Genomic DNA, 57,285 nt, shown 5'->3' with positions numbered 1-57,285 from the left:
ACCAGCGGGAGTGACATGTCGGTCGAGAGCGTGGTCCGGAGGGTGGTGGCCGGCCACCGGGATCAGCGCGGCCCGCTGCTGCCCGTACTGCACGCGGTCCAGGCCGAGTTGGGTCATGTGCCGCAGGAGGCGATTCCGGTGCTGGCCGACGAGCTCAACCTCTCCCGGGCGGACGTCCACGGAGTGGTGACCTTCTACCACGACTTCCGCCGCGAGCCCGCAGGCCGTCACATCGTGCGCATCTGTCGCGCGGAGGCCTGCCAGGCCCTGGGCGCGGACCGCCTGGTGAGCTACGCGCGCGAGAGCGGACTGACCCCGGGGGAGACCTCGGCGGACGGCTCGGTCACCGTCGAGCAGGTCTTCTGCCTGGGCAACTGCGCCCTGGGGCCGGCGGTGGAGGCGAACGGACGGCTGTACGGGCGAGTGAGCCCGGCCCGACTGGGCTCCCTCCTGCGTGGGACGCCCGGCGAGACGCGAAACAACACGCTCGACGGGACGGTCTCCTCATGAACGACATGAACGACATGAACGACGCCTCGCACGGCACGGCGACCGTCTACGTCCCCCGCGACTCGGCCGCCAGGTCCGTCGGCGCGGACGAGGTGGCGGGAGCCCTGCAACGGGCCGCCACACGTGGGGACTTCGCCATCGACGTCGTACGCAACGGGTCACGCGGCATGCTGTGGCTGGAGCCGATGGTCGAGGTCGTGACCCCGGAGGGCCGCGTCGGCTACGGCCCGGTGACCCCCGAGGAGGTGGACGGACTCCTGGCCGCCGGCCTGCTGGACGGCGCGGACCACCCACTGCGGCTCGGCCTCGTCGACGAACTCCCCTGGCTGGCCCGCCAGACACGCGTCACCTTCGCCAGAGTCGGCGTGACCGACCCCCTGTCGACGCGCGACTACGTCGAGCACGGCGGCCTGGCCGGACTGCGCGCCGCTCTGGACATGGCGCCTGCCGACGTGGTCGCCGAGGTCACCGCGTCCGGACTGCGCGGACGCGGCGGCGCCGGGTTCCCGGCCGGCATCAAGTGGAAGACCGTGCTGGACTGCGCCGACGAGCTGAAGTTCGTCTGCTGCAACGCCGACGAGGGCGACAGCGGGACCTTCGCCGACCGCATGGTCATGGAGGGCGACCCGTTCCTGCTCATCGAGGGCATGACCATTGCCGCGCACGCGGTCGGCGCGAGCGAGGGCTACCTCTACATCCGCTCCGAATACCCGGACGCCGTCGCCACGATGCGCGAGGCGATCGAACTCGCCCGCGAACAGGGATGGTTGGGCAAGGGCATCCTTGGCTCCGCACTCGACTTCGACCTGCACGTCCGTGTCGGCGCCGGCGCGTACATCTGCGGCGAGGAGACCTCCATGCTGGAGAGTCTGGAGGGCAAGCGGGGCACGGTCCGGGCGAAACCGCCGATCCCGGCGATCGAGGGCCTGTTCGGCAGACCGACCGTGGTGAACAACGTCCTCACCCTGACCACCGTCCCGGTCGTCCTCGCGAACGGAGCCAAGGCCTACCAGGACCTCGGCGTCGGCCGCTCGCGCGGCACCCAGGTTTTCCAGCTCGGCGGCAACATCGAGCGCGGAGGCATCGTCGAGACCGCCTTCGGCATCACCCTGCGCGAACTGGTCGAGGACTACGGCGGCGGGACCCGAACCGGCCGCCCGGTGCGCACAGCGCAGGTGGGCGGCCCCCTCGGCGCCTATCTGCCGACGTCGATGTTCGACCTGCCGATGGACTACGAGGCGTTCGCCGAGGCCGGCGCGATGCTCGGGCACGGCGGGATCGTCGTCTTCGACGACAGCGTCGACATGGCGGCGCAGGCCCGCTTCGCGATGGAGTTCTGCGCCGAGGAGTCCTGCGGCAAGTGCACACCGTGCAGGGTCGGTTCGGTGCGCGGAGTCGAGGTGATCGACAAGATCGTGGCCGGTACGCACCGGGATGAGAACCTTGCCCTGCTCGACGACCTCTGCGACCTGATGACCGACGGCTCGCTGTGCGCGATGGGCGGGCTGACCCCGATGCCCGTACGCAGCGCCCTCACCCACTTCCCCGACGACTTCCTCGGCGGCCGTCGACTCCTGGACATCCAACCGGTCCGGGCGAACCAACCGGTCGGAGCGATCCAACCCGTACAGGCGAACGGCGTGAGGACGGAGGGAACGGCATGACACTCCTCAAGGAACCCGACTTCGGAACCCCGGAACGGCCCGGCCCGGCAACGGTGTCCGTGGAGGTGGACGGCCTGCCGGTGACCGTCCCCGAGGGCACCTCGGTGATGCGCGCCGCCGCGCAGGCAGGCATCGACATCCCCAAACTGTGCGCCACCGACAGCCTGGAGGCCTTCGGCTCCTGCCGGTTGTGCGTGGTCGAGATCGACGGCCGACGCGGCACCCCGGCCTCCTGCACCACACCGTGCGCCGACGGCATGAAGGTGAGCACGCAGACCCCGAAGGTGGAGAAGCTCCGCCAGGGCGTCATGGAGCTCTACATCTCCGACCATCCCCTCGACTGCCTCACCTGCCCGGCCAACGGAGACTGCGAACTCCAGGACATGGCAGGCGTGGTGGGGCTCAGGCAGGTCCGCTACGGCTACGAGGGGGAGAACCATCTCGAAGCCGAGAAGGACACCTCCAACCCCTACTTCGACTTCGACCCGTCCAAGTGCATCGCCTGCTCCCGCTGCGTACGGGCCTGCGGCGAGGTCCAGGGCACCTTCGCGCTGACCATCGAGGGGCGCGGCTTCGACTCCAAGGTCTCGGCCGGCGCCGGCGAGACGTTCATGGACTCGGAGTGCGTGTCCTGCGGCGCCTGCGTCCAGGCCTGCCCGACGTCGACGCTCCAGGAACGCTCGGTCGTCGAACTCGGCATGCCCACCAGGTCGGTTGTGACCACCTGCGCCTACTGCGGGGTCGGCTGCTCCTTCAAGGCCGAGCTGCGCGGCGACGAGTTGGTGCGCATGGTGCCCTACAAGGACGGCGGGGCGAACGAGGGCCACTCGTGCGTGAAGGGCCGCTTCGCCTTCGGCTACGCCACCCACCCCGACCGCCAACTCAAGCCCATGGTCCGCGAGAAGATCACCGACCCGTGGCGCGAGGTCGAGTGGGACGAGGCGATCGGCACCGTGGCCCGCCGTATGCGCGAGCTCCAGGACCGGTACGGCACGAGTTCGGTCGGCGCCATCACCTCCTCGCGCTGCACCAACGAAGAGGTGTACGTCGTACAGAAGATGGTGCGCGCCGCCTTCGGTAACAACAACGTCGACACCTGCGCCCGCGTCTGCCACTCCCCGACGGGATACGGACTCAAGCAGACCTTCGGCGAGTCGGCGGGAACCCAGGACTTCCGCTCCGTGGCCGAGGCCGACGTGATCATGGTGATCGGCGCCAACCCCACCGACGGGCACCCGGTGTTCGCGTCCCGGATGAAGCGCCGGCTGCGCGAGGGCGCCAAGCTGATCGTCATCGACCCGCGCCGCATCGACCTCGTACGCTCGCCGCACATCGAGGCCTCGCACCACCTCCAGCTCAGGCCGAGCACCAACGTCGCCGTCGTGAACGCCATGGCCCATGTGGTGGTCGCCGAGGGCCTGTTCGACCGGGACTTCGTGGACGCGAGGTGCGAGGACTTCGACGAGTGGGCGGAGTTCGTGGCCCGCCCCGAGAACAGCCCGGAGGCGGTGGAACCGATCACCGGCGTGCCGGCCGCCGAACTCCGGGCCGCCGCAAGGCTGTACGCGACCGCGCCCAACGGAGCCATCTACTACGGCCTCGGCGTCACCGAGCACAGCCAGGGCTCGACCATGGTCATGGGAATGGCCAACCTCGCGATGGCGTGCGGCAACATCGGCCGGGACGGCGTCGGCGTGAACCCGCTGCGCGGCCAGAACAACGTGCAGGGCTCCTGCGACATGGGCTCGTTCCCGCACGAACTCCCCGGCTACCGCCACGTCTCCGACGACGCGGTGCGTACCGTCTTCGAGAACCTCTGGGGCGGAACCCTCCTCGCCGAACCGGGACTTCGTATTCCGAACATGTTCGACGCGGCGATCGACGGCACCTTCCGGGGCCTGTTCGTCCACGGCGAGGACATCGCCCAGTCCGACCCCAACCTCAAACACGTCACCGCCGCGCTCGAAGCGATGGAACTGGTCGTCGTACAGGACCTGTTCCTCAATGAGACCGCCAAGTTCGCGCACGTCTTCCTGCCAGGCGCGTCGTTCCTGGAGAAGGACGGCACGTTCACCAACGCCGAACGCCGGATCAACCGGGTGCGCGCGGTGATGAAGCCGAAGACGGGCAAGCACGAGTGGGAGATCGTCAGCGAGATCGCCACCGCCATGGGTTACCCGATGGCGTACGACCATCCGAGCCGGATCATGGACGAGATCGCCTCGGTCACCCCCACCTTCACCGGCGTCTCCTTCGACCTCCTTGACAAGCTCGGCAGCATCCAGTGGCCGTGCAACGAGGCCGCGCCGGAGGGAACGCCCGTCATGCACGTCGACGAATTCGTGCGCGGCAAGGGCAGGTTCGTGGTCACCTCCTACGTGCCGACCAACGAACGCAGCACCCGCCGCTTCCCGTTGGTCCTGACCACGGGACGCATCCTCAGCCAGTACAACGTCGGCGCGCAGACCCGACGTACCGGCAACGTCGCCTGGCACCCCGAGGACATCCTCGAACTGCACCCGCACGACGCCGAGGACCGGGGCATCAAGAACGGCGACATGGTCACCCTGGCCAGCCGAGTCGGGCAGACGTCGCTGCGCGCGGAGATCTCCGACCGGATGCCCACCGGGGTCGTCTACACCACCTTCCACCATCCCGTGACCGGCGCCAACGTGGTGACCACGGAGAACTCCGACTGGGCGACCAACTGCCCGGAGTACAAGGTGACCGCCGTACAGGTCGGCCTCGCCCGACCCACGCGGGCGGCCGAAGCCGAACCGGCGGCGGACGACATGGTCATGGTGGTGGACTGAGATGGCCGCAGCCGCCGTACCACCGGAGCGCCGGATGGCGAACGACATCGCCGCGAACCACGGTCATCTGCCGGGTGACGTCGCCGCCGAGGCCATCGCCGGGCACGTGGACAGGTTCTGGGACCCACGCATGCGTACGCGGTTGTACGAGTTCGTCGACGCCGGAGCGGACGGTCTCGACCCGCTCGTCGTCGCCGCGGTGAAGCTCCTGCGCTGACCCGCCGGGTCGGACTCGCGCCGTCTCCCCTGTAGATCGTCGCGGGGGAGGCGCCGCGTACGCTGGGGCGGCCCCGGACAGAGAGGAGCCGTTCATGCTGTTCCGGCAGCTGGAGTACTTCGTGGCGGTGGCGAGGGAACGGCACTTCGCCCGGGCGGCGGAGTCCTGCTACGTGTCCCAGCCGGCGCTCTCGGCGGCGATCGCCAAGCTGGAACGGGAGTTGAACGTCACTCTGATCAACCGCGGGCACAACTACCAGGGCCTCACCCCGGAAGGTGAACGCCTGGTCGTCTGGGCCAAGCGCATCCTCGCCGAACAGGACGCGTTCAAGGCCGAGGTGGCCGCCGTCCAGTCAGGTATCACCGGAACACTGCGCCTGGGCACCGACCCCACCGCGTCCACGACCCTGGCGCTTCCCGTGGCCGCGTTCTGCGCGGCACACCCACTGGCCAAGGTGCAGGTCCGCTCCCGCCTCTCCACGAAGGAACTCCACCGCCAACTGCGCGACTTCGAACTGGACGTGGCGATCGCCCACTTCGACCCGGGCGACCAGGAGGGCCTTCAGGTCGTCCCCCTCTACCAGGAGCGGTACATGCTGCTGGTGTCGGACGATCAACTCGTCGCCCAGTCCGCCACCGTGACCTGGGCGGACGCGGCCCAACTGCCGCTCGCGCTGCTGACACCCGACATGCGGATCCGGCAGATCGTAGACACGGTGTTCGCGCAGAAGGGGTTCGTGGTGACCCCGCAGGTCGAGACAGACTCCATCGCCTCCCTCTACGCCCATGTGGGCGGCGGCGGTTGGGCGAGCATCGTCCCGCACACCTGGCTGCGCGCCATGCCGGTCGTCGGCCGGACACGAGCGCTGCCCCTGGTCGACCCGGAGGCCGGCGCCCAGGTCTCGGTGGCGATCCACGCGGCCACCCCCGGCTCGGTCGCCGCCCGCGCGTTCGTCAACGCCGCGACAGGCCTGTCCCTGGACGACCTGTTCGCCCGCCCACTGCCGACGGCCGAGCACCGCGTGCGCTGACCCTGGCCGGGGCGCGCATCGGGTCGGCGGAGCCTACCGGTTCGGGCGCGGACGCAAGGCAGTCTCACGGGGCCGACTACTCCGCCGGCCCGCCAGCTAGCCCCGCTGCTGAGCGCGGCGTGGGCTGGCTTCGGGCGGGGGCATGTGCGGGGGGTGGGCGGTGCCTTGCGATGCTGCCCCGTCGTGACGGGTGTCGCCTGGACGACTGCTTCGCGCGCCTGGCAGCCCGCCGCCCCGCTGCTGAGCGGCGGCGTGTGCCGGCTTCGGGCGGGGGGCGCGTGTTGGGTCGGCTGTGTCTTCCGATCCGTACCCGTCGCGACGGGTCTCACCGGAGCACTGCCTTGTGCACCCGCCGGCCCTGGCGTCAGGGCGCGTACCGGGCCCGTACCGCCTTCCGGTCCAGGCCGCCCTTCGCGGTGTACGGCAGGGCGGCGACCACGTCCAGCCGGTCGGGCACCTCGAACGGGGCCAGCCGGTCACGGCAGTACCGCAGGATCTCCGCGGCCGCCACGCTCTCGCCCGCCCGCATGACCACGGCGGCGGCGACCCGCTGCCCGTACACCGCGTCGGGCACGGCGAACACGGCCGCCTCGGCGACCCCCGGGCAACCGGTCAGGATGTCCTCGACGTGCTCGGGCGAGATCTTCTCCCCGCCACGGTTGATGACGTTCTTGATCCGCCCGGTCAGTGACAGATACCCCTCGGCGTCCAGCGTGCCCAGATCACCGGTACGCAGCCACCCGTCGACGAAGGTGTACGCGGAGGCGTCCCGGTCGGCGAGATAGCCGCGGGCGACGGTGGGACCGTGCACCCACACCTCGCCCTCGGCGCCCGCCGGGCACGCCCGCCCGCTGCGGTCGACGACCCGCACCTCGACCCCGGTCGGCCGCCCGACCGACCCCTGCTTCAGCGCCCCCCGCTCGGGCAGCGGCTCGCTGGTCGCCTGATGCGAGGACTCGGTCATGCCGTACGCGGACAGCAGCGGCGCGCCGAACGTCCGCTCCAACGCCCGCTGCGTGGCCGTGTTGAGGGGAGCACTGCAACTCCGTACGAACTTCAGGGACGGTGCCCGCGGCCCCGGATACTCCCGCTCCGAACGGTCGAGCAGAATCTCGTGGATTGTCGGCACTGCGGTGAACCAGGTGGCGGTCACGGCCCGCATGTCGTCCCAGAACGTACCCGCCGAGAACCGCCCCCGCTCGGGGAGCAGCACACATCCCCCGCTGGCCAGGGAGGCCAGCAGCGCCGCGAACAGCCCGTGGCCGTGGAAGAACGGCATCACCGCCACCGTCGCGTCGGCTGGGCTCAACTCGTAGGTGGCACAGATACCTTGGACGGACGCGGCCACATTGCTGTGGCTGATCGGAACCATCTTCGCCCGGTCGGTGGTGCCCGCGGTGAACAGGACGAGGGCGTCCCGCTCGGACAACTCGCCCGCAGCGCAAGGCACTTCGGGAACGGAACAGGTGTCGAGCGTGACCGTCGCCGTGCCCGCACGGGAGGCGTCCACCCGCAGAGGCCACACGGGAACCGGCAGCGCCGCGACGGACACCGAAGGACCGACCAGAACCGCTCGTGCCCCCAACGCCGCTATGCGTGCTGCCAGTTGAGGAGCCGGAAGCGCCGGGTCCAGCGGGGCGACCACCACTCCGGCCCGTGCCGCACCCAGCAACGCCACGACGAATTCAGCCGTGTTGGCGCAGATCAGACCGACCGCGTCACCCCGCCCCAGTCCGGTGCGGGTGAGCCGGGCGGCCACGTCGTCGGCCAGCGCGGCGAGGCCGCGGTAGGAGAGGTGCACGCGTTCGCCGGTGACGACCAGAGCCCGGGCGTACGGGCGTTCACGTACCTGCCGGTCGAGGAGGTCGACGAGTCCCGTGACCGCCGGAGGCCGGTACCGGTTCGCGTCACGCACGGATGCCGCGGTCGGGACCGTCATGACCCCACCTCCCTCGCGCCGGATCCGATGTTGCAGTCCTCTGCGAGCGTGCGGCGACCCGCGACCGGCGTCCAATACGCACTGGTGAACGGCCGATAGCAGGCGTCTATCAAGGGAGTTGGCGACGCCTCCACCAGCGGTCGATAGACGCTGTTTATCGGCTGGTCGCCGATGGGTCTTGGACGCGGGCGGACGCGCTGCGGATGGTGAGAGAAGTAGCCGCTCCGGCAGGACCTGCCCAAGGAGGACCTCGGACCATGACCGCCCCCTCGCCCCTGGAGACCGCGGCAGCAGCCGACGTTCCGACCGAGCTCACCGACGGGTACCACCTGGTCGTCGACGCGCTGAGGATGAACGACGTCGACACCATCTACGGAGTGGTCGGCATCCCGATCACCGACCTGGCCCGCCTCGCCCAGGCACAGGGCATCCGCTACATCGGCTTCCGGCACGAGAGCAACGCCGGACACGCGGCGGCGGCGGCCGGCTACCTCAACAAGAAGCCCGGCGTGGCACTGACCGTGTCGGCGCCCGGCTTCCTCAACGGCCTGGTCGCCCTGGCGAACGCGACCACCAACTGCTTCCCGATGGTCCAGATCTCCGGCTCCAGCGAGCGCCATCTCGTCGACCTCAAGCAGGGCGACTACGAGGAGATGGACCAACTCGCCGCCGCGCAGCCCTTCGTGAAGGCCGCCTACCGGGTCAGCCGCGTCGAGGACATCGGCCGGGGCATCGCCCGCGCACTGCGCACCGCGATCTCGGGGCGCCCCGGCGGCGTCTACCTCGACATTCCCGCAGCCGTGCTCGGCGCCATCATGCCCGCGGCGGACGGCGCGAAGACCCTCAGCCGTCTCGTCGACCCCGCCCCGCGCCAGCTGCCGGCGCCGGAGGCCGTGGACCGCGCGATCGAGCTACTGGCGGGCGCCGAGCGGCCGTTGGTCGTCCTGGGCAAGGGCGCCGCGTACGCGCAGGCCGACGACCGGGTCCGCGACTTCATCGAGTCCACCGGCATCCCGTACGTCCCGATGTCGATGGCCAAGGGCCTGCTGCCCGACGACCACCCTCAGTCGGCGGCCACCGCGCGCTCCCTGGCGCTGAAGAAGGCCGACGTCGTGATGCTGATCGGCGCCCGTCTCAACTGGCTGCTGGGCCACGGCCAGACAGGGTGGAACCCCGAAGCCAAGTTCATCCAGATCGACATCGACCCCAGGGAGATCGACAGCAACCAGCCCATCGCCGCCCCGCTCGTCGGCGACATCGACTCGGTGCTCGAAGCACTCGCCGAACGGACCAAGCCCGGCCGTATATCGGCCCCTTCGGCCTGGCGGGAGGAGCTTGGAGCGCGCTCGGCGCAGAACGTGGCCAAGATGGCCGAGCGTCTCGCGGCCGACCCGCACCCCATGCAGTTCATGGGTGCCCTGAAGGCCGTACGCGATGTCGTCCGCGCACGCCCGGATACGTATCTCGTCAACGAGGGCGCCAACGCCCTGGACATCGCGCGCAACGTCATCGACATGCACGTACCGCGCCACCGTCTCGACAGCGGCACCTGGGGCGTCATGGGCATCGGGATGGGGTATGCGATCGCCGCCGCCGTCGAGAGCGGCGCACCGGTCATCGCCGTCGAGGGCGACAGCGCCTTCGGTTTCAGCGGCATCGAGATCGAGACGATCTGCCGCTACAACCTGCCCGTCATCACCGTGATCATGAACAACGGCGGTGTCTACCGGGGCGACGACGTCAACCCGTACGACGACGCGCCCTCGCCGACGACCCTCATGGGCGCGGCCCGCCACGACCTCATGATCGAGGCGTTCGGCGGCAGGGGCTACCGCGCGACCACACCGGCAGAGGTCACCGCCGCCCTCACCGAGGCACTGGCCTCGGGTGGCCCCGCCCTCATCGACTGCGTGATCGACCCCTCGGCCGGCACCGAGAGCGGCCACATCTCGCACCTCAACCCCAAGGGCATCACCGTCGGCAACATCACGGCCGCGAAGAAGTGACCCCGAGCCCCTCCTCATGCACCTCGAACTCCCTCTCCGTACGCGTACGTTCACGAAAAGGAAGCTGACATGAGTGAAAAGCCGCTCGCCGGAATCAAGGTGATCGACTTCACCGGGGTCCAGGCCGGTCCCGCCTGCACACAACTCCTCGCCTGGTTCGGCGCCGACGTCCTGAAGGTGGAGCGCCCCAACGGCGGCGACGTCACCCGCAAGCAGCTGCGGGACATCGAGGACCTCGACGCGCTGTACTTCACGATGCTCAACAGCAACAAGCGCTCCCTCGCCATCAACACCAAGACCGCCGAGGGCCTGGAGGTGCTGGAGAAGCTCATCACCGACGCCGACGTGCTGGTGGAGAACTTCGCCCCGGGCGCCCTGGACCGGATGGGCCTGACCTGGGAACGCATCCAGGAACTCAACCCGCGCCTGATCTTCGGCTCGGTCAAGGGCTTCAACGACGACTCGTCCTGGAACGACCTCAAGGTCTACGAGAACGTCGCCCAGTGCGCGGGCGGCGCCGCCTCCACCACCGGCTTCTGGGACGGCCCGCCGACCATCTCCGGGGGCGCCCTCGGCGACACCAACACCGGGATGCACCTGGCGATCGGTATCCTCACCGCGATCATCGACCGGGGCAAAACGGGCCGGGGGCAGAAGGTCTCCGTCTCCATGCAGGACGCGGTCCTCAACCTCTGCCGCGTCAAGCTGCGCGACCAGCAGCGCCTGGAGCGGGTCGGCCATCTGGAGGAGTACCCGCAGTACCCGAACGGCGAGTTCACCGACGTCGTACCGCGCGGCGGCAACGCGGGCGGCGGCGGGCAGCCCGGCTGGGTGCTCAAGTGCAAGGGCTGGGAGACCGACCCGAACGCGTACATCTACTTCACCGTCCAGGAGCAGAACTGGAAGCGCACCGCCGAGGTGATCGGCCGCCCCGAGTGGGCCGAGGACGCGGAGTACGCCACCGCGCGTGCCCGCCAGTCGCACATCTTCGAGATCTTCGACGAGATCGAGAAGTGGCTCGCGGACAAGACCAAGTACGAGGCGGTCAACATCCTGCGTGAGTGGGAGGTGCCCTGCGCCCCGGTCATGAGCATGAAGGAGCTGGCCTACGACGAGGACCTGCGCAGGAGCGGCACGGTCGTCGAGGTCGAGCAGAAGGGCCGGGGCACCTACCTGACCGTCGGCAGCCCGGTGAAGTTCTCCTCCTTCAAACCGGACATCGCCGGCGCCCCGCTGCTGGGCGAGCACAGCTCCGAGGTCCTGGTCGAACTCGGCTACGACGAGGAGACCATCGGCCGACTGAAGGAGAGCGGGGTCATCGTCTGATCCGACCCCGAGACGGAGAGACGGAAGCTGCCGTGACCCGGGGGTCACGGCAGCTTCCGCGTCTGTGCGGCGAGTGGACGGCGAGTTCAGGCCGTCGCCTCGGCCTCGGTCCGCCGCCGCATCAACTCCCGCTCCCGCTCGCGGCGTGCGGTGACGTCCCGGATGACCGCACCGACGTATGTGCTGCCGTCGGGCCCCGGCAGCAGTGCCACGCTGAACTCGATGGACAGCTTGCGGCCGTCCGCCGCCAGCGCGGGCACGTTGAGCAGGTCCGCGTCCCCGTACTTGGTGGTGCCCCGGTCCATGGCTTCCTGGAAGCCGTCCCAGTGACGCTTCCGGTGCCGCTCGGGGATGATGACGTCCAGGCTGAGACCGGCCACGTCGCCCGCCGGGAACCCGAAGATGCGCTCAGCGCCCCGGTTCCAGAAGCGGATCAGCCCATCGCCGTCGATGATCACTATGCCGTCGGGTGCCTGGGTGGCCATTCCCAGCACCACCTCGGGATTCAGATCTTCCATGTCGCCTCCGCGCTGGGGCAGTTGGACAGCTGAACGCATGCAGGCGACAGTATACAGATGAATGGTATACAGAATCCATATCAAGGTGCGGGCGGGACCCCGGTCGTCAGAGGTCCCGCCGTCGTGTGCCGTGCCTCGACTACTGCGGCATCATGCGGCGGTCCCCAGGGCGAGGAGGTCGCTGATGGCGTGGACGGTCCGGAGGGTGGGGACGTCGACGCCGGTGATGCCGGCGAGTTCGATGACGGCGGTCAGGAGGACGTCGAGTTCGAGGGGCTTGCCCCGTTCGAGGTCCTGGAGGGTGGAGGTGCGGTGGTCTCCCACGCGTTCGGCGCCGGCCAGACGGCGTTCGATGGAGATACCGACACGGCAGTTGAGCGCTTCGGCCACGGCGAGGGTCTCCTCCATCATCGTCTGGATGACCTGACGGGTGCCGCCGTGGTGGCACATCTGGCGCATGGTGGCGCGAGCGAGCGCGCTGATGGGGTTGAAGGAGATGTTACCGAGGAGCTTGAGCCAGATGTCGTTGCGCAGATCCGGCTCGACAGGGCATTTCAGTCCGCCGGCCCGCATGGCCTCACTGAAGGCCTGACAGCGCGGGGAAAGGGTGCGGTCCGGTTCGCCGATGGAGAACCGGGTCCCCTCCAGGTGCCTGACGACGCCCGGCCCTTCCAGCTCGGTCGCCGCGTACACGACGCAGCCGACGGCCCGCTCCGGCGCGAGCACCGCACTGACCGCGCCGCCGGGGTCCACACTCTCGACGCGCTGGCCGTCGTGAGGTCCGCCATGGTGGTGGAAGTACCACCACGGGATGCCGTTCTGCGCGGCGATGACGGCGGTGGACCCGTGGAGCAGAGGCTCGATGAGCGGCCCGCACGCCGCGTACGAGTTCGCCTTGAGCCCGAGAAAGACGTAGTCGACGGGGCCGATGTCGGCGGGATCGTCGGTGGCGTGGGCGTGGGCGGTGAAATCACCGCGCGGGCTGAGTACCCGTACGCCGTGTCGCCTCATGGCCGCGAGGTGCGGTCCCCGGGCGACAAGGTGGACGTCGGCGCCTGCCTGATGCAGGGCGGCGCCGACGTAGGCGCCGATGGCTCCGGCGCCGAGGATGGCGACTTTCACTGGTGGCGCTCCGTTCGGTCGAGGGTGTACCGCGGAACTGTCGAGAAGTGTCGACAGAATATTGTCTACAGGATGGACTTGCTGGCAGCAAGGGTTCGAGCCGGGGCCCGCGGGGCCACCCGCGCGGCGTGAGCTGGGTTTCCGGGCCTTTGTGCGCCGTAGACTGTAGGCGAAAGCCAATTCATACTTGGCTGTCACACGCGTAGCGACGACGCTGCGGAGGAGGGGCTGCGATGTTGTCGACGACAGGACTGCCGCAGGGCGCGGTGCCGAAGCTCGAACGCCCCGGCCCGTTGCGGGACAGGGTGTACGAGGCCCTGCTCGAACTGATCACCACCCGCGCCCTGCAGCCCGGGCAGCATCTCGTCGAGAGCGAACTCGCCGGGCATCTCGGGGTCTCACGGCAGCCGGTGCGCGAGGCGCTCCAGCGCTTGAACACGGACGGCTGGGTCGATCTGCGTCCCGCGCAGGGCGCCTTCGTGCACGAACCGACCGAGGCGGAGGCGGACCAACTGCTCACCGTACGCACCCTGTTGGAGGCCGAGGCGGCCAGGCTCGCGGCGGCCAACGCGGGTGCCTCGGCCATCGTGGTGCTGGAGGAGATGTGCGCCGAGGGCGAGCGCGCGGTCGCCGCCGACGACGTGGACGCCGCGGTCGCCATGAACGCCCGGCTCCACGCGAAGATCATGGAGTTGGCCGGCAACACGGTCCTCGCCGAGCTGGCGGCGCAGGTCGACCGCCGGGTGCGCTGGTACTACACGCCGGTCGCCCGGCAGCGCGGCCGGCAGTCCTGGATCGAGCACCGGGACCTGATAGCGGCGATCGCGGACCGTGACGAGCAGCGCGCGACCGAGGTCATGCGGGCCCACACGGAACACACGCGGAAGATGTACCACGAACGGGAGAAGTAGCCGCGGACCTGGACATCCGGTAGCTGCCCGGTCGCTCGCGGTGAGAGATATGCAGGTGAAAGCCAGTCCGAAAGCTTGGTATTGTTGGTCATGTCGCCGCCGGGAAACACCCTCGGTCGCGGCAGACACCTGGTCCGGGTGGCGGAATGGCAGACGCGCTAGCTTGAGGTGCTAGTGCCCTTTATCGGGCGTGGGGGTTCAAGTCCCCCCTCGGACACCAAAACGATTGCGTTTGAACCTCGGTCCCGGTTGGGTCCGGGGTTTTTTGTATCGGCGGGAAGCCGGCCGTGGGGCCGCTGCATGGTGCGTCCTCGGGCCGCACCGGTTCCAGTCTGGCGTGTGGCGCGCCAGTGGACCGCCCCCCTGTCGGGGCGTGAACGGGTTTCTATTTTTGTCTCTTCGCCCTTCTTCGGCTCGGCCGGCCGCCCGGCAATCGCGGCCCGGCCTGGACGCCAGGCGCCTGCTCGCACGGCCAGCCGGACAGCAGGCCGGACCACGCCCCCAAGAAACCAACAATGTCGGGCAGTGGTTGTTTCGCGTCCCAGGGCCATCAGGATCCTGGGTCATCCACCTTCGTCAGCAACCTCCCGCCCTCCATCCCAAACCTGTCCACCACCAGGAACGCCTTGCCCAGCTCGTTGAGCGTCAGCTCAAGCCGATAGAAGTCGACCTCGCCACCGCCGTTGCGGTATGGCCGGATACGTTCTGTATCCAGACTGAGCTTCCACTCCGTGAACGGCACCGCCGCGAAGACCTCGTACTCGTCGTCCCAGATACAGCAATCTGCTCTGTACTGGTCGTACTCCGTCCCGTCGTATGTCTCCGGGTGCACGAGTGCGTCAGCCCACGCGAAGAGCTTCGGCACCACCTCGGCGTAGCTGGCGAGACCAAGGAACACGCCCCAACTGGCCAGCTTCTCGGGTTCCTCGCCGTCTTCGTTGTCTATGCCTAGACGAATGTCGCCTCGTCCTGAGCTCTTGTTGACCCACTCCGCCATGTCGACCACCAGCCGCTTGCCGCTGGCCAGCAGCTCCATCCAGGGCTTGGCCAGCTGTAGTTCACGGATACGCAGCTCGTACGGGTCGCCCTCGGCAGCCTCCCGCAGGGTCTTTCGAGCGCTCGCATCCAGCATCTGGGCTTCCGGCACCAGCAGCTTCCAGCCGCCGGTGGGCGTCTCCTGGAGTGTCTGGCGGTTCACCAACTGCCAGTGGCAGCGCTTGGTCTCCGGGTGGTACAGCACCACGGCCACCGGCAGCGAGTGGTTGAGCCAGTAATCCACGTGCGCGCCGTCCGGCCGGAACCACCACCCCTCTGGGGCCGACTCCCGAAACCAGCTCTTCCCACTCTTGATCTGCAGGGCCAACAGCCGGCCACGGACGTCCTCGCCGTCGACAACCTCGGCATGCACGTCAATGCCGTAGTCCTCGGTGGGCTGCTCGCGGAACAGCCACTTCAGCTCGTCCTCGACGGCGAGCTTGGTGCGGGTCACCCCTATATTGGCGACCTTGGCGGATGGTTTACGGCGCATCACGGCTCCATCTTCTGCTGGGAACGGGTGTGGTCGTCTCCGAACTCGGCGAGCACCCGGGCGCCGGTGATCTACGCGATGTCCGGCGTCGAGAGGCAGATCTCAGCGTCCGGGTGCTTCAGAAAATGCGCCTTCACCTGTCCTTCCAGCTCGGCCAGCGGCTCGTTCAGAGGGATCAGCAGCTTCGCGTGAGCGGCGGCGGTGGCCGCGTAGACGGTGGTGACCGACTCGACCTCCGCGCAGGGCCAAGCAGCAGGCTCTTGGGAGCGGCGTCCTCAGTCGGACGACGAGCGTAGCTGTCACCGAGGTTCAGCCAGCGCGAACCGTTCGGGCGCAGGACGCGGGCCAGGTCACGGGCGACGAGTCGAGGGCCGTCGCGAAGCCCGAGCCTCCCGCTGCGGCCCCGCCTGCGCCGACCGGGATCGACTAGGAGTCGTCCGGCCGATCACGGTACGGCTACCTGCGTGCCCAGACCCCCTTGCCCGACAAACCATCCCGCGCCGAACTTGCCCAGCTGGTCCGGTCCTTGGGCTCCGGCGCCCTATTGGACATCGGGAAACCGGTATCCGGGCGCCTGTATGACTGGCTAGGCTCACCCCCTCTGACCGGCACAGATGTGGGGAACGCATGACGCAGCAGTTCACCGACCGCCAGGGCCGGGCCGTGGTGCTCGAGGAGATCACGGAGGACAACTGGCGCGATGTCGCCGACGTGGCGCCCACCGACGAGCAGCGCCGGTACGTGGCCGCGCTCGCGGCGCGCTATCTCCTGCTCTCCCAGCGCGGCAAGGTGTGGACGTCCCTCGGCGTCCGTGCCGGTGACGACGTCGTGGGCCACGTCATGTGGGCGTACGACGACGAGGACGGCACCCACTGGATCGGCGGCATGGTGGTGAGCGCGTCCGAACAGGGCAAGGGTATGGGCCGCGCCACCCTGGGCGCCGTGGTCGAGCGCCTGTCGGCGCTGCCGGAGTGCCGGGAGATCCGTCTCTCGTACCACCCGGACAATACTTCCGCCGGCCGCCTCTACACCTCGTTCGGTTTCCAGCCGACCGGGGACTTCGAGGACGAGGAGATCGTGCTGGCGATTCCAGCCAGCTAGGACTTGGCCGCCCGATCATGTGGCTGTCGCCTGCCTTGCTCGTTGGTTTGGACATGGGGCGGGCTGATCTGACAGATGCAGAGTGGGAGCGGTTGAGGCCGCTCCTGCCGGTCAGCAACAGGCGTTGTGGCCGGTGGCGGGACCATCGGCAGGTGATCGACGGGATTCTGCACCGGGTGCGGATCGGGGTGCACCGGCGTGACCTGCCCGAGCGGTTCGGGCTGTGGAAGACGGCCTACGAACGCCATCGGCTGTGGTCGGCCGACGGGACCTGGGAGCGTCTGCTCCAGCGGGTCCAGGCGGAAGCGGACGAGGCCGGGGACATCGACTGGGACATCTCCGTCGACTCCACCATCGTCTGGGCCCACCAGCACGCGGCCGGCGCCCGCACCGATCCGCCACCAGCCCTTCATTCAACGTGACCAGCGATAATCTGGTCCGTGAAGGGCTGTCCCACAAGAGGGTCACACGGACGCCTGGGCGCCTGGCTGTGGGGCCGGCTGGAAATCGACGAAGAAGGTGCCGGGGTTGCCGGGCACGACACGGCAAGTGAAGTGGCACCCGAGCAACGGGGCGACCTCGGTCTTGAGGTCGTGCGCCAGAACGGCGGCCGAGCTCACGTACTTGTTCGTTGGGTCGTCGACGGCATGGGCATCGACGAGCGCTCCACGGATCCCGGTCACGACGTATTCGACTCGTCGACCGCCGCTTAGGTCGGGCTCCTCGCCCGCGTGGTCGCAGTTCACTACGTGGGCGAGCACGGCAGAGGACGCTGTACCAACGGCCGACCGTCCCGTTCAGCTTCATCGTCGAGGAACATGCCTTCCGACGCCGGTTCGGGGACGCGGAACAGATGCGGACCATGCTCGACCACGTACTGGAGCACAGTGCGCCGCGCAACGTGACACTTCAAATCATGTCGATGGAGGGCGGTTTGCATGCGTGTCTGGACGGTCCGGTGCGGCTGCTGGAGACAGCGGAGGGGCGGCGGTTCGGGTACTCCGAGGGGCAGCAAAATGGCCGTTTGATCGCTGACGTGAAAGAGGTGAGCCTCCTCCAACAGCGCTATGACACACTGCGCTCGCAGCCTCTGGATCCCAAAGACTCGCGGAGCTTGTTGGAGCGACTCCGAGGAGAGCTATGAGCAAGACGGAACTCGCCTGGTTCAAGTCCAGCTACAGCGGTAGCCAGGGCGACGACTGCGTGGAGATCGCCCTCGCCGAAGCCGAACAGGCCATCTGCGTCAGGGACTCCAAGGACGTGAAGCGTCCGCACCTCGCGGTCGGTCGCGACGGCTGGACCTCCTTCGTGCGCTACGCCGCGCACGGCTGAGCCCCTCGGGCGGGCCCAGCCGTACGCGACCCCGACTCAGTCCCGCAGCCGGTCGATCTGGCGCAGCTTGTTCGTCGCGTCCAGGGCCGCGACCTTGTAGGACTCCGCGAGCGTCGGGTAGTTGAAGACCGCGTTGACCAGGTAGTCGACCGTGCCTCCGCAACCCATCACGGACTGGCCGATGTGGATCAGTTCGGTCGCTCCCGTGCCGAAGCAGTGGACGCCGAGGAGTTTGCGGGTCTCCGGGCAGACCAGCAGCTTGAGCATGCCGTGGGAGTCGCCGATGATCTGGCCCCGGGCCAGTTCGCGGTAGCGGGAGATGCCCACCTCGAACGGGATGCTCTCCTCGGTGAGTTGGTCCTCGGTGCGGCCGATGAAGCTGATCTCGGGGATGGTGTAGATGCCGATGGGCTGGAGGTTGTGCATACCGTCGACCGGCTCACCGTACGCGTGGTACGCCGCCGCCCGGCCCTGTTCCATCGAGGTCGCGGCGAGGGCCGGGAAGCCGATGACGTCGCCGACGGCGTAGATGTGCGGCACCTCGGTGCGGTAGTGCTCGTCGACCGTGATCCGGCCGCGCGGGTCGGCGGACAACCCGGCCTTGTCGAGGTCGAGTTCGTCGGTGAGGCCCTGACGGCCGGCCGAGTACATCACGGCGTCCGCGGGGATCTTCTTGCCGCTCTCCAGGATGGTGAGCGTGCCCCGGGCGTGGCGTTCCACCGCCGCGACGGTCTCCCCGAAGCGGAAGGTGACGGCCAGGTCCCGCAGGTGGTACTTCAGCGACTCGATCACCTCGACGTCGCAGAAGTCGAGCATCGCGGGCCGCTTCTCGACCACCGTGATCTTGCTGCCCAGGGCCGCGAACATGGAGGCGTACTCCATGCCGATCACCCCGGCCCCGACGATGACCATGGAACGCGGCACGCCCTCGAGGTTGAGCACGTTGTCGGAGTCCATGATCGTGCGTTCGTCGAACTCGACCGTGCCCGGGCGGGCCGGGCGGGTTCCGGTGGCGATGACGATGTGCTCGGCGGTCAACAGCTTCTCGTTGCCGTTGACTTCGTGCACCGCCACGGTGTGGTCGTCGACGAAGCGACCGATGCCGGCGAACAGGGAGACGTGGTTGCGGGACAGCTGGCTGCGGATGACGTCGACCTCGCGACCGACCACGTGCTCGGTGCGCGCGGTCAGGTCGGCGACGGTGATGTCCTCCTTGAGCCGGTAGCTCTGGCCGTACAGATCGCGCTGGGTGAGGCCGGTGAGATAGAGCACCGCCTCGCGCAGCGTCTTGGAGGGGATGGTGCCGGTGTGGATGGAGACCCCACCGACCATGTCGGGGCGGTCGATGACGGCGACCCGGCGGCCGAGCTTGGCCGCCGCGATGGCAGCCTTCTGGCCGCCCGGGCCGGATCCTATGACAAGCATGTCGAAGTCGGGCACCCTGCTGAGTCTGTCAGCCCGAGGCCGCCGCCCGGAAGGGTGAACGGACAACGTTTGGCGCCCACTTCGACTCTGGCAGAGGCTCAGGAGAGTTCGGGAAGGTTCACGAAGCCTGTGGCCGGAGGCGTTCGAGGCCCTTGCGGTCGTAGTAGCGGGCCATCGCGAAGCCGAAGATCAGCGCGAGCGCGGCGCCGACCGCGATCATGATCCAGGCGCGGGTGAGTCCGGCGTCCCCTCGGGCGTCGAAGTAGAGGATCGCGCGTGCCCCGTCGCCGAGTTGGCGCATGGGCTCGAACAAGGACAGGAAGCGGTAGAAGTCCGGGACCGCCTGGAGCGGGACCGTGGCACCGGACGAGGGCAGGCCCAGGACGATGAACACGAACATCGACACGAGCTGCCCGATCCCGCCGAACGCCGCGTTGATCGCCTGGACGCCGAGGCCGACCGCGAGGGTGGCGCAGTACGAGTACAGCCAGAGCAGGGGCAGGTGGTCGGCGTCCATGTCGAGGATGCCGATGGTGGCGACCATGATCAGGGAGACGCTCAGCAGCGTGATCGCGGCGGTCATGCCCATCTTCAGCAGCAGGGTCTGGGTGCGGGTGATGGGCACCGTGGGCCGGCGCGTGTGCCAGGGGCCGATCTCGTTGTCGGCGTAACCGAGGGAGGTGTCCACACCGTTGCTGATGACGTTGGCGCCCAGGAATCCGGCCAGCACGAGCAGCAGCGTGTAGTAGAAGGTGCTCAGGCCCAGGCCGCTGTGGGTGCCGATGGGGTGACCGACCTGCGGGGTGACCGCGATCGGGTCGGCCAGCAGCAGCTTCGTGGTTGCGTCGGCGTTCGCCGCGTTCGCGGTCAACTGCTTGCCGATGGTCTGCGAGGCCTGGTGCGCGGCCAGCGTGGTGATCTGACTGGCGAGGGACGAACCGAGGCTGCCCTTACCGGGGTTGGTCAGCACGGTCAGCGCCGGACGGGCGGTGGCGTTCTTGCCGGTCAGCGCGGCGACCGAGGCGGTGAAGCCGTCGGGTACGACCAGCGCGCCGTAGAGCTTGCCCGAGTCCAGCTCGTCCTGGGCCCGGGCGAGGCTCAGTTCACGCCACTCGGCCTTGTCACCGCCGGAGGTGTCGGTGGTGATCGCCTGGACGATCTGGGCGCCCAGGTTCGCCTTCTGCCCGGGCAGCGGCGCGCCCCGGTCGGCGTTGACGATGCCGATGGGCAGGTCGTGCAGATCGCGGTTGGGGCTCACGATGCCACCCATGTAGAGCAGCGACAGCAACAGCGCCAACAGCCCGGTCAGGACGGTGGGCAGCAGCCACAGCTTGGGCCGGCCCAGCAGCGCGACGGCGCGTGCCTGCGTAGGGCCGACGACGGGGGGCGAGGATTCGGACGTACTCGACGTGATCGACGTACCCGAAGTGTCCGATGTGTCCGATGCACTCGATGTGCTGGACGTACCGTCGGACGGATCGCTGGTCGATGTGCTGTCGTCGGCTGGCATGGTGCTCCGGTGGTTCCTGGAGGGGCAGGACAGGGCAAGAACGGGCAGGACGGGGTGGGACCCTATGGATGATCGTCGTTCCGGCTGGATACCGGAAGGCCACCGTCCGCCCGGCTCAGGATCGTGTGTACGCGCGCTCGGCCGCACGAGCGACTCGCCGAACCGGAGGCGACGAACGTACGACTACCGGGCGGCGCACAGATGAACGCCGCCGGTGGCCCCCGCCAGGATGCGGGTCCGCCCGGTCGCGCACAGCGGCCCCGGATCCGGCGAGGCGAAGGGGGGCCGGACACTCGTCCCGCACCCACCCGGTCGCGACACGGCAGACCGCACGCCCACGGTCCCGCGGGGAGATCCGCGTGTGGATACTCAGCGCCCGAAGTCCTCGAAGCGCCCCAAGTGCCCGAAGCAGCATCCGCGTCCCCGCCGCCGCCGCCCAAGCCGCCGAAGTCGCCGCGCCGGCAAGCGATCGGCGGCTAGAGGACGGCACTCGGTACGCCCTGAAGCCGCCCGACCCCAACCCCGACCCCGCCCGACCCCGTCCCCGCCCGTGATCCGGAACTCGCCGGCCGGGTCACATGGCGTCGAGATAGTCCCGCAACACCTGGGAGCGGGACGGGTGGCGCAGCTTGGACATCGTCTTGGACTCGATCTGGCGGATACGTTCGCGCGTCACGCCGTACACCTGGCCGATCTCCTCCAGGGTTCTGGTCCGGCCGCCGAACAGGCCGTAGCGCAGGGAGATGATGCCGGCTTCTCTCGGGGTCATCTCCGCGAGGATGGACTGGATGGTCTCCTGGAGGAGCAGGAAGGTGACCATGTCCGTGGGGGTGACGCTGTCCCTGTCCTCGATCAGGTCACCGAACTCGCCGTCGCCGTCCTCGCCGAGGGCGGTGTGCAGCGAGACGGGCTCTCTGGTGTAGGCGGCGAGTTCGGGCAGGCGCTCCACAGGGACGCCGGCCTTGTCCGCCAGTTCCTCCGGAGTGGGTTCCGTCCCGAAGTCCTGGATCAGCTCGCGGCGGGTGCGGGCCACCCGGTTGATGACCTCGACCAGGTGCACGGGGATACGGATGGTCCGGCCCTGGTCGGCGAGCGCGCGCGAGATCGCCTGCCTGATCCACCAGGTCGCGTACGTCGAGAACTTGAAGCCCTTCGTGTAGTCGAACTTCTCGACCGCCCGGATCAGGCCCGTGTTGCCCTCCTGGACCAGGTCCAGGAAGAGCAGCCCACGGCCCGTGTAGCGCTTGGCGACGGACACCACCAGGCGGAGGTTCGCCTCGATGAGGTGGGACTTGGCGCGCTCCGCGTCCTCGGCGAGGATCTCCCACTCACGTCGGCGGACGGGGTCCTCGGGCGGGTCGTCCAGCAGCTTGTGCTCCGCGTACAGTCCGGCCTCGATCCGTTTGGCGAGGTCGACCTCCTGTTCGGCGCTGAGGAGCCGGACCCGCGCGATGAGCCGGAGGTAGTCCCGCACCTGGTCGACCGAGCCTCCGGTGGTGGTCAGCCGGGGGAGGGGAGCATCGCTCTCGTCCTCGGTGGCCGGGTCGAACACGTCGGTCACCTCGGTATCGGTCGCCATCGTGCTCACTTCCTCTCCAGGAGTGCACGCGGGAACGTCCCTGTAGGAGAACGAGCCACGACCCCCTCGTGTTCCGGAGTCCCACGGGCAATCACCCGCCCGCCGCCGCCGCCGCCGCCGCTGCACGCCGCCGCCGACGTCGGTGGCTCGGCGAGGGAGTCACCGGGCTCCCGGTGCGCGTCCCGGTGACTCCCCGGGGATACCGCCCCCCTCGTCCCCGGGGAACCACCGTCGGGCGCGCTGGGCACCCGTGCGTCAGCAGTCGCGGAACTCCGGCGACTGGTTGAGGATCTGCGAGCGCAGCGAGGTGAAGCGGGCGTAGGTCGCGCCGTTCTGCGCGCCGGGGTGGAACGCCGCGACCCGGTGGCAGTTCTGGAAGGCGAGCGCGACGCCGAAGTGCCGCTCCAGGCTGCTCCGGATCGCGTCACTGGCCAGCGCCCGCAGCAGCTGACCGCGCTCCTTCTCGGAGGGCGGCGGGGTCTGGTTGTCGGCGAACTCGGCCGTGCCGCCCTGGAGCTCGGAGGTGAGGCCGGCGATCAGCTGGTAGGCGTAGGGGAGCGAGGTGCGGACGGTTTCGATGAAGTCGTCCTCACGGATGTCACCCTGCTCGGCTTCGGCGAGCAGCTGGGGGGAGACGTCGAGTGACATGAAGGGGGGTCCTTTTCTTGCGATGTCTGAGGTTTCTTACTGATTATTATGTTTGACTGTTTTACCTAGATTTTGTCGATGGCGAGAGCGGTAGGCCCGTGCACGAACTCCGGGTCCACCTGTTCGGCCAGATCCAGGCCTGTCGCCCGGTCCGCCCACGCCCGGGCGTTGCGCAGATGGAACTCGACGGCGTGCCGCTGGAAGGTGGCCCAGTCCTTGGTGCGGGCGTCGACCGCGCCCCGGAGCAGGTTCAGCGCGTGCAGGTTCTGCGGCTCCAACTCGCCTTGCTCCCGGCCCTGTTCGGCGGCGCGCACCCAACTGGACTGGACGAGGTGGGTGAGCAGGTCGTCGCCGGTCTCCTCCTTGAGGAAGAGCAGGTCGTCCTCGCCGGTGACCTTGTTGCCGATCACCGCGAGCGGGATCCCGAACTCGCGGGCGTGGTCGCGGTACTGGCGGTAGACGGAGACGCCCTTGCGGGTCGGTTCGGCGACCAGGAACGTCATGTCGAACCGGGTGAACAGGCCGGAGGCGAACGCGTCCGCGCCGGCGGTCATGTCGACGACGACGTACTCGCCGGGGCCGTCGACGAGATGGTTGAGATAGAGCTCCACCGCGCCCAGCTTGGAGTGGTAGCAGGCCACGCCCAGGTCGCTCTCCTCGAAGGCGCCGGTCGCCATCAGCGGTACGCCGCCGACCTGTTCGACGTGCCGGGCGTGGATCTCGTCGTCGCCGAGCGGGCGCAGCAGCCGTGAGCCCCGGCCGGCCGGGGTTGTCTTGACCATGGCCTCGCGCGACTCGATACGCGGGTTGGTGCCGCGAAGAAAGTCCTTGATGTCGCCCAGATGGGCGCTGAGCGGTGGAGCGGCGAACGTCTCGCCGCCGACCGGGTCGAGCGCCTCGGCCAGATGCTGGTTGATGTCGCCGTCGATGGCGACCACGGGTGCGCCGGAGCGTGCGAGATGACGGGAGAACAGGGCGGACAGCGTGGTCTTGCCACTGCCGCCCTTGCCGACGAACGCGACGCGCATCAGCGGGTCGCTCCTCGTTCTTCGGGGGGTTGTTCACGAGGCGTTTTGAAAATGAATGTCATGTGGCAAGTTTTTATGCGGCCTTCGGGGCTCTGTCAAATCGCCTTGCCCCCAACTGGTCTGCAGTGATGTGCAGTTGGCGACCGTTTGTTCGATCTACCTAAATGCATATGATGTGCAGGTGCGTAACTACTGCATCAGGACCGCGGCCCCAGGCGACCTCGACGGCGCGCGGGCGGTCATGCTCGACACCGTCTACCGCGACTTCGGGACGGGCTTCGTGCCCCGTTGGCACGGGGACATCATCGACCCGGCGTCCGCCTATCTCGCGCCCGCCCGCCACACCCTCCTGGTCGCGGTCGACGAGCGCGACGCGAGTGTCGTGGCCACCGCCGCGCTCGACTCGCGCGGCCCCCTGCATCCGCCGAACCCGCGGCATGTCGCCGAGCGCTATCCCTCCGGCGCCACCGCGCAGTTGCGCCGGGTGTACGTCCGCCCCGAGCACCGCAGGCGTGGTCTGGCCCGGCGGCTCGTGACCGAACTGCTGGCCTTCGCGGCGGCCGACGGCGCCTATCGCGCCGTGTATCTGCACACGGACCCGGCGGTCGCCGGCGCCGAGGGGTTCTGGCGGTCCCTGGGGAAGGTCGTGCACGACGAGCGCGAGGGCGCGGGCGAGGGTGAAGGACAGGGCGTCGTGCACTTCGAGGTTCCGCTGGCGCGGTGATCGGCCGCAGCCGACCCGGGGTGGCTATTGGAAATGATTATCAGATACTCTCCCGTTGCATCACCCCCTGAAACCCTTACGGAACCGAGGACCATGCGCACCCCCCGCCGTCGCCGACTGCTCGTCGGACTGCTGCTCTCCCCGCTGCTCACCGGCTGCTTCGCCTCCGGTGGCGACGACAGCGATTCGTCGTCCGACACCGGGGCCGGATCCCGGCTGCGGGTCGCGCTCGCCTTCCCGCCCGCCGAGAACCTCTCGCCGTACGGTGCCGACGCCACCCTCCTCAGCCGCCTCGGCGTCACCGAGGGTCTGACCGCCCTCGACGCCAACGGCTCCGCCGCGCCCGCGCTCGCCGAGTCCTGGACCCGCGAGGACGACCGCACCTGGCTGTTCACGCTGCGCGACGCGCGCTTCCAGGACGGCACCGACGTCACCCCCTCCACCGTCGCCGCCGCCCTCACCCGCGCGACCCGGGCCGAGCCCGAGCCCGCCGCCCTCACCGGCGTCACCCTCACCGCGAAGGCCGCCGCCGACGGACGTATATCCGTCACGACCGCCGAGCCGGACCCCGTGCTCCCGCTGCGCCTGTCCAGCCCCGGCCTCGTCGTCCTCGCGCCGAAGGCGTTCGCGAAGAAGGGCGCCGTCGACCCGGTCGGCACCGCCACCGGGCCCTTCGAGCTGACGAAGACCACCGGGTCCACCGCGGCGACCCTCGACCGCTTCGACGACTACTGGGGCGGACGCGCCCAGGCAGCCGGGATCGACGCCCGGTTCATCGCCGACGGCACCGCCCGCGCCAACGCCCTGCGCACCGGCCAGGTCGACATCGCCGAAGCGATCCCCGTCGCCCAGGCCGCCTCCCTCGACAAGGCGACCCGCCGCGAGACCGCCACGGCCCGCACCACCTACCTGCACCTCAACACCCGGTCCGGCGCCTTCAAGGACGCGAAACTACGGGCCGCCGCCCGCGCCGCCGTGGACACCTCCGCTCTCGCCGACGGTGTCTACGAAGGCCACGCCGACACCGGAAAGGGCATCTACGGCCCGGCACTCACCTGGGCCGAGGGCAAGCGCGTCCAGCCCGCCGGGCGCGCGAAGGCGACGGCGCCCGACGGTACTTCCGTCACTCTGGCCACGTACGACAACCGGCCCGAACTCCCCGAAGCCGCACAGGTGTTGAAGCAGCAGCTGGAAAGGGCCGGGTTCAGGGTGAAGCTGGAGGTGCGGGAGTACTCGCGCCTGGAGAGCGACGCGCTGGCCGGCAGGTTCGATGCCGTCGTCGCCGCCCGCAACACCATGCTCGACTCGGGCGACCCCGTCTCCGTCCTCGCCAGCGACTACACCTGCGACGGCGGCTACAACCTCTCCCTGCTCTGCGACAAGAAGGTGGACCGGGCCGTCACGAAGGCCGAGGGCGTCGAGGACACCGCCGAGCGCCAGGACGCGGCCATGGCTGCGGAGGCCCTCATCCTCGGTGACGACGCCGTCGTCCCGCTGGTCCACCAGCGGATCATCACCGGCGTCGACGCCGACGTACAGGGCGTGCTCCTCGATCCGTACGAGCGCACGCTGGTCGGTACCGGAACGCGGCGCTGACCCCGTGCGGGGACCTGCGGGCACCCTGCTGTGGCGTGCCCTCCTCGCCGCGCTGCTCGTGTGCGGGATCGGTCTGCTGCCCTGGCTGACCCGCACCGACCCGGCGTTCACCGTGCTCAAGGCACGGTCGGCGGAGCGTGAGGCCACCCCGGAGGTGCTGGCCGACATCCGGGACCAACTCGGCCTGGACGCCGGGCCGTTGCGGTTGCTGGGTGACTGGCTCGGCGGGCTGCCGCGCGGAGACGCGGGGCGGTCCTGGATCTCCGGTGCGGAGGTCATGCCGGATGTGCTGGAGGCGCTCGGCGCCTCGCTGCTGCTGATGGCTGTGGCGCTGGCCATCGCGTTTCTCGTCGCCGCGCTGGTGTGCGCCCGGACACTGTGCGGCGACGGGCGGCGGCGCGGCGGCAGCGGGTCGGCGATGGTCGCCGCGCTGCCCGAGTTCCTCACCGCGTCCGTGCTGGCCACCGTCGTCGGCGTCCAGCTCGGCTGGCTGCCCGCCCTCGGCTGGTACGGACTCCAGTGGACGATCCTGCCCGGCCTCGCCCTCGGGCTGCCCGCCGGTGCGCTCCTGGGGCGGCTCCTCGACGATCTGCTGCCGGGCGCCTTCGCCGAGCCCTGGGCGCTGGCCGCCGCCGCACGCGGAATCCCGGGCCGGCGTATCGCGAGCCAGGCGGTGCGGCGCTGTCTGCCCGCACTGCTCCCCAACGCCGGGCTGTTCGTCGTCGGACTGACCGGCGGCTCGGTCGCGGTCGAGCAGATCTTCGACATCCCCGGCCTCGGCCGCACCGCCCTCCAGGCGGCCATCGCCCAGGACCTGCCCGTCCTCCAGGCGAGCACCCTCGCCCTCGTCCTGCTGGCGGCGCTCGCCGCGGGCGCCACCCGGGTCACGGCCCGGCTGCTCATCGGCCCCGCCCTGCGCGACGGCGGCCTCTCCTCCCTGCACCGGCCCGCGCCGCCCGCCCGCCGCACCCCGCCCCTGCTGTACGCGGGTGTGCTGCTCGGCGTCGTCGCCCTCGGGCTGCCGCGTGACCCGCTCGCGCTGGACACCCGCGCCCGGCTCCAACCCCCGTCCTGGACCCACCCGTTCGGCACGGACGCCCTCGGCCGCGACGTCCTCGCCCGTGTCGGGCACGGCGCCCTCGACACGCTGCTGCTCGCCACCGCGATCAGCGCCGCCGCCCTGCTCATCGGCCTGCTCCTCGGGCTGGTGCCCCGGCTGTCCGGACCGCTCGTCGACACCGTCAACGCGATACCGCCCGTACTGGCCGCGCTGCTCGTCACGGCGGTGGTGGGCAGTGGCGGGGCCACCCCCGCGCTCGCCGTGACCGCCGTCGCCTGGGCGCCGCTGGCCGCGCACACCGCCGCCCTGCTGCGCCAGGAACGGGCCACCCTGCATGTCACGGCCACCCGGGGCCTCGGCGCCGACCGCCGCTACGTCCTGTGCCACGAACTCCTGCCCGCCGCACTGCCCCCGGTCACCCGGCACGCCTTGCTACGGCTGCCGAGTGTGGCCCTCGCCCTGGCCGCCCTCGGCTTCCTCGGCCTCGGCGCCCAACCGCCGTCCCCGGAATGGGGGTTGCTCCTGGCCGAGAACCAGCCGTATGCCGAACGCGCCCCCTGGGCGGTCCTCGCCCCCGCCGCCGTACTCGCCCTGCTCGGTGCCCTGGCCGTCACCGCCGCCGGCCTCACCGTCCGACGGCGTCGGAGGAAGCCCGTGCGGGCGGCCCAACCTGGCCAAGGGGCAAGAGAGTTGGTGTTCCAGTGACCGGGTCGGTGTCCGCAGCCGCCGTCGGGGACGAGAGGGTGTCCGGCCGGATGCGGCTCTCGCCGCTGCTGCGGCTGCTGATCCTGACCCAACTCGCCTTCAACGTCGGCTTCTTCGCGGTCCTGCCCTTTCTCTCCGAGCACCTCGGACAGTCGATCGGCATGGCGGGGTGGCTCGTCGGGTTCGTTCTCGGACTGCGCACCTTCAGCCAGCAGGGGCTGTTCGTGGTGGGCGGCACGCTCGCCGACCGGTACGGCATCCGGCCGGTGGTGCTCGCGGGCTGCGCCCTGCGCATCGCCGGCTTCGGCTGGCTCGGTTACGCCGACTCGACCGCGACCGTCATCGGCGCCGTCCTCCTCATCGGCTTCGCCGCCGCGCTGTTCTCGCCCGCCGTCGAGTCCGAGGTGGCCCGGCAGGCGGTGGTCTGGGAGGAGCGGGGCAACGGCTCACGCACCCGGATCCTCGCGCTGTTCACCGTCGCGGGACAGGCGGGTGCCTTCGTCGGGCCGCTGCTGGGCGGACTGCTGCTGTCCGTCGACTTCCGGGTGGTGTGCCTCGCGGGCGCCGGAATCTTCGTCCTCGTCCTCGCCGGACACGCCTGGCTGCTCCCGCAGCACATACCCGGCCGGGAGCGCGTACGCGCGAAAGGGGGCGTGCGCGCGCTGCTGCGCAACCGGCGATTTCTGGCACTCTGCTGCGCCTACGGTGCCTATCTCCTCGCGTACAACCAGCTGTATCTGGCGCTCCCCGACGAAGTGGAGCGCGCGACCGGCTCCCAGACCGCGCTGGCCTGGCTGTTCGCCCTGTCCTCCCTGCTCGTCGTGACCGCCCAACTGCCGGTCACCCGGCTGGTCGGCGACCGGCTCGCCCCGCGCCGTTCGATGGTCGCCGGGATGCTGCTGATCTCCGGCGGGTTCGCGGTGGTGGCGCTGGCCAGGCCCGCGGGGTGGACCGGCAGCGCCGGGCTGCTGCCCGCGGCCGGCTTCGTCGTCCTGCTCACCTTCGGCCAGATGCTGGTCGCGCCCGTGGCCCGCGCCTGGGTGCCCGACCTCGCCGAGGAGGGCCGGCTCGGCCTCTACACCGGCGCCCTGTCGTCGGTTTCCGGCCTGGTCGTGCTGGTCGGTACCTCGCTGACCGGCACTCTTCTCGACGCCGGGCTGCCCGTTGCCGTGCCGTGGCTGATACTGGCCGCCGTACCGCTGGCGGCGATCGCCGTACTGCCGCGCCGAGCCTGAAACGTGGCCGGGGAAGCACCCCGGGGGTCTGGGCCGCACGGCCGTGGGGCATGCCGAATTGGTAGCGTCACACCACTCGCGCCGACCGGCACGGGTGAGCACCGAGCAGCACCGCTGAGCAGCGCCACCCGAGCAGGACCACGCAACACGACCGACCAGGCAACACGACCACGCACAGCGCACCACGACCGCGGACACGCGTCGCGCTTTCGTACAGGGGGGCCCATGGCCACGATTCGCAGGGCAGTCATTCCCGCAGCCGGACTGGGGTCCCGGCTGCTGCCGCTCACCAAGGCGACACCGAAGGAGATGCTGCCCGTCGGCGACAAGCCCGTCATCGAGCACACCGTCCGGGAGCTCGTGGCGTCCGGCATCACCGACATCACCATCGTGGTGTCCGGTGACAAGGGGCTGATCCAGGACCACTTCCGGCCCAACCCCGCCCTCGTCGACCAGTTGCGGGCGGACGGCAAGGCCGCCTACGCCGACGCGGTCGAGGAGGTCGGCGAGCTGTCCCGGCTCGGCCACATCACCTACCTCTACCAGCAGGGTCCGTACGGCAACGGCACCCCCGTCCTCAACGCCTCGCGCAACATCGGCGACGAGCCGCTGCTCGTGCTCTGGCCCGACGACGTGTTCGTCGCCGAGGTCCCGCGTGCACAGCAGCTGATCAAGGCGTACGAGGCGACCAACTCCCCGGTCCTCGCCCTGATGCCGATGGACCCGGGCGACTCGCAGCGCTACGGCGTCCCCGTCGTCAAGGAGGACCTCGACGACGGTCTGCTCCGGATCACCGGCCTGGTCGAGAAGCCCCGCCCGCAGGACGCGCCCTCCTCGTACGCGGCCATCGGCGGCTACGTCATCACGCCCGGCATCATCGACGAACTGCGCGACCAGACCAAACGCTGGTACGACCATCGCACCGGCGAGGTCTACCTCACCGACGCCATCAACGCCTACGCGGCGAGCCGGGCCGTCTACGGCCAGGTGATCCACGGCCGCTGGTACGACACCGGCAACCCGCTCGCCTACCTCACCGCCCAGTTCGCGGCGGCGCTCAACCACCCGGAGTACGGGCCGCATCTGCGCCGCCTGGCGAAGGAACTGGAGGACGAGGAGACCGGTGGGGCTGGATGACCCCCGGTCCCCATCCAGGGGCTCCGCCCCCGGACCCCCGGGTCGCGCTGGACGCGCTCGTCCTCAAACGCCGGACGGGCTGATGGTGCCGGGCGGCGCTGGAGAAAGTGGCTGACCCAGAGCTCCAGAGCTCCAGAGCTCCGGAGCCCCGGAACCCCGGAACCCCGGAACCTCCGGGGGCCCCGAGCCCCAGGGGCCCCGAGCCCCCGAGCCCCAGGGGCCCCGAGGATGCCCGGTGAACGGGTCGAGACGGTCACCTCAGGTTGGCGCACGGTCTGGGGTGACCCGTCGCATCGTGCCCGGGACCGGCCGTGGGAGGATCCCGGCACGATGAGCGCTTCCCCGGCGATACGGAGTCTGCGCGCGGCGGTGTTCGCCGCGGTGTGTGTGCTGCTGGCCGCCGCCGCGCACGCTCTGGCGACCGGCGGTGCGCCGTCGGCGGGCGCGGACGGCGCCGGGTTCGCCGGGGTGTTCGCCGCCGGGTGGCTGCTCGGCGGCCGGGAACGGTCGCTGCCGGGGATCGGCGCTCTGATGCTCGTCACCCAGGCGGGGCTGCACGCCGCGTTCGGCGCGTTCGGGTCGGTGCGTGTACGGGTGATGTCGCACGCGCATCACGCGGGGATGCACGGCATGCACGGGATGCGGATGTCCTACGCCCATGCGGGCACCACGAACACGATGAACGCCATGAGCGGCCACGCCGTCGCCGCGCACGTGGTGGCGGCGCTGGTCGCCTCCTGGTGCCTGCGGCGGGGCGAGGCCGCGCTGTGGTCGCTGCTGCGCTGGGCGGTCGCCCTCGTGCCGGGGCTCGCCGCCTGGTGGCGGAACGCGCCCCTCGGACCGTCCCGTACGGCCCCGGGTCGCATGTCGGCGCCGGACGTCCGGCCGCGCCGGCTTCTCCTGCGGTACGCGGTGAGCGGTCGAGGACCGCCGACAGGGATTCCGTACACGCCCTGAGGTTCCTCGACAGCAGTCACCAGTCACCAGTCACCAGTACGGAGTTCCATCATGTTCCCGACACGCATCACCCTGCGCCGCGCCGGCGTCGTCACCGGTCTCACCGCCGCCGGAGTCCTCGCCGCGGCGGGTTCCGCCTTCGCGCACGTCACCGTGCACCCCGAGAGCTACCCGAAGGGCGCCACGGACGGTGTCCTGAGCTTCCGGGTCCCCAACGAGGAGGACACCGCGACCACCACGAAGGTCCAGGTCTTCCTGCCCACCGACCACCCCGTCCTCGGCGTTCTCGTCACCCCGGAGGCAGGCTGGACGGCGAAGGTGACGACCACCAGGCTGAAGACGCCGATCAAGACGGACGACGGGACGATCACCGACGCCGTCTCCGAGATCACCTGGTCCGGCGGAAAGATCGGTGCGGGGGAGTACGAGGACTTCGACGTCGCGTTCGGTCAACTGCCCGACAACACGGACCAGCTGGCCTTCAAGACCCTGCAGACGTACTCCGACGGCAACGTGGTCCGCTGGATCGAGACCGCTCAGGCGGGCCAGGACGAGCCGGAGAACCCGGCGCCCGCCCTGAAGCTGACGGCGGCGGAGAAGGAGGGTGCTGCCGCGACTCCCTCGGCGGCGGCCTCCGTGAAGAGCGACGCCGGTCAGGGCTCGGACTCGGCCAGTGACTCGACGGCTCGCGGGCTGGGCGTCGCCGGGCTGATCGTGGGGGTACTGGGCCTGGCCGCGGCGGCGTTCGCGCTGATCAGGACCCGGGCCGTACGGTCGTAGCGGGGTAGTCGAAGCACACGCGGTCCGCTCCCTCGGGGGCGGACCGCACCTCAGCGGGACACGGACTCCGGCACCAGGGTGCGCAGCTGGCGCTCGACCGACGTGATCGACGCGACGGGCGCCGTCGTACGGGGGCGGGACGTGCGGTACAGCCACAGGATGTCCCGGCCGAACGACCAGACCAGCGTCCCCAGGGCCAGCGCGGCCACCGCCTGGGTCGCCGCGAGGGGCAGGTATCCGGAGGCCGCGAGCAGCAGCAGGATCCCCTGGAGGGCGGCCACGGTCTTGCGGGCGGTGCTCGGGGGGAGCGGGGCGTTCAGCCAGGGCAGCACGCGGGCCGCGGCGACGAAGGCGTAGCGCATGCCGCCGATCAGCAGGACCCACGGGCCGAGCGACATCGACACGTACACGCTGAGCACCAGGATGAGGAACGCGTCGACCTCCATGTCGAAGCGTGCCCCCAGCGAGGAGCAGGTGCCCGTGCGCCGGGCGACCTTGCCGTCCACGCCGTCGAGGATCAGGGCCACGGCCGTCAGGCCGACGAACAGCGTGACGGGCGGCGAGCTCTCGAAGGAGTCCGCGACCAGCGCTGTCACCCCGCCGACCAGCGTCGCCCGGCCGAGAGTCACACGGTTGGCCGGACCGAAGGACTTCGACCCGGACCGGTGCAACGCGCGGGACAGAACGGCCCACGTGGCGATCGCGAACGTCAGCCCGGTCAGCCAGCCCGCCGGGCCCAGGCCGATCGCGGAGCCGAGCAGGGCCAGCAACAGGACCTGCAGGCCCGCCCCCAGCGCGGTCTCCTGCTGAACCAGCCTCGCTTCGTACGTGTTGTTCAGGGCCACCGCGAGTCCTCCGCCGTATGTACAGAGTGGATCATGCCGCGTACTGTGCGCGGACTGTGCACCTCGCAGTACGTGAACAACTTCCCAAGCGTTCAGGAGGAACTCCGATGAAGCTCGCCGCACGAGCGTTCTGGCTCGCTTCGCCGGACCACGGAGAGATCCGTGACATCGAGCTGCCGGGGCCCGGCGAGGGCGAGGTACTGGTCCGCACCCTGTGGTCCGGGGTGAGCCGGGGCACGGAGACGCTCGTCTTCCGGGGCGGCGTCCCGGTCAGCCAGTACGCGGCCATGCGGGCGCCGTTCCAGGAGGGCGACTTCCCCGGTCCGGTCAAGTACGGCTACCTCAACGTCGGCGTGGTGGAGGAGGGCCCGGAGACGCTGGTCGGCCGTACGGTCTTCTGCCTCTACCCGCACCAGACGCGGTACGTCGTCCCGGTGGGCGCGGTGACACCGGTGCCGGACTCGGTGCCCGCCGAACGCGCGGTGCTCGCCGGGACGGTGGAGACCGCCGTGAACGCCCTGTGGGACGCGGCGCCGCTGGCCGGCGACCGGATCGCGGTGGTCGGCGGCGGGATGATCGGCTGCTCGGTGGCCGCCCTGATCGCCCGGTTCCCCGGCGTGCGCGTCCAGTTGGTGGACGCCGATCCCGGGCGGGCGAAGACCGCCGAGGCGCTCGGCGTCGACTTCGCGCTGCCGGGGGACGCCCTGGGCGAGTGCGACCTCGTCGTGCACGCCAGTGCCACCGAGGCGGGACTGGCCCGCTCGCTCGAACTCCTCGCCGCCGAGGGCACGGTCGTCGAGCTGAGCTGGTACGGAGACCGGCGCGTCAGTCTGCCGCTGGGCGAGGCGTTCCACTCCCGGCGGCTCACCGTCCGCAGCAGCCAGGTGGGGACCGTGTCCCCGGCCGCGCGGCCCGGCCGCTCCTACGCCGACCGGCTCGCCCTGGCCCTCGACCTGCTGGCCGACCCGGCGCTCGACGCCCTCGTCACCGGTGAGTGCGCCTTCGAGGAGCTCCCGGACGTGCTGCCGAGGCTCGCCTCCGGGGAGACGCCGGCGCTCTGTCACCGGGTCCGGTATCCGGACGCCGACTGACAGAATCGCTTGAACAAGCCTTGAACAAGCTGCCCTGGGCAGCCGTACTACTCGGCATGTCCCCGCAGCGATCAGCAGGGGACAAGACGCGCCGCACCTGGAGGGTCGTCCGTTGTTCAGCATCACCGTTCGCGATCACATCATGATCGCCCACAGTTTCAGCGGAGAGGTCTTCGGGCCCGCGCAGCGCCTGCACGGAGCGACGTTCCTCGTCGACGCCACGTTCCGCCGTGAACAGCTGGACGAGGACAACATCGTCGTCGACATCGGCCTGGCCACCCAGGAGCTCGGTGCCGTGGTGAGCGAGTTGAACTACCGCAACCTGGACAACGAGCCGGACTTCGCCGGCATCAACACCTCCACGGAGTTCCTGGCCAAGATCATCGCCGACCGGCTGGCCGCGCGGATCGAGAAGGGTGCCCTGGGTGAGGGCGCCCGAGGCCTGGCGGGCCTCACGGTCACCCTGCACGAGTCGCACGTCGCCTGGGCGAGCTACGAGCGTGCCCTGTGACCGACACGACCCTCGACCGCCCGGTTCCCCTTTCCCCGGCGGCCACCACGGCCGCCCCGGCACAGGTACAGGTGCAGGCTTCCGTGCAGACCACGCTCAACTACGTGCCCGTGCAGAACGCGGCCCTCAAGAACGCGGCGATCATCCCCATGTCCCTGCGCTCCGTGCACTTCGTGATGCCGGCCGGCGTCGACGACCCGGCCAAGCCGAGCGGCGGCAACGCCTACGACCGCCGGATCAGCCTCGACCTGCCCGGCTTCGGCTGGCAGGTCCACAAGCACGCCGTCGACGGTGAGTGGCCCCGGCCCGGCGCCGACGCCCGCGCGGAACTGGCGCGGACGCTGAGCGAGCTGCCGGACGGCACGGTCGTCATGCTGGACGGCATGGTGGCCTGCGGGGTTCCCGAGATCATCGTCCCCGAGGCCGAACGCCTGCGCCTCGCCGTGCTGGTGCACCTCCCGCTGGGCGACGAGACCGGCCTCGACCCGGTCGTCGCGGCGGAGCTGGACGCCCTGGAGCGGACCACCCTGCGGGCGGTGCCGGCGGTGATCGCGACCAGCGACTGGGCCGTACGGCGCCTCGTCTCCCACCACGGACTCGCCCCGGACCGCGTGCACATGGCGGCCCCCGGCGCCGACATCGCCCCCCTCGCCTCCGGCACCGACGGCGTCTCCCGCCTCCTCTGCGTGGCTTCGGTGACCCCCCGCAAGGGGCAGCACCGGCTGGTGGAGGCGCTGGCAGCGGTGACCGACCTGCCGTGGAGCTGCGTCTGCGTCGGCGGACTCGAACAGGATCCCGAGTACGTCGCCGATCTGCGCGCCCTGATCGCACGCCACGGACTGGAGGACCGGCTGCACCTGGCCGGCCCCCAGGCGGGCGCCCAGCTCGACGCCAGCTACGCCGCCGCCGACCTGATGGTCCTCACCTCCTACGCGGAGACGTACGGCATGGCGGTCACCGAGGCCCTCGCACGCGGCATCCCCGTCCTCGCCACGGACGTCGGCGGCCTGCCCGAGGCGGTCGGGCGCGCGCCCGACGGCGGGGTCCCCGGCATCCTCGTACCGCCGGAGAACCCGGCGGCGCTCGCGGCGGAACTGCGCGGCTGGTTCGGCGAGGCGGACGTCCGCCGACGCCTGAAGGCGGCGGCCCGGGGCCGCCGGGCAGCCCTGGACGGCTGGGCGGCCACGGCACGGAGCCTGGCCGGCGTACTGGGCCGGATCCCCTGGGAACCTCGGAGGGCGGCATGAGCGGGTCGACGACGACGGCTCCGGCGGCGCTCACCGGCGCCGGCCCCGCGCCGGTGGCCGCCCGGGGACTCCGGGCGGCGGCGCTGCGCGGTGCCGTCGGAGTACGGGGACGCATCCCCTCGGGAAGCGTGAACAAGGCGACGACGACGGCTTCGGCCGGGTCGGAGTCACCCGTACGCGTCGGCGACGGGCCGGTTGCCGCTCGGGGGCTTCGGGTCGCCGCCCTCCGGAGTCTCGTGGGGGCGTCGGGGCGCGCTGCCGGCGAAGTCGGGAGCGCGGCATGAGGAAGTCGGCGACGGCTGTGATTTCGGCCGGGCCGGTGACGCCCCTGCGCGTCGGCGGCGGGCCGGTTGCCGCTCGGGGGCGTGGGGCCGCTGCCCTGCGGAGCCCCGTGGCGGTGTCGGGGCGGACTGCCCGGGAAGCAAGGAGCGCGGCATGAAGAAGACGACCATTACGACTTCGGCGGCGTCCGAGATCCAGCGACGAGGACCGGTGACTCCGGTGGACGTGAATGCCGAGCCCGCGGCCGGGATTCCGGCCCAGCCGACGCACCGGGACGTCAAGGCGGGCGCCGGGCCGGTGGGCCCGGCGGAGCGGGGCACGATCCGGCTGCGCGAGGCCGGCCCCGACGACCCGCCCCGGTACGCCCCCGACTGGCTGGAGCTGCGCGAGGGCCCCGACGCCGCCGCACGCGCCGTCGAACTGCTCGACCCGTTGCGCATCCGGCTGGCCAACCTGCCCGGAAAGCCGGGCGGGCTCGTCATCCACGACCTGGGCTGCGGCACCGGCTCCATGGGCCGCTGGCTCGCGCCCCGGCTCGACGGCGCCCAGCACTGGGTCCTGCACGACCGCGACCCCTATCTGCTGCACTTCGCCGCCGTGGCCTCGCCGCGTGCCGCCGCCGACGGCAGCCGCGTGACGGTCGAGACGCGACGCGGCGACGTCGCCCGGCTGACCTCCGACGCGCTGGCCGGCGCCTCGCTGGTCACCGCCTCCGCCCTGCTGGACGTCCTCACCCGTGAGGAGGTCGACGCCCTCGCCACCGCCTGCGCGGGCGCCGGCTGCCCGGCCCTGCTGACCCTGTCCGTGGCCGGGCGCGTCGAATTCGCCGCCCCCGACCCGCTGGACGGAGACCTCGCCGACGCGTTCAACGCCCATCAGCGGCGATCGGGAATGCTCGGCCCCGACGCGATCACGGCGGCCTGCGAGGCCTTCGACCAGCGGGGCGCCACGGTCCGGGTCCACCCCAGTGCCTGGCACCTCGGCCCCGTGGAGGCCCCGCTCACCGCGGAGTGGCTGCGCGGCTGGGTCGCGGCGGCGGTGGAGGAACGCCCGGCGCTGCGGGACCGCGCCGACAAATACCTCGCCGAGCGCCTGGAGGCCTGCGCCGCCGGTGAGCTGCGAGTAGAGGTTCACCACAGCGACCTCCTGGCCCTGGCCAGGCCGACGGGCGGGACGACGTCATGACCGTCCAGACGGTGGAAGCGGCGGAGGTCGTGCTCAGCGGCCTCGACGAGGTCGGGCACGGGACCGTGGCGGTCAGCGGCCCCGCCGCGGGACTCGACCGGCTCCCGCCGGCCCGCGCCGAACGGGCCGCACCTGCCCGGCCGCGCTCCGCCTCGGCGGGCCGCGCCGGAGTCATCGGCTTCGTCGGGCCCCGGGACGACGCCCCGCCGGTCACCACCCCGAGTCGGCTCCGCCGCGTGACGCGTGCCCTGCGCCCGCACCTCGGCACCATCGCCGGAGTGACGATTCTCGGCGTGCTGCTGTGGCGCCTCGGCACCGGTGTCTTCCTCGACGGGCTCCGGCGCATCGACGCGACGACACTGCTGGTGGGCCTCGGAATCGGGCTGCTCACCACCGGGTTCAGCGCCTGGCGCTGGGCACTGGTCGCCCGGCGCCTCGGGCTCGGGCTGCCCCTCCTCCCCGCGATCGCCGACTACTACCGCTCACTGTTCCTGAACGCGGCCCTCCCCGGCGGCGTCCTCGGTGACGTGCACCGCGCGGTACGGCACGGCAAGAGCGCTGGTGACATGGGGCGCGGGGTCCGTGCGGTCGTCCTCGAACGGGCGGCGGGACAGGTCGCGTTGATCGTCGTCGGCGGAGCGATGCTGCTCACGCTGCCTTCACCGGCACTGGCCGACGCCCGCCGGGTCGCCCTGATGGCGGCCCTCGCTGCCGTCGGCGTCGTCGCCGTCCTGGTCGCTGTCCGGATGAACCGCGCCCCGAGTGCCGCCGCCCGCCGGACCCGGGCCCTGCGTGCCGTGCTCACCGAGGCCCGTGGCGCCCTGCTCTCCCGTGAGAACCTGCCCGGCGTGGCGCTCTCCTCCGTGGTCGTCCTCTCCGGACACCTCGGGATGTTCGTGGTCGCCGCCCGGGTCGCCGGATCCTCGGCCTCCGTCGCCGAGTTGCTGCCGATAGCCGTACTGGCGCTGCTGGCGATGGGCCTGCCACTGAACGTCGGCGGCTGGGGTCCCCGCGAGGGCGTCACCGCCTGGGCGTTCGGGGCGGCGGGGCTGGGCGCCAGCATGGGGCTGAGCGTCGCCGTCGTGTACGGGGTGCTGAGCTTCGTGGCCGCCCTGCCCGGCGCGGCCGTCCTGGTCGTCCGTTACTTCTGGTCGCCGACAGAGTCCGCAGCGACTGCGGAGTCCGCGGAACCGGCGGCATCGGCACCTGCATCGCCGTCGGTGAGCATCGAGAAATACGCCCCGAAGGACTCGGCGAAGCTCGCCAGCAACGCCTTCCCCTTTTCGGCGGAACCCAGTGAAGGGCGTCCGATGACACCGGAATCGGTGTAACCGGCCATGCCGAGGGTGAGCAGGTGCCGGCGGTCGTCGGCGACGAAATCAGCGGTTTCATAACCGGGACGGAGCAATTCGGGATGAGCGTGCAGAAGGACGGAGGTCTCGATTTCCCCCGCGTGCATGTCGGTGAGCAGCGAGGTCACCACTCCGGCCCGCTCACGCGCCGTCTCCCAGTCCTCCCCGGCCGGGAACAGCGCGACCCGCTCACCGCGCGCGGAGGATTCCTGAACGACGTTGCCCAGTACGTAGTTTCCGCCGTGCCCGTTGACGACGACCAGGGCTTCCACGCCCGAGCGGCGCAGCGAATCGGCGATGTCCCGTACTACCGCGTGAAGGGTCACGGAGGAGATGCTGACGGTTCCCGGCCAGGCGGCGTGCTCGTGCGAGCAGGCGATGGTCACCGGAGGAAGGAGGTGCACCGGGTATGCGGATGCGATCTCCCGGGCAATGGCACAGGCGACCAGGGTGTCGGTCGTCAACGGAAGGAAGGGACCATGCTGTTCGAAGCTCCCGACCGGAAGAACGGCGACCTGCGTTGAGACGCCGGCCGCTCGTGTCCGTACGTCTTCCGTAGTGTCCACCGGCAACAGGCCGCCGGTCGGCAACGCTACGGACGCCGTCGACCGTATTCCCGACTCATCCATGTTCTTCCGGCCTTTCGTCTCTGCTTAGGAACCAGATCATGACAGAAAAACTTGGCGTACTCGGCAAAGCCTCCCAGGCCTCGGGAGTGGAACGCGTGGTGAATGCGCCGTTGCCCACCGTGTACGGCGATTTCCAGGCGGTCGGATACATGGACCACGATCGCGGTGACGAGCAAGTGGCGCTGGTCTACGGCGAGATAGCCGAGGACGACGTTCTCACCAGGCTGCATTCCGAATGCCTGACCGGCGACGCCTTCGGCTCCCAGCACTGCGAATGCGGGGACCAGCTCGACTCGGCGCTGCGCGCGATAGTCGCCGAGGGAAGCGGCATTCTCGTCTACCTCAGAGGGCATGAGGGCCGGGGTATCGGACTGCTCGCCAAGCTGCGCGCGATGCAGCTTCAGGCGGAGGGACTGGACACCGTCGAGGCGAACCTCGCGCAGGGTCTGCCGGTGGACTCCCGTGACTACGGCGTCGCCGCGGAGATCCTGCACGACCTCGGGGTGCGTTCGGTGCGCCTGATGTCCAACAACCCGCGCAAGCGTGAGGCGCTGGTCCGCCACGGCATCAAGATCGCCGAGGACGTACCGCTGCTGATCCCGCCGTGCGAGAACAACATCACGTACCTGCGGACCAAGCGCGAGCGTCTCGACCACGTCCTGCCGCACCTCGACGCGGTGGCGCACTGGTCCTGACCCGGCCGACCGTCTGACCGGGAGAGCCGGCCGGGAGTCCCGATCAGGGGGCGCGCGTCATTCGGATGCGCGCGGGGGGTGCCAGAAGCCCCGATTCCGGAAAGGAAGAGGGAATGACCGACGATGTCCTCTTCCTCTCCCGGGACCGGGTGACGGCCCTCCTCGACGCCGACACGGCGATCGCCTCGCAGCGCGCGGCGTTCGGCGCGCTGGGCGCGGGTGGCGCGAGTCAGCCCGATCTGCCCGGGAAGATCATGCATCCCAGCCGCTTCGACGACAGTGTGGTCTTCGCGTACGTCTCCCGGCTGTCCCTGGACACCGGCGCGGTGGCGAAGTTCGGCAGTGTCAACCCCGGCAACGCGGCGGCCGGCCTGCCGAGCGTGCACGCCGTCATCACCGCCCTCGACCCGGTGACGGGCGAACTCGCCGCCGTCATGGACGGCACGGCCGTCACGACCCTGCGTACGGCCGCCGCCAGCGCCGTGGCCTTCGACGCGCTGTCCACCGCCGACAGCGCCGAACTGGCCCTCATCGGCTCGGGCACCCAGGCGCTCGCCCACGCGCGGGCCGTCGCCCGGGTACGTGACCTGAAGTCCGTACGGGTGTGGAGCCCGAACCCGGAGCGGCGCGCGCGGGCGGCGGAGCTGCTCGCGGCCGAACTCGGCATCGCCGCCGAGGCGACCGGCACCCCCCGGGAGGCGGTGACCGGTGCCTCCCTGGTCGCGGCCTGCACCCTCAGCGCCACCCCCGTCGTGCGCGGTGCGTGGCTCGCGCCCGGGTGCACGGTGGTCAGCGTGGGGTCCTTCGAGCCGGACCGCAGCGAGGTGGACGCCGGGGTCGTACGGCGGGCGGCGGCCGTCGTGGTCGACGACCCGGCGACGGCGGCGGAACACGCCGGACCGGTGGTCGACGCTCTCCGGGACCGCCTGCTGTCCCGCGAGGACCTGATCGGGCTGGGGGAGGTCCTCACGGGCGCACGGACCGCCCGCACCGGCCCCGACGACATCGTCTTCTACAACAGCGTCGGCCTCGGCGTGCAGGACGCGGCGGCGGCCTGGGCCGTCATCCACGCGGCGAGAGGGGCCGGGCGATGAGCGCCCCGCAGCGGGCCGAGGTGGTCGTGATCGGCGGCGGGGTGATGGGTACGAGCATCGCCTACCACCTGGCCCGGGCGGGCGTACGGGACGTGGTGCTCGTCGAGCGTGACGAACTGGCCTCCGGGTCCACCTCGCGCGCCGCCGGCGGGGTCCGGGCGCAGTTCTCCGACGAGCTCAACATCCAGCTCGGGGCGCGCAGCCTGGAGGCGTTCGGACGGTTCGGGGAGGAGATCGGGCACGACATCGGACTGCACCGGGTCGGCTATCTCTTCCTCCTCTCCACGCCCGAGGACGTCGCGTCCTTCGAGGCGGGGGTCGCGCTGCAGAACGGCCTGGGCGTGCCCAGCCGGATGCTCACCCCCGCCGAGGCACGCCGGCTGTCCCCGCTCATCACCGCCGACGGCCTGCTGGCGGCGGCCTACTCGCCCGCCGACGGTCACTGCACACCGGAAGCGGTGGTCCACGGCTATGCCGCCGCCGCCCGGCGCCACGGCGCGACCGTCCTGCGCCACACCGAGGTCACCGGCATCGAACGCGACGGCGACACCCTCACGGCCGTGGTCACGGACAAGGGACGGATCGCCACCGGCACCGTGGTCTGCGCGGCCGGCGCCTGGTCACGGGCGGTCGGCGCGATGGCGGGCGTCGACCTGCCCGTCGACCCCCTGCGCCGCCAGATCGCGGTCACCGAACCGGTCCCAGGACTGCCGCCCACGCTCCCCATGACCATCGACTTCAGCAGCAGCCTCTACTTCCACAGCGAGGGACCCGGCCTGCTCCTCGGCATGTCCGACCCCGACGAGACGACCGGCTTCGCCACCGACACCCACGACCGCTGGATCCCCCGTCTGTACGAGGCGATGGAACACCGGGCGCCCGCCCTGCTCGACCTGCGCCGCACAGGCGGCTGGGCGGGCCTGTACGAGATCACGCCGGACCACAACGCCCTGATCGGGGAGGCGAGTTCACCCTCCCGGTTCCTCTACGCGACGGGGTTCTCCGGCCACGGTTTCCTCCAGGGACCGGCGGTCGGCGAGGTGGTCCGTGACCTCTGCCTCGGCCGCGTACCCTTCGTCGACATCAGCCCCTTGAACGCCGGCCGTTTCGCGGCCGATGCCCTGCGCCCGGAGGTCAACCTCGTATGACCGAGCTCCACTTGTGGCTGCGCCACGAGACCCGTACGACCGAACGCCGCACACCCGTCGTCCCGTCCGACGCCCGCCGGCTCGTCGAGCGGGGGGTGCGTCTGACCGTCGAGGAGTCCCCGCAGCGGATCTTTCCGACCGAGGAGTACGAGGCTGTCGGCTGCGGCACCGCGGACGCCGGCTCCTGGGTCTCCGCCCCCTCGGACGCGGTGATCGTCGGACTCAAGGAACTCCCCGACCGGCCGGGCGAGTTGCGCCACCGGCACATCTTCTTCGGGCACGCCTACAAGGGCCAGCCGGGCGCGGTCGAGCTGCTGCGCCGCTTCGTCGCCGGGGGCGGGGCGCTGCTGGACCTGGAGTATCTGGCGGACGACCGGGGGCGCAGGCTGGCCGCCTTCGGCTACTGGGCCGGATATCTGGGGGCGGCCCTCGCCGTGCTCCAGCACCGGGGCAGGCTCACGACTCCGTTGCGGCCGACCACTCAGGAGGAGTTGGCCTCCGAACTCCGTTCCAGTAAGGAGGAGTTGAGCGCGTTGGTGATCGGCGCACTGGGCCGCAGCGGACGCGGGGCACGCGTCGCGCTCACCGAGGCCGGCGTGGAGCCGACCTGCTGGGACCTGGCCGAGACGCGGGACCTGGACCGACCGGCCCTGATGGCCCACGAGTTGCTGGTCAACACCGTCCTCACCACCAGCCCGGTGCCGCCCTTCCTGACGGACGAGGATCTGGAGACCCCCGGCCGCCGCCTCCGTACCCTCTCGGACGTCACCGTCGACGTCGGCTCGCCCATGAACCTCCTCCCGGTGTACGACACCGCCACCACCTGGGACGACCCCGTGCGCAGGCTGCGGGACGAGCCGCCGCTCGACCTGATCGCCATCGACAACCTGCCCTCCCTGCTGCCCCGCGAGGCCAGCACGGACTTCTCGGCCGACCTGGTGCCCCAGCTGCTCGACTTCGAGGTGGGCGGCGCCTGGGCGCGCTGTCTGGCACGGTTCGACGAGACATGCCGTGAACTCGGCCTGGTCAAGGGCGAGTCGGGAAGCGAAGGGGGAGTGGGCGCATGACGGACAAGGTTCCCGCGAGCGGTACCGTCCACTGGATCGGCGCGGGTCTGTCCACGGGCGGCGGACTGGCCGCGCTCTGTGACAGCGACGCCGTGCGAGAGGTACGGGTGTGGCACCGCACGGCGGACCGAGCGGCCGAGGCTCTCGCCCACCTGGGGCTCACCGGCCGCGCCGAACCCCGCGCCTACAGCCTCCCGGCGCTCACCGCCGAACTGGCTCCCGGAGACGTGGTCGTCTCCATGCTCCCGGCGCCCGAGCACGCCCCACTGCTGGCGGCCTGCGTCCGGGGCGGCGCCCACTTCGCGTGTTCGAGCTATGTGTCGGAGGCGGTACTCGAACAGGTTCCGGCGGCCGAGGCGGCCGGTCTGGTCGTCCTCACCGAGTGCGGGCTGGACCCGGGCATCGACCACCTCTTCGCGCACAGCCTGGTCACCCGCGCCGAGCACGCCATCGGCACCGGCACGCCGGCCTCGTACCGCCTCACGTCGTACTGCGGAGGCATCCCCGCGGTGCCCAACGACTTCAGGTACCGGTTCAGCTGGGCGCCGACCGGAGTGCTCAACGCCCTTCGCTCGCCCGCCCGTTACATCGAGGACGGCGCCGAGACGGTCGCCGACCGGCCCTGGGAGGTCACCCGTCCGCACGTCATCGACGGCGAGACCTTCGAGGTGTACCCGAACCGGGACAGCGTGCCGTTCGTCGAGCAGTACGAGCTGCCGACGGCATGGCAGGCGCGGGCCTTCGTCCGGGGCACCCTGCGCCTGGACGGCTGGCTCACCGCCTGGGACAGCGTCTTCGAGGAGCTGAAGGGCGGCGACGACGAGCGGATCGGCGCCCTGGCGAGGGAGTTGGCGGCGCGCTACCCGACGACCGACGCCGACCGCGACCGCGTGGTCCTCGCCGTGTCCCTGGAGGTGGAGGTGGACGCGGACGAGCACACGGAGGGGGCGGAGGAAGACGGGGACGGTGGTTCCGGGCGCCGGCGGAGCTGGTCCGGCCGCTATCTCCTCGACCTGCAGGGCGACGCGGCCGAGAGCGCGATGGCCCGCTGCGTCTCCCGCACGCTGGCCCTTGGCGTCGGACACATCCTCGACGGTTCCCTGCCGCCCGGCCTGAGCCGCGCCGCCGAGACGGCACGGCGATCCGACGAGTGGCTGGGCGAACTCGGCGGGGAGGGACTGGAGTTCAGGCTCACCGTCGGCTGACGGCGGCGCGCTCCCCGCCTGTCGGCAACTGGTCGGCGGTCGTCTATCCGGTGACGACCGCCTCGTGCACCAGACGCTTGAGGTCCTGCCAGTACGGCCGGCTGGTCCTGTGTCGCACCTGGGTCATGAACTGCACTGTCAGATCACGGCCCGGGTCGACCCAGAACGTCGTCGTCGCCACTCCGCTCCAGCCGTACGTGCCGAGGCCGGCCGGGGCCAGGGTGCGCTCCGGGTCGATCACCACCGAGACCCCGAGGCCGAATCCAACACCCGCGTTGCCGGGTTCGTCGTGCGGTCGGGCGCCGAAGGTGCGCAGGTCGGCGTCGCCCGGCAGGTGGTTGGAGGTCATCAGGGCCACGGTGTCGGCCGACAGGATACGGACGCCGTCGAGTTCGCCGCCCCGGCGCAGCATCTCCATGAACCGGTGGTAGTCGTGAGCGCCGGCGACCAGACCGCCGCTGCCGGACAGGAACCGGGGGCGCCCCCTCAGCGGCAGGCCGGGGGTCGGCTCGATGCCACCGTCCTCCGTCTCCCCGTACAACTCGGCCAGCCGGTCCGCCTGTTCGTCGGTCACACAGAAACCGGCGTCCGTCATACCGAGCGGGCCGAGGACCCGGTCGGTGACGAACTCGTCCAGTGGCCGGCCGGACGCCACCTCGATGACCCGGCCCAGGACGTTGGTGGCGACCGAGTAGTTCCACTGGGTGCCCGGCTCGAACTGGAGCGGCAGACGCGCGTACACCGCGCAGGTCTCCGCCAGGGTCGAGCCCGGCACCACCGACGACTCCAGGTTGGCGGCGCGGTAGAGGGCGTCGACCGGGTGCGAGTGGTAGAAGGCGAAGGTGAGGCCCGCCGTGTGGGTCAGCAGATGCCGGAGCAGCAGGGGCTGGGCGGTCCGGGTGCTGAGGTCGCTGCCGGAACCGCTCACGTACACCTGCGGATCGGCGAACTCCGGCAGGAAACGGGAGACGGGGTCCGTGAGGGAGAGCCGGCCCTCCTCCAGGAGGATCAGCGCGGCCACCGAGGTGACCGGTTTGCTCATGGAGTAGATCCGCCACAGTGTGTCGGCCTCGACCGGCAGCCCGGCCGCCACATCGCGCCGGCCGTACGTGGTGAGGTGTGCGACGCGGCCGGCGCGGGCCACGGACACGAGGAAACCGGGCAGGTGTCCCTCGTCGACCACGTGGGCGAAGTGCTGGTCGAGGCGGTCCAGCGCCTTCGCGTCCAGTCCCGCCTCGCTCGGCTCGACCTCTTGTCGCAGCTGTGCCATCGTTCCCCTCCGGTCGTTCGAAGTGCCGTGCTGTCATACCCCGAAAGGATCACCGCAGGCCTACGACCCCCCATGGTGGCGCAGGGACCCGGCAGGCGTCGCCCTCCGCGCACCCATGTCCGGCAGTCGCAGTGCGGCCGGCACACCCACTAGGGCCGTACACACGAGCACGGGCAGCGCGGTCCGCAGCCCGTCGGCCGTGGTGGCGAGGGTCGCCGCCGTGGCCACCCCGAGGACCGGTCCGACGTTCATCGCGGTCTGCCGCAACCCGCCCGCGACCCCGGCGGACCCGACCGGGGCATGTCGTACGACGACGGCTGTCGCGGTCACCATCACGGTGCCGAAACCCGCTCCGAGCAGCAGGAATCCACCGCCCACCGGCACGGCTGCGGCCGCCCGGAACAGGACGGACACCCCGAGCGCGAGCAGGACCAGGCCTGCCGTGGTCGTCCGCCGAGCCCCGTACCGACGCAGCGGTACGCCGGCCCACGGAGCTCCCAGCACCATCGCGACGCCGCCGGGCAGCGCGGCCAGAGCGGTGCGCAGCGGGTCCATGCCCAGCTCACCCTGGAGCACGTGACCGGCCACGAAGAGTGTGCCGAACATCGCAGCCGACGCGAGCACGAGAATGCCCGGCGCGGCACCCACGACGGCCGATCCGAGCACGTCGGGCGGCAGCAGGGGGTCAGGGGTACGCCGTTCGTGGCGTGCGAGGACGGCTGATCGTCGCGCGAAGTCGTGGCGGTGGCCAACTACAGGAAAATAGAAAGCGGTTGGGATGTATTCGAAGGACTATGAGAGCCGGAGGCGGGCAACCGCCTCCGGAGTTGATCCACCCGCGCGCATCGCCGCGGCGATGCCGGCGGGCGCGTCTTCGCCACCGCTTCCTCGCCGAGCGGGTACGGCACCGTCCTCCACGCCCTTGACGCGGCGACGGGCAAGGACGCCTGGGCGCCCGTCGACCTCGGTGGTACCTACTGGTGGTCAGCGCTCGCCTACGGGGGCGGCCGACTCTACGCCCAGAACTACGACGGCGAGCTGACGGCGTTCAACCCGGCCAGTGGCAAGAAGCTCTGGACCGTCTCGCTGCCCGGGCAGTATTCCTTCACCTCGCCGCCCACTTTCGCCGGCGGCGTGGTGTACACGGGTGGCGCCGGCTCGGGCGGCACCCTGTACGCGGTGGACGCGGCCGGCGGTGCGGTGCTGTGGACCCGGCCGGTCGCGAACGGGGACAACAGCTCGCCCGCCGTCACGGCCAACGGGGTCTATGTCTCGTACGCCTGCGAGCAGACGTACGCCTTCGCCCCCAAGTCGGGCGACCCGCTCTGGCACCACGACACCGAGTGCTCCGGCGGCGGGGGCCGTACCCCTGTTGTCGCCGACGGCGGTGTCTGGGTTCGCGACGACGCCGGGATGACCCCCACGGTCCTCAACGCCGCCGACGGAAAGGTCCGCGGCACGTACCAGGCCGCGGGCTGGTCACCGGCACCGGCCTTCGACGGCCGCCAGGGCTACTTCGTCGACAACGGTGTCCTCCAGGAGCGGCACAGCCGCACGCTGGCCAGTCGCTGGAGCTTCGAGGGCGACGGCGAGATCAGTACGGCGCCGATCGTCGTCAACGGTTACGTCTACGTCGGCTCGCGGAGCGGTCGGCTGTGGGCGCTCAACGGCGCCACCGGTCAGTCCGTCTGGTCCACCGACGTCGGCGCGTCGATCGACGAGCCCGACGAGCACAACGTGTCCCAGCCGCTGACCGGTCTCGGTGCGGGCGGCGGGCTCGTGGTGGTTCCGGCCACCAGCCTGCTGGTCGCGTACGGGCAGTGAGCGGCGGGGTGGCGGCCGGATCCGGCGGTCACCCCTGGCCCCGGTTCCGAGGATTCCCCTCCGGCCCGGCCGTGACATCCCAGGTCCCCGACAGTCCGTCGCTGTCGGGGACCCGGGCGTGGCGGGGCTCAGGCCGACACGGTCTCGCGCTTCGCCGGGTTCTCCACGGCGCGTTCACCGAGTCGCTCGGTGGGCACCCGGTGTGTCTCGCGTGCCGTGATCGCGGCCAGCACCGGCGGGACGCACAGAGCGGCCGTGAACAGGGCGACGGAGGACCAGTCGTCCCCGTCCGGCCCGGCGATCTCCGCGGCGAAGGTGACCGCGAAACCGGCGACCGCGAAGCCGATCTGCGTGCCGATCGCCATGCCCGACAGCCGTACCCGGGTCGAGAACATCTCACCGTAGAAAGAGGGCCAGGTGCCGTTCGCGGCGCTGTAGACCACACCGAAGGTGACGATGCCGAGACCCATGATCAGCGGGTACGAGCCCGTGGAGATCGCCCAGAGGTAGAGGAACATCATGACCGCGCTGCCGGCGGCGCCGACCAGGAACACCGGACGGCGGCCGATGCGGTCGGACAGTGTGGCCCAGAGCGGGATCGCGGCCAGCGCGACCACATTGGCGAGCGCGGCCACCCACAGCATGGACGTGCGGTCCATGCCGACCGCGTCGCTGGTCGCGTACGCCAGCGCCCACACCGTGAAGATCGTGGAGACCGAGGCGACCAGCGCGCCCGCGACGACCCGCAGGACGTCCGCCCAGTGCTCACGCAGCAGGATCAGCAGCGGCAGCTTCACGACGCCCTCGGCGGCGGTCTGCTGGGCGAAGGCCGGAGTCTCCTCCAGCTTGCGGCGGATGACGTAGCCGACGACGGCGACCGCGATGCTCAGCCAGAACGGCACCCGCCAGCCCCAGGACAGGAGTTGGTCCTCGGGCATCGCGGCGATCGGGATGAAGACCAGCGTGGCGAGGAGCTGGCCGCCCTGGGTGCCGCTCAGGGTGAAGCTTGTGAAGAAGCCGCGCCTGCCCGGCGGGGCGTGTTCGAGCGTCATGGAGTTGGCGCTCGCCTGCTCACCGGCGGCCGAGATGCCCTGGAGGACGCGGCAGAGCACGAGCAGGACCGGGGCGAGGGTGCCGACCTGGTCGCGGGTGGGCAGACAGCCGATGAGGAACGTCGACAGACCCATCAGGATCAGCGTGAAGACCATGATCTTCTTACGGCCGACCCGGTCGCCGAAGTGACCGAGGAAGAGCGCCCCGACCGGTCGGGCGGCGTACGCGACCCCGAAGGTGGCCAGCGACAGCAGGGTCGCGGTGGCCGGGTCGGACTCGTCGAAGAAGACCTTGGGGAAGATCAGGGCGGCGGCACTGCCGTAGATGAAGAAGTCGTAGTACTCCAGGGCGCTGCCGATCCAGGCGGCCGTGGCGGCCTTCCTCGGCTGGCCGCCGGCTGGGGCGTCCAGGGGTGCTGCGGGGTCGCGGGGTGCGACGGAATCCGCCACGGCATGCTCCTTCGGGGGTACTCCACCCTGGGTGGAGTGAGCGGAGGGGGAGGGAGGGGGGAGGATGCCGGACCCCTGGGGTGACGGGACGGCTGTACCGGGAGCGACCCGGCTAATTAACCCACTGGGTAGTTAGTAGCGGTGGCTACGGATGTTGCGCCCACGTTTCCCGGGTGTCAAGAGGTCGCGGCGAAGGATCTTGCCCATCGCCGACCCCGCACGACGCCCCGCGGTCCTCGATCGGCCGCCACGAAGTCCCCGTGCGGCCCCGCGAAGTCCCCGTGCCGACCCCGCGTGGCCCTCGTCAGGCCGTACGGTCCGCCGTCAGATAGGCGATGACCATGTCGCCGAGCATCGCCCGGTAGTGCTCCCGCTGGTCCGGAGCCGTCAGGTCGCGGCCGAACAGGGCGCCGAAGGTGTGCCGGTTGGCCACCCGGAAGAAGCAGAAGGAGCTGATCATGGCGTGCAGGTCGACGGCGTCCACCTCGGCGGTGAAAAGGCCCGACGCGCGGCCGGACGCCAGGATCCGGCGGATCACCTCCAGCGCGGGCGAACCGATCTTCCCCAGCTGCTCGGAGGCGGCGATGTGCTCAGCCTCGTGGATGTTCTCGATGCTCACCAGGCGGATGAAGTCGGGGTGCGCCTCGTGGTGGTCGAAGGTGAGCTCCGCCAGCCGCCGGATCGCCGCGACCGGGTCCAGATGCTCGACGTCGAGGTCCTGTTCGGCCTGCCGGATCACGGAGTACGCGTGCTCCAGGACGGCTGTGAACAGCTGCTCCTTGCCGCCGAAGTAGTAGTAGATCATCCGCTTGGTGGTACGGGTGAGCGCGGCGATCTCGTCCACGCGGGCCCCCGCCAGGCCGGCCCGCGCGAACTCCTTGGTGGCCACGTCGAGAATCTCGGCCCTGGTCCTGGCGGCGTCGCGGATGCGCCCGCCTGCGTGTACCGGTTCTTCGGCGCTGGTCATCGGGTTCCTTCGGGCGAGGGGCCAGTCCCGTGATTCTAGAAGCACCGCCGAAGCACTCCCCGGGGCTTCCCCGCGGCCCTCCAGTGCTGATATAGCTAACGTACTAGTTCGTACATTAATTGTGAGCCGCAGCCGCACAGGAGGTCCGCCGTGGCCAAGGACTCGTTTCTCGTCGGGCTCATCGGCTCAGGCATCGGCCCGTCGCTGAGCCCCGCGCTGCACGAGCGGGAGGCCGACCGGCAGGGGCTGCGCTATCTGTACCGGCTGATCGACATCGAGACGCTGCGTGTCGAGGCACATGCGGTGGGCGATCTCGTACGGGCCGCCCGAGACCTCGGGTTCGACGGGCTGAACATCACGCATCCGTGCAAGCAGCTCGTCATCGAACACCTCGACGGCCTCGATCCGCAGGCCGAGGCGCTCGGCGCCGTCAACACCGTGGTCTTCGAGGACGGCCGCGCCGTCGGCCACAACACGGACGTGACCGGTTTCGCCGCGTCCTTCGCCCGCGGCCTGCCCGACGCTCCGCTGGACCGGGTCGTGCAGCTCGGGGCCGGTGGCGCGGGCGCGGCCGTCGCCCACGCCACCCTCACCCTCGGCGCCGGTCAGGTCACCGTCGTCGACGCGCTGCCCGAGCGGGCGGCTGATCTTGCGGCTTCGCTGAACCGGCATTTCGGTGCCGGGCGCGCGACCGCTGCCACCCCCGACCGGCTGGCGGGTCTGATCGGCGGGGCCGACGGCATCGTGCATGCGACGCCCACCGGGATGGCCGCGCATCCCGGGTTGCCCTTCCCGGCGGAGCTGCTGCGTCCCGGGCTCTGGGTTGCCGAGGTGGTGTACCGGCCGTTGGAGACGGAGCTGTTGCGCAAGGCCCGGTCGGTGGGCTGCGCCACTCTTGACGGGGGTGGGATGGCTGTGTTCCAGGCTGCGGATGCGTTTCGGCTCTTCACCGGGCGTGAGCCCGACTACGGGCGGATGCTGGCCGATATCGCGGAGTTGGCAGGGGCTGCGGAGAGCTCGGTGGGTTAGGCGGTCGGGCGGCTGAGGGCCGTGTGTGGTTGATCGCGCAGTTCCCCGCGCCCCTGACGGGGCGCCGCAGTCACCGGCGTCTTGAGGAGTGGTCCATTTGCGTACGTCCATCGCCACCGTGTCGCTCAGCGGCACCCTGACCGAGAAACTCACGGCCGCCTCCCGGGCCGGCTTCGACGGGGTCGAGATCTTCGAGAACGACCTGCTCGCCAGCCCCCTCACCCCCGAGGAGATCCGCGCCCGCTGCGCCGACCTCGGCCTCACCATCGACCTCTACCAGCCGATGCGCGACATCGAGGCCGTGCCCGACGACGAGTTCGCCCGCAACCTGCGCCGCGCCCGGCACAAGTTCGAGCTGATGCGCCGCCTCGGCACCGACACCGTCCTCGTCTGCTCCAGCGTCTCCCCGCTCGCCCTCGACGACGACGCCCTCGCCGCCGCCCAACTGGCCCGACTGGCGGACGTGGCCCAGCAGTTCGGCGTGCGCGTCGCCTACGAGGCGCTCGCGTGGGGACGGCACGTCAGTACGTACGACCACGCCTGGAGCATCGTCGAGGCGGCCGGCCACCCCGCGCTCGGCACCTGCCTCGACAGCTTCCACATTCTCTCCCGGGGGTCGGACCCGAAGGACCTCGAAGGCATCGAGGACATCCCCGGCGAGAAGATCTTCTTCCTCCAACTGGCCGACGCGCCCCTGCTCGCCATGGACGTGCTCCAGTGGAGCCGTCACTACCGCTGCTTCCCGGGACAGGGCGGCTTCGACATCGCGGGCCTCCTGCGACACGTCGTCCGGGCCGGATACGACGGTCCACTGTCCCTGGAAGTCTTCAACGACGTGTTCCGGCAGGCCGAGGCCGGACCCACCGCCGTCGACGCCCGCCGCTCACTCCTCGTCCTCCAGGAGAGCATCGGCCTCGCCCCGCTGCCCGAGCCCGTCGTCCCCACCGGGATCGCCTTCGCCGAACTCGTCACCTCCGACGCCGAACCGGTCGCGGGCGTCCTCGGCGCCCTCGGCCTCACCCGTACCGCCCGCCACCGCGGCAAACCCGTCGACCTCTGGGAACGCGGCGACATCCGCATCCTTGTCAACACGGGACCGTCCGACCTCCCCCACGCTCGGCTTCGCTCGCGCGGGGGGACCCCCATCGACGGCACCGGACTCACCGCCGTGGGCCTGGAGTCCCCGGACCCGGCAGGCGCCGCCCGCCGCGCCGAAGCCCTCCTCGCCCCGGTCCTGCCCCGCCGCCGCGCCCCCGAGGACGCCCCGCTCGACGCGGTGGCCGCCCCCGACGGCACCGCACTCTTCTTCTGTGCCACCGACCGACCCGAACTCCCCAACTGGCGGACCGACTTCGAGCCTCTGGACGCCGCCGAACCCGGCGTCGGCCGCATCGACCATCTGGCCCTCACCCAGCCCTGGCACCACTTCGACGAGGCCGCCCTCTTCCACCGCAGCGTGCTCGGGCTGCACGGCCAGGAGAGCGTCGACGTCGCCGACCCGTACGGGCTCTTCCGCAGCCGGGCCGTCACCAACGCCGACGGCACTGTACGTATCGCGCTCGCCGTCGGCCCCGCGCCCACAGACAACGGAACCCGCGCCCAGCACATCGCGCTCGCCACGGACGACGTGGTCACCGCCGCCCGGCGCTTCCGGGCGGCAGGCGGGAGACTCCTCCCGATCCCCGCGAACTACTACGACGACCTCGCGGCCCGATACCGTTTCACCGAGGGCGAGTTGGCGACCTACCGCGATCTCGGCATCCTCTACGACCGTGACGCGCAGGGCGAGTTCAGGCACTGCTACACGCACACGGTGGGCCGCGTCTTCTTCGAACTGGTCCAGCGCGACGGCGGCTACCAGGGCTACGGCGCCCAGAACGCCCCGGTGCGCCTCGCCGCACAGCACGTACAACACCCGCTTCGGTAGATGGAGTTGTTCCGATCCGCTACTGCCGGGTGACGCTCCTGCTCACACCGGCGATGACGGTGGTGGCCAGGATCCAGCCGGTCAGGATGAGGACGTACGACAGGTACTGGTACCCGCCCACAGGTGTGAAGGCCTCCTCCTGGCCGAAGGAGATCACCGGGAGCAGCAGATCGAGGGTGTAGAAGACCGGGTTGAACTGCGGTGCCTCGTCGGCCTTGAGCGGTTGCGGGTGGTGCAGGGCATACGCGATCGAGCCGGCCGCCAGCAGCGACAGCAGCCAGACGGCGGCGCGCAGCGGGCGGAAGCCGTAGCCGACGGTGAGGTCCTGGAGGTGGCCCCACACCCGGCCGAGCCAGGGCAGGGTGGTCCGGTGGCGACGCAGCTTGGCTAGCTGGACCCGGCGGGCCGCGGCCTCGTCGCCGACATGGCGGTAGGCGGCGGCCAACTGCTCGTAGGCGTACGGGACATAGCCGTCGCCGTCGCGTTCCAGCAGGGGCAGACGGCGGTGGGCCGGCTCCTGCGGATTGAGCGCCGTGTAGGTGAGGTTGTTGAACAGCACCTCGCCCGGTGCGACCTCCGACTCGAAGCCCAGTACGTCGATCCGGGAGCGGCGCAGATGCAGCCTGCCCTCGATCGGCTCGCACCGGTACAGCCACAACTCCCCGATGACGCAACTGCTGGCCCGCAGCGCCGTACCGCCGGGGTTGGACAGCCGCGCCCCCGTGAAGTCGAGAGAGCCCGCGATCCGGGAGCCGCGCAGATCGACGCCTCCCTGGGTGCGGAGATTCCGCGCCCGTACGTCGGACCGCACTTCGAGGGACCGGGCGCACAGGGCGTGCCCGCCGGGGTTGCCGAGATCGGCGTCGTCCAGGCTGATCGACCCTCCCACCGTGGCCCCGTCGAGCCGTATCTCACCCCGCACCCGCAGTCCGGGTGCGGCGAAGCCGTCGCCGAGCACCGCCTGATGGAGCTGGAGCACCGGTACGGAAGGGTCGGACGTGGTGACTTCGGTTCCGTCCATGAAGAGCGCGCCCGCGATCTCCGCGCCGGCCAGCCACACCGTCCCCCGCACCCGGCAGTCGGTCATGCGCAGTGGACCGTCGATCCGCGTACTCGCGAGGTTGATCGAGGGGAGCACCGAGCCGCGCAGATTCAGCTGGCGCAGCCGGGTGCCGTAGAGGTCGGGCGACTCGTCGAAGTGGCAGTGCCGCAGATGGAGCGGGTGGTCAACCACCGCGTACGCGAGCTTCAGTTGCCCTGTGATGAGGGCACCCGACAGGCGGAGCCTGGGGATCTCACCGTCCTCGTGCGCGGTGTCGAGCAGCAGGGCCCGCAGCACGGAGGCGCGTATCGTCCGCTCCGGTCCCCAGGCGGGGCCGATGTCCGGGTTGTCGGCCCCGGCGTCGCCCTCGCGGAAGTCCACGGTCTCGCCCCTGGGGAAGGCGCCACGCACTCGCTCCTCGGCCGCCGTCAGATCGGTGATCTCCATCGGAGCGACTCTGACGCGCACCGGACACACATGTCAATCGGGTCCGGGGACAAAGCCCCGGACCCGATCGTCACTTCAGTCGCCCCAACCACAACAAGCGGCTCAACTCGGCGCCTGCCAACGGGTGTTCCACTCCGCGATCACCGGGCGGTCGTGCTCCGTGGAGAGCCTGCTGACCGTGCCCGTCGCGAGCTGGAACAGCCGTCCGGCGGCGGCCGGCAGCCCGAGATAACGGGCCGTCAGCACGCGCAGGAAGTGTCCGTGGGCCACCAGAACCACGTCCCCCTCCGCGAGCGCGTCAGTGATGTGGTTCAGGGCGCGGTCCGCGCGTCTGCCCACCTCCTCGGGCGACTCACCCGGGTGCCCGTCCGGACCGGGCGCCACCCCGTCCGTGAACAGGAACCAGTCGGGCCGCGTGCGCTGGATCTCGGCGGTCGTCACACCCTCGTACCCGCCGTACTCCCACTCGCGCAGGTCCGGATCGGTCAACGCCCCGGACAGGCCCGCGAGTTCGGCGGTGCGGACCGCGCGGGTGAGAGGACTGGTCAGCACTCGGGCGAAGGTCCGTCCGGCGAGGAGCGGGACGAGGGACTCGGCCTGTTCCTCGCCGTGCGCGGTGAGGGGCAGGTCGGTCCAGCTGGTGTGCTGTCCCGACGCGCTCCACTCCGTCTCGCCGTGGCGGACCAGCAGAAGGTCACCCACGGTTTCCTACTCCTTGGACTCGACGGCGTGACCGCCGAACTGGTTGCGCAGCGCCGCGATCATCTTCATCTGCGGGGAGTCGTCCTGCCGGGACGCGAACCGGGCGAAGAGGGAGGCCGTGATCGCGGGCAGCGGCACCGAGTTGTCGACGGCTGCCTCGACCGTCCACCGGCCCTCGCCGGAGTCCTGCGCGAAACCGCGCAGCCGCTCCAGGTGCTCGTCCTCGTCGAGGGCGTTGACCGCCAGGTCGAGGAGCCAGGAGCGGATGACCGTGCCGTCCTGCCAGGACCGGAAGACCTCGCGCACGTCGGTGACGGAGTCGACCTTCTCAAGGAGCTCCCAGCCCTCGGCGTAGGCCTGCATCATGGCGTACTCGATGCCGTTGTGGACCATCTTCGAGAAGTGCCCGGCGCCCACCTTGCCCGCGTGGACATAGCCGTAGGGGCCCTCGGGCTTCAGCGCCTCGAAGATCGGGTGGAGCCGCTCGACGTGCTCCTTGTCGCCGCCGACCATCAGGGCGTAGCCGTTCTGCAGCCCCCACACGCCGCCGGAGACACCCGCGTCGACGAAACCGATGCCCTTGGTGCCCAGTTCCTCGGCGTGCTTCTCGTCGTCCGTCCAGCGGGAGTTGCCGCCGTCGACGACCGTGTCACCGGCGGACAGCAGGCCGCCGAGTTCGTCGACGACCGACTGGGTGGCCGCGCCGGCCGGGACCATCGACCAGACCACACGCGGCGCTTCGAGCTGCTCGACCAGTTCGGCGAGGCTGCTCACGTCGGAGACGTCGGGGTTGCGGTCGTAGCCGATGACGGTGTGGCCGGCGCGGCGGATGCGCTCGCGCATGTTGCCGCCCATCTTGCCGAGACCGATCAGACCAATCTGCATGTCAGTTCACTTCCTGAGCGTCACGAAGAGTGCGGTACGTGGCCACGAGGGCGGTGGTGGAGGAGTCGAGGCCGGGGACGTCCGCCCCGGTGGTGAGTGCGGGCTCGATGCGCTTGGCGAGGACCTTGCCCAGCTCGACGCCCCACTGGTCGAAGGAGTCGATGTTCCAGACGGCGCCCTGGACGAACACCTTGTGTTCGTAGAGCGCGATCAGCTGCCCGAGGACGGAGGGGGTCAGCTCGCGGGCGAGGACGGTGGTCGTCGGGTGGTTGCCCTGGAACGTCTTGTGCGCGACCAACTCATCCGGCACCCCCTCGGCCCGTACCTCCTCCGGCGTCTTGCCGAAGGCCAGCGCCTGCGTCTGCGCGAAGAAGTTGGCCATCAACAGGTCGTGCTGCCCCTTGAGTTCGTCACTCAGCTCGGCGACCGGCTCGGCGAAGCCGATGAAGTCCGCCGGAATGACCTTCGTCCCCTGATGGATCAACTGGTAGTACGCGTGCTGCCCGTTCGTCCCCGGCGTGCCCCACACCACCGGCCCGGTCTCCCACTCCACCGGCTGCCCGTCACGGTCGACGGACTTGCCGTTGGACTCCATGTCCAACTGCTGCAGATACGCCGTGAACTTCGACAGATAATGCGAGTACGGCAGCACCGCATGCGACTGCGCACCGAAGAAGTTCCCGTACCAGATCCCCAACAGGCCCAGCAGCAGCGGCGCGTTGGCCTCCGCCGGTGCCATGCGGAAGTGGTCGTCGACCAGCGCGAACCCGTCCAGCATCTCCCTGAACCGCTCCGGACCGATCGCGATCATCAACGACAGCCCGATCGCCGAGTCGAAGGAGTACCGGCCGCCGACCCAGTCCCAGAACTCGAACATGTTCGCCGTGTCGATCCCGAAGCCGGCGACCTTCCCCTCGTTCGTCGACAGCGCCACGAAA

49 protein-coding genes, 1 tRNA gene and 4 pseudogenes (1 of these 54 only partly in view) are annotated in these 57,285 nt (G+C 70.6%); 34 read left to right on the top strand and 20 right to left on the bottom strand.

Annotated features, from left to right (window positions below):
- From PV734_RS06645 to PV734_RS06625, 5 genes are all read left to right on the top strand, one after another.
- Positions 1–510 carry the 3' portion of a formate dehydrogenase subunit gamma gene (locus PV734_RS06645; RefSeq protein ID WP_319094745.1) on the top strand. Its footprint begins 6 nt before the window's first position, so only the last 510 of its 516 coding nucleotides appear in the window; its start codon lies off the left edge, out of view; the stop codon is at positions 508–510.
- A 14-nt stretch (positions 511–524) separates the two neighbouring features.
- The gene (locus tag PV734_RS06640) at positions 525–2,174 is read left to right on the top strand and encodes a formate dehydrogenase beta subunit (RefSeq protein ID WP_319094930.1); all 1,650 of its coding nucleotides are present in this window, start codon (positions 525–527) and stop codon (positions 2,172–2,174) included.
- Positions 2,171–4,987 carry a formate dehydrogenase subunit alpha gene (gene fdhF, locus PV734_RS06635; RefSeq protein WP_319288916.1) on the top strand — a complete coding sequence of 939 codons (2,817 nt, stop codon included), beginning with the start codon at positions 2,171–2,173 and terminating at the stop codon, positions 4,985–4,987. The genes PV734_RS06640 and fdhF overlap by 4 nt, the downstream gene beginning before the upstream one ends.
- Before the next feature lie 34 nt (positions 4,988–5,021).
- Complete coding sequence (locus tag PV734_RS06630; RefSeq protein WP_319094931.1) at positions 5,022–5,204, top strand: formate dehydrogenase subunit delta; 183 nt, start codon at positions 5,022–5,024, stop codon at positions 5,202–5,204.
- 94 nt (positions 5,205–5,298) lie between these two features.
- A complete protein-coding gene (locus tag PV734_RS06625) occupies positions 5,299–6,234 on the top strand; it encodes a LysR family transcriptional regulator (protein WP_319094747.1) in 936 nt (311 codons plus the stop codon).
- Positions 6,235–6,598: 364 nt separating this feature from the next.
- On the opposite strand, the gene PV734_RS06620 is transcribed toward PV734_RS06625, so the two are convergent.
- On the bottom strand, positions 6,599–8,173 hold the full coding sequence (locus tag PV734_RS06620; protein WP_319288915.1) for a FadD7 family fatty acid--CoA ligase: 1,575 nt from the start codon (positions 8,171–8,173) through the stop codon (positions 6,599–6,601).
- A gap of 257 nt (positions 8,174–8,430) precedes the next feature.
- Between PV734_RS06620 and oxc the strand changes: the two genes are divergently transcribed.
- Both oxc and frc read left to right on the top strand, forming a co-directional pair.
- On the top strand, positions 8,431–10,179 hold the full coding sequence (gene oxc, locus PV734_RS06615; protein WP_319288914.1) for an oxalyl-CoA decarboxylase: 1,749 nt from the start codon (positions 8,431–8,433) through the stop codon (positions 10,177–10,179).
- A gap of 69 nt (positions 10,180–10,248) precedes the next feature.
- The gene (frc, locus tag PV734_RS06610; protein WP_319288913.1) at positions 10,249–11,505 is read left to right on the top strand and encodes a formyl-CoA transferase; all 1,257 of its coding nucleotides are present in this window, start codon (positions 10,249–10,251) and stop codon (positions 11,503–11,505) included.
- A gap of 86 nt (positions 11,506–11,591) precedes the next feature.
- Here the strand turns inward: frc and PV734_RS06605 are convergent, their stop codons facing one another.
- The gene (locus PV734_RS06605) at positions 11,592–12,062 is read right to left on the bottom strand and encodes a PAS domain S-box protein (RefSeq protein ID WP_319094751.1); all 471 of its coding nucleotides are present in this window, start codon (positions 12,060–12,062) and stop codon (positions 11,592–11,594) included.
- Positions 12,063–12,173: 111 nt separating this feature from the next.
- Positions 12,174–13,145 (bottom strand): 2-dehydropantoate 2-reductase, encoded by a 972-nt coding sequence (locus PV734_RS06600; RefSeq protein ID WP_319094752.1) that lies wholly within the window; start codon positions 13,143–13,145, stop codon positions 12,174–12,176.
- Positions 13,146–13,378: 233 nt separating this feature from the next.
- Here PV734_RS06600 and PV734_RS06595 point away from each other — a divergent pair, with 233 nt between their 5' ends.
- Together PV734_RS06595 and PV734_RS06590 are read left to right on the top strand one after the other, a co-directional pair.
- A complete protein-coding gene (locus PV734_RS06595; protein WP_319094753.1) occupies positions 13,379–14,056 on the top strand; it encodes a GntR family transcriptional regulator in 678 nt (225 codons plus the stop codon).
- A 132-nt stretch (positions 14,057–14,188) separates the two neighbouring features.
- Positions 14,189–14,276 (top strand) — tRNA-Leu (locus tag PV734_RS06590).
- A 330-nt stretch (positions 14,277–14,606) separates the two neighbouring features.
- Here the strand turns inward: PV734_RS06590 and PV734_RS06585 are convergent.
- Positions 14,607–15,584, bottom strand: coding sequence for a DUF4365 domain-containing protein (locus tag PV734_RS06585; protein WP_319094754.1), 978 nt, complete (start codon positions 15,582–15,584; stop codon positions 14,607–14,609).
- Between the two features lie 627 nt (positions 15,585–16,211).
- On the opposite strand from PV734_RS06585, the gene PV734_RS06580 reads away from it, so the two are divergent.
- Entirely contained in the window at positions 16,212–16,685 is a 474-nt protein-coding gene (locus PV734_RS06580) for a GNAT family N-acetyltransferase (RefSeq protein ID WP_319094756.1), read from the top strand.
- A 53-nt stretch (positions 16,686–16,738) separates the two neighbouring features.
- A pseudogene (locus PV734_RS06575) lies at positions 16,739–17,086 on the top strand (IS5 family transposase); the annotation flags it as partial.
- A gap of 63 nt (positions 17,087–17,149) precedes the next feature.
- On the opposite strand, the gene PV734_RS06570 reads toward PV734_RS06575, so the two are convergent.
- Positions 17,150–17,446, bottom strand: a complete 297-nt coding sequence (locus PV734_RS06570) for a hypothetical protein (RefSeq protein WP_319094941.1) — start codon at positions 17,444–17,446, stop codon at positions 17,150–17,152.
- On the opposite strand from PV734_RS06570, the pseudogene PV734_RS06565 reads away from it, so the two are divergent.
- Positions 17,446–17,829 (top strand): annotated as a pseudogene (locus tag PV734_RS06565) (Scr1 family TA system antitoxin-like transcriptional regulator); the annotation flags it as partial. The gene PV734_RS06570 and the pseudogene PV734_RS06565 sit on opposite strands and share 1 nt — an antisense overlap.
- Positions 17,826–18,017 (top strand): DUF397 domain-containing protein, encoded by a 192-nt coding sequence (locus tag PV734_RS06560; protein WP_319094757.1) that lies wholly within the window; start codon positions 17,826–17,828, stop codon positions 18,015–18,017. The pseudogene PV734_RS06565 and the gene PV734_RS06560, both read left to right, overlap by 4 nt.
- A gap of 36 nt (positions 18,018–18,053) precedes the next feature.
- Here the strand turns inward: PV734_RS06560 and sthA are convergent, their stop codons facing one another.
- From sthA to PV734_RS06535, 5 genes are all read right to left on the bottom strand, one after another.
- The gene (sthA, locus tag PV734_RS06555) at positions 18,054–19,457 is read right to left on the bottom strand and encodes a Si-specific NAD(P)(+) transhydrogenase (RefSeq protein WP_319288912.1); all 1,404 of its coding nucleotides are present in this window, start codon (positions 19,455–19,457) and stop codon (positions 18,054–18,056) included.
- A gap of 103 nt (positions 19,458–19,560) precedes the next feature.
- Positions 19,561–20,952 (bottom strand): DUF3533 domain-containing protein, encoded by a 1,392-nt coding sequence (locus PV734_RS06550; RefSeq protein ID WP_319094759.1) that lies wholly within the window; start codon positions 20,950–20,952, stop codon positions 19,561–19,563.
- Between the two features lie 574 nt (positions 20,953–21,526).
- Entirely contained in the window at positions 21,527–22,531 is a 1,005-nt protein-coding gene (locus tag PV734_RS06545; protein WP_319094760.1) for an RNA polymerase sigma factor, read from the bottom strand.
- A 255-nt stretch (positions 22,532–22,786) separates the two neighbouring features.
- Entirely contained in the window at positions 22,787–23,179 is a 393-nt protein-coding gene (locus PV734_RS06540; protein WP_319094761.1) for an SCO5389 family protein, read from the bottom strand.
- Positions 23,180–23,244: 65 nt separating this feature from the next.
- Positions 23,245–24,207 (bottom strand): ATP-binding protein, encoded by a 963-nt coding sequence (locus PV734_RS06535; RefSeq protein WP_319094762.1) that lies wholly within the window; start codon positions 24,205–24,207, stop codon positions 23,245–23,247.
- 181 nt (positions 24,208–24,388) lie between these two features.
- On the opposite strand from PV734_RS06535, the gene PV734_RS06530 reads away from it, so the two are divergent.
- From PV734_RS06530 to PV734_RS06500, 7 genes are all read left to right on the top strand, one after another.
- The gene (locus tag PV734_RS06530) at positions 24,389–24,931 is read left to right on the top strand and encodes a GNAT family N-acetyltransferase (RefSeq protein WP_319094763.1); all 543 of its coding nucleotides are present in this window, start codon (positions 24,389–24,391) and stop codon (positions 24,929–24,931) included.
- Between the two features lie 93 nt (positions 24,932–25,024).
- A complete protein-coding gene (locus PV734_RS06525; RefSeq protein WP_319288911.1) occupies positions 25,025–26,527 on the top strand; it encodes an ABC transporter substrate-binding protein in 1,503 nt (500 codons plus the stop codon).
- 4 nt (positions 26,528–26,531) lie between these two features.
- Complete coding sequence (locus PV734_RS06520; RefSeq protein ID WP_319094765.1) at positions 26,532–28,292, top strand: ABC transporter permease subunit; 1,761 nt, start codon at positions 26,532–26,534, stop codon at positions 28,290–28,292.
- Between the two features lie 50 nt (positions 28,293–28,342).
- On the top strand, positions 28,343–29,527 hold the full coding sequence (locus PV734_RS06515) for an MFS transporter (protein ID WP_319094932.1): 1,185 nt from the start codon (positions 28,343–28,345) through the stop codon (positions 29,525–29,527).
- A gap of 225 nt (positions 29,528–29,752) precedes the next feature.
- A complete protein-coding gene (locus PV734_RS06510; RefSeq protein ID WP_319094766.1) occupies positions 29,753–30,664 on the top strand; it encodes a UTP--glucose-1-phosphate uridylyltransferase in 912 nt (303 codons plus the stop codon).
- A 330-nt stretch (positions 30,665–30,994) separates the two neighbouring features.
- Entirely contained in the window at positions 30,995–31,621 is a 627-nt protein-coding gene (locus tag PV734_RS06505) for a hypothetical protein (RefSeq protein WP_319094767.1), read from the top strand.
- A 51-nt stretch (positions 31,622–31,672) separates the two neighbouring features.
- Positions 31,673–32,401 (top strand): YcnI family protein, encoded by a 729-nt coding sequence (locus PV734_RS06500; RefSeq protein ID WP_319094768.1) that lies wholly within the window; start codon positions 31,673–31,675, stop codon positions 32,399–32,401.
- Between the two features lie 50 nt (positions 32,402–32,451).
- On the opposite strand, the gene PV734_RS06495 is transcribed toward PV734_RS06500, so the two are convergent.
- Complete coding sequence (locus PV734_RS06495) at positions 32,452–33,246, bottom strand: CDP-alcohol phosphatidyltransferase family protein (RefSeq protein WP_319094769.1); 795 nt, start codon at positions 33,244–33,246, stop codon at positions 32,452–32,454.
- Between the two features lie 107 nt (positions 33,247–33,353).
- Here PV734_RS06495 and PV734_RS06490 point away from each other — a divergent pair, with 107 nt between their 5' ends.
- The 6 genes and pseudogenes from PV734_RS06490 to PV734_RS06465 form a co-directional block, all read left to right on the top strand.
- Complete coding sequence (locus tag PV734_RS06490; RefSeq protein WP_319094770.1) at positions 33,354–34,337, top strand: dehydrogenase; 984 nt, start codon at positions 33,354–33,356, stop codon at positions 34,335–34,337.
- 112 nt (positions 34,338–34,449) lie between these two features.
- Complete coding sequence (locus PV734_RS06485; RefSeq protein ID WP_319094771.1) at positions 34,450–34,848, top strand: 6-carboxytetrahydropterin synthase; 399 nt, start codon at positions 34,450–34,452, stop codon at positions 34,846–34,848.
- Positions 34,845–36,095 (top strand): glycosyltransferase family 4 protein, encoded by a 1,251-nt coding sequence (locus tag PV734_RS06480; protein WP_415924161.1) that lies wholly within the window; start codon positions 34,845–34,847, stop codon positions 36,093–36,095. The genes PV734_RS06485 and PV734_RS06480 overlap by 4 nt, the downstream gene beginning before the upstream one ends.
- On the top strand, positions 36,092–36,379 hold the full coding sequence (locus PV734_RS06475; RefSeq protein ID WP_319288910.1) for a hypothetical protein: 288 nt from the start codon (positions 36,092–36,094) through the stop codon (positions 36,377–36,379). The genes PV734_RS06480 and PV734_RS06475 overlap by 4 nt, the downstream gene beginning before the upstream one ends.
- Before the next feature lie 151 nt (positions 36,380–36,530).
- Positions 36,531–37,562: a trans-aconitate methyltransferase gene (locus PV734_RS06470; protein WP_319094773.1), complete on the top strand. Its 1,032-nt coding sequence runs from the start codon at positions 36,531–36,533 to the stop codon at positions 37,560–37,562.
- Positions 37,559–38,623, top strand: a pseudogene (locus tag PV734_RS06465) (lysylphosphatidylglycerol synthase domain-containing protein); the annotation flags it as partial. The gene PV734_RS06470 and the pseudogene PV734_RS06465, both read left to right, overlap by 4 nt.
- A gap of 80 nt (positions 38,624–38,703) precedes the next feature.
- Here the strand turns inward: PV734_RS06465 and PV734_RS06460 are convergent.
- Positions 38,704–39,543, bottom strand: coding sequence for a creatininase family protein (locus PV734_RS06460; protein WP_319094774.1), 840 nt, complete (start codon positions 39,541–39,543; stop codon positions 38,704–38,706).
- Between the two features lie 38 nt (positions 39,544–39,581).
- On the opposite strand from PV734_RS06460, the gene ribA reads away from it, so the two are divergent.
- From ribA to PV734_RS06435, 5 genes are all read left to right on the top strand, one after another.
- Positions 39,582–40,238: a GTP cyclohydrolase II gene (gene ribA, locus PV734_RS06455; protein WP_319094775.1), complete on the top strand. Its 657-nt coding sequence runs from the start codon at positions 39,582–39,584 to the stop codon at positions 40,236–40,238.
- A 113-nt stretch (positions 40,239–40,351) separates the two neighbouring features.
- On the top strand, positions 40,352–41,332 hold the full coding sequence (locus tag PV734_RS06450; RefSeq protein ID WP_319288909.1) for an ornithine cyclodeaminase family protein: 981 nt from the start codon (positions 40,352–40,354) through the stop codon (positions 41,330–41,332).
- A complete protein-coding gene (locus PV734_RS06445) occupies positions 41,329–42,480 on the top strand; it encodes an FAD-binding oxidoreductase (RefSeq protein ID WP_319094777.1) in 1,152 nt (383 codons plus the stop codon). The genes PV734_RS06450 and PV734_RS06445 overlap by 4 nt, the downstream gene beginning before the upstream one ends.
- Positions 42,477–43,547: a saccharopine dehydrogenase gene (locus PV734_RS06440; RefSeq protein WP_319288908.1), complete on the top strand. Its 1,071-nt coding sequence runs from the start codon at positions 42,477–42,479 to the stop codon at positions 43,545–43,547. The genes PV734_RS06445 and PV734_RS06440 overlap by 4 nt, the downstream gene beginning before the upstream one ends.
- Complete coding sequence (locus PV734_RS06435; RefSeq protein ID WP_319094779.1) at positions 43,544–44,752, top strand: saccharopine dehydrogenase family protein; 1,209 nt, start codon at positions 43,544–43,546, stop codon at positions 44,750–44,752. Before PV734_RS06440 ends, PV734_RS06435 begins: the two co-directional genes overlap by 4 nt.
- Positions 44,753–44,795: 43 nt before the next feature.
- On the opposite strand, the gene PV734_RS06430 is transcribed toward PV734_RS06435, so the two are convergent.
- Both PV734_RS06430 and PV734_RS06425 read right to left on the bottom strand, forming a co-directional pair.
- A complete protein-coding gene (locus PV734_RS06430) occupies positions 44,796–46,022 on the bottom strand; it encodes a serine hydrolase domain-containing protein (RefSeq protein WP_319094781.1) in 1,227 nt (408 codons plus the stop codon).
- A 60-nt stretch (positions 46,023–46,082) separates the two neighbouring features.
- The gene (locus tag PV734_RS06425) at positions 46,083–46,670 is read right to left on the bottom strand and encodes an MFS transporter (protein WP_415924160.1); all 588 of its coding nucleotides are present in this window, start codon (positions 46,668–46,670) and stop codon (positions 46,083–46,085) included.
- A 270-nt stretch (positions 46,671–46,940) separates the two neighbouring features.
- On the opposite strand from PV734_RS06425, the pseudogene PV734_RS06420 reads away from it, so the two are divergent.
- Positions 46,941–47,846 (top strand): annotated as a pseudogene (locus PV734_RS06420) (PQQ-binding-like beta-propeller repeat protein); the annotation flags it as partial.
- Positions 47,847–47,974: 128 nt separating this feature from the next.
- Here PV734_RS06420 and PV734_RS06415 read toward each other — a convergent pair.
- Entirely contained in the window at positions 47,975–49,348 is a 1,374-nt protein-coding gene (locus PV734_RS06415; protein WP_319288907.1) for an MFS transporter, read from the bottom strand.
- Positions 49,349–49,652: 304 nt separating this feature from the next.
- Positions 49,653–50,315, bottom strand: coding sequence for a TetR family transcriptional regulator (locus tag PV734_RS06410; RefSeq protein ID WP_319288906.1), 663 nt, complete (start codon positions 50,313–50,315; stop codon positions 49,653–49,655).
- A 150-nt stretch (positions 50,316–50,465) separates the two neighbouring features.
- Between PV734_RS06410 and PV734_RS06405 the strand changes: the two genes are divergently transcribed.
- Entirely contained in the window at positions 50,466–51,344 is an 879-nt protein-coding gene (locus tag PV734_RS06405) for a shikimate dehydrogenase (protein ID WP_319094784.1), read from the top strand.
- 97 nt (positions 51,345–51,441) lie between these two features.
- Entirely contained in the window at positions 51,442–53,271 is a 1,830-nt protein-coding gene (locus tag PV734_RS06400; protein ID WP_319288905.1) for a bifunctional sugar phosphate isomerase/epimerase/4-hydroxyphenylpyruvate dioxygenase family protein, read from the top strand.
- A gap of 19 nt (positions 53,272–53,290) precedes the next feature.
- Here the strand turns inward: PV734_RS06400 and PV734_RS06395 are convergent, their stop codons facing one another.
- The 4 genes from PV734_RS06395 to pgi all read right to left on the bottom strand — a co-directional run.
- Positions 53,291–54,760: a membrane-associated oxidoreductase gene (locus tag PV734_RS06395; RefSeq protein ID WP_319288904.1), complete on the bottom strand. Its 1,470-nt coding sequence runs from the start codon at positions 54,758–54,760 to the stop codon at positions 53,291–53,293.
- Between the two features lie 102 nt (positions 54,761–54,862).
- Positions 54,863–55,462 (bottom strand): histidine phosphatase family protein, encoded by a 600-nt coding sequence (locus PV734_RS06390; protein WP_319288903.1) that lies wholly within the window; start codon positions 55,460–55,462, stop codon positions 54,863–54,865.
- 6 nt (positions 55,463–55,468) lie between these two features.
- Positions 55,469–56,347 (bottom strand): phosphogluconate dehydrogenase (NAD(+)-dependent, decarboxylating), encoded by an 879-nt coding sequence (gnd, locus tag PV734_RS06385; RefSeq protein WP_319094788.1) that lies wholly within the window; start codon positions 56,345–56,347, stop codon positions 55,469–55,471.
- A gap of 1 nt (position 56,348) precedes the next feature.
- Positions 56,349–57,285: glucose-6-phosphate isomerase (gene pgi / locus PV734_RS06380; protein ID WP_319288902.1), on the bottom strand; the 937-nt coding region annotated here is incomplete at its 5' end.

This window comes from Streptomyces sp. AK08-02 (assembly GCF_033795085.1).
Taxonomy (GTDB): Bacteria; Actinomycetota; Actinomycetes; order Streptomycetales; family Streptomycetaceae; genus Streptomyces; species Streptomyces echiniscabiei.
The sequence above is the reverse complement of the archived record's forward strand: the minus strand, read 5'-3'. Positions and strand labels throughout refer to the sequence as shown.

What these genes read in the sequence shown, in the direction of transcription:
- PV734_RS06640 (WP_319094930.1), top strand. Translation starts at nt 525, where the DNA reads ATGAACGACGCCTCGCACGGCACGGCGACCGTCTACGTCCCCCGCGAC.
- fdhF (WP_319288916.1), top strand. Translation starts at nt 2,171, where the DNA reads ATGACACTCCTCAAGGAACCCGACTTCGGAACCCCGGAACGGCCCGGC.
- PV734_RS06630 (WP_319094931.1), top strand. Translation starts at nt 5,022, where the DNA reads ATGGCGAACGACATCGCCGCGAACCACGGTCATCTGCCGGGTGACGTC.
- PV734_RS06625 (WP_319094747.1), top strand. Translation starts at nt 5,299, where the DNA reads ATGCTGTTCCGGCAGCTGGAGTACTTCGTGGCGGTGGCGAGGGAACGG.
- PV734_RS06620 (WP_319288915.1), bottom strand. Translation starts at nt 8,173, where the DNA reads ATGACGGTCCCGACCGCGGCATCCGTGCGTGACGCGAACCGGTACCGG.
- oxc (WP_319288914.1), top strand. Translation starts at nt 8,431, where the DNA reads ATGACCGCCCCCTCGCCCCTGGAGACCGCGGCAGCAGCCGACGTTCCG.
- frc (WP_319288913.1), top strand. Translation starts at nt 10,249, where the DNA reads ATGAGTGAAAAGCCGCTCGCCGGAATCAAGGTGATCGACTTCACCGGG.
- PV734_RS06605 (WP_319094751.1), bottom strand. Translation starts at nt 12,062, where the DNA reads ATGCGTTCAGCTGTCCAACTGCCCCAGCGCGGAGGCGACATGGAAGAT.
- PV734_RS06595 (WP_319094753.1), top strand. Translation starts at nt 13,379, where the DNA reads ATGTTGTCGACGACAGGACTGCCGCAGGGCGCGGTGCCGAAGCTCGAA.
- PV734_RS06585 (WP_319094754.1), bottom strand. Translation starts at nt 15,584, where the DNA reads ATGCGCCGTAAACCATCCGCCAAGGTCGCCAATATAGGGGTGACCCGC.
- PV734_RS06580 (WP_319094756.1), top strand. Translation starts at nt 16,212, where the DNA reads ATGACGCAGCAGTTCACCGACCGCCAGGGCCGGGCCGTGGTGCTCGAG.
- PV734_RS06560 (WP_319094757.1), top strand. Translation starts at nt 17,826, where the DNA reads ATGAGCAAGACGGAACTCGCCTGGTTCAAGTCCAGCTACAGCGGTAGC.
- PV734_RS06550 (WP_319094759.1), bottom strand. Translation starts at nt 20,952, where the DNA reads ATGCCAGCCGACGACAGCACATCGACCAGCGATCCGTCCGACGGTACG.
- PV734_RS06545 (WP_319094760.1), bottom strand. Translation starts at nt 22,531, where the DNA reads ATGGCGACCGATACCGAGGTGACCGACGTGTTCGACCCGGCCACCGAG.
- PV734_RS06540 (WP_319094761.1), bottom strand. Translation starts at nt 23,179, where the DNA reads ATGTCACTCGACGTCTCCCCCCAGCTGCTCGCCGAAGCCGAGCAGGGT.
- PV734_RS06535 (WP_319094762.1), bottom strand. Translation starts at nt 24,207, where the DNA reads ATGCGCGTCGCGTTCGTCGGCAAGGGCGGCAGTGGCAAGACCACGCTG.
- PV734_RS06525 (WP_319288911.1), top strand. Translation starts at nt 25,025, where the DNA reads ATGCGCACCCCCCGCCGTCGCCGACTGCTCGTCGGACTGCTGCTCTCC.
- PV734_RS06515 (WP_319094932.1), top strand. Translation starts at nt 28,343, where the DNA reads ATGCGGCTCTCGCCGCTGCTGCGGCTGCTGATCCTGACCCAACTCGCC.
- PV734_RS06510 (WP_319094766.1), top strand. Translation starts at nt 29,753, where the DNA reads ATGGCCACGATTCGCAGGGCAGTCATTCCCGCAGCCGGACTGGGGTCC.
- PV734_RS06505 (WP_319094767.1), top strand. Translation starts at nt 30,995, where the DNA reads ATGAGCGCTTCCCCGGCGATACGGAGTCTGCGCGCGGCGGTGTTCGCC.
- PV734_RS06500 (WP_319094768.1), top strand. Translation starts at nt 31,673, where the DNA reads ATGTTCCCGACACGCATCACCCTGCGCCGCGCCGGCGTCGTCACCGGT.
- PV734_RS06490 (WP_319094770.1), top strand. Translation starts at nt 33,354, where the DNA reads ATGAAGCTCGCCGCACGAGCGTTCTGGCTCGCTTCGCCGGACCACGGA.
- PV734_RS06475 (WP_319288910.1), top strand. Translation starts at nt 36,092, where the DNA reads ATGAGCGGGTCGACGACGACGGCTCCGGCGGCGCTCACCGGCGCCGGC.
- PV734_RS06470 (WP_319094773.1), top strand. Translation starts at nt 36,531, where the DNA reads ATGAAGAAGACGACCATTACGACTTCGGCGGCGTCCGAGATCCAGCGA.
- PV734_RS06460 (WP_319094774.1), bottom strand. Translation starts at nt 39,543, where the DNA reads ATGGATGAGTCGGGAATACGGTCGACGGCGTCCGTAGCGTTGCCGACC.
- ribA (WP_319094775.1), top strand. Translation starts at nt 39,582, where the DNA reads ATGACAGAAAAACTTGGCGTACTCGGCAAAGCCTCCCAGGCCTCGGGA.
- PV734_RS06450 (WP_319288909.1), top strand. Translation starts at nt 40,352, where the DNA reads ATGACCGACGATGTCCTCTTCCTCTCCCGGGACCGGGTGACGGCCCTC.
- PV734_RS06445 (WP_319094777.1), top strand. Translation starts at nt 41,329, where the DNA reads ATGAGCGCCCCGCAGCGGGCCGAGGTGGTCGTGATCGGCGGCGGGGTG.
- PV734_RS06440 (WP_319288908.1), top strand. Translation starts at nt 42,477, where the DNA reads ATGACCGAGCTCCACTTGTGGCTGCGCCACGAGACCCGTACGACCGAA.
- PV734_RS06435 (WP_319094779.1), top strand. Translation starts at nt 43,544, where the DNA reads ATGACGGACAAGGTTCCCGCGAGCGGTACCGTCCACTGGATCGGCGCG.
- PV734_RS06430 (WP_319094781.1), bottom strand. Translation starts at nt 46,022, where the DNA reads ATGGCACAGCTGCGACAAGAGGTCGAGCCGAGCGAGGCGGGACTGGAC.
- PV734_RS06410 (WP_319288906.1), bottom strand. Translation starts at nt 50,315, where the DNA reads ATGACCAGCGCCGAAGAACCGGTACACGCAGGCGGGCGCATCCGCGAC.
- PV734_RS06395 (WP_319288904.1), bottom strand. Translation starts at nt 54,760, where the DNA reads ATGGAGATCACCGATCTGACGGCGGCCGAGGAGCGAGTGCGTGGCGCC.
- gnd (WP_319094788.1), bottom strand. Translation starts at nt 56,347, where the DNA reads ATGCAGATTGGTCTGATCGGTCTCGGCAAGATGGGCGGCAACATGCGC.